The organism is Corynebacterium sp. HMSC27B11 (assembly GCF_001815985.1).
Taxonomy (GTDB): domain Bacteria; phylum Actinomycetota; class Actinomycetes; order Mycobacteriales; family Mycobacteriaceae; genus Corynebacterium.
On the sequence record NZ_KV823557.1, the window covers coordinates 1 to 44612 of the forward strand.

The following is a 44612-nucleotide window of genomic DNA, read 5'->3' on the forward strand; positions in this document are numbered from 1 at the left end:
GAAAAGACACACTTTTCTTTACTTAACCCCTAGATGGGGCTGTGGGCGCGGCTCACCGCTGGCCGGAAAAATTGGGGTAGAAAGCGCAAAACCATCGAGCGGGGGGGGATGCTCGATGGCTTTACTTCCGGGGAGTCACATCCCAACCATCCTCATCAGGGGGGGGGTTGGAGGATATGCGGTTGGGCAGACATCAACCCGGCAAAAACGATAATAACGGTTTGGAAAAGATTTTAAAAGTCAACGCGAAACTTAATTTCATTTCGCCCGCGAATGCGCAGGTCAAGGCGTGGAAAATTCTTTGGTTTTCTGGGCTGTGATCCTGCTCACTGGAGGGGTTAGACCTTGTTTTTAACGCGCCCTCCGGCCGGTACAGGCAGGTACAGCAAAACCCCGGCCGTACTATTGCCGGGGCGATACTGCCGGACCGCTATTGCCGGATCCGCGGGAGCTAATTCCCGCGGGGCGCGCGGAGCCCCCTTAGGCAACCGGGCCGCCGCAGTTCGGCCATGCGCCCGCGCCCTGGCCGGCCAGAACCTTCTCAGCAATCTCGATCTGCTGCTCCTTCGTGGCCTGGTCAGCGGTCGGTGCGTACTGCGTGCCACCGAAGCCCGCCCAGGTCTGGGCCGAGAACTGCAGGCCACCGTAGTAGCCGTTGCCCGTGTTGATGTGCCAATCGCCGCCGGACTCACATGCTGCGACCTGATCCCACTGGCCAACAGTTGCTGCGTTTGCCGTCGGTGCAACCAGTGCCGGTGCTGCGATCACGCCGGCTGCCATTGCGAGGCGGGTCAGGTTGGTCTTGACGGACTTGCGCATAAAGTATTCGCTCCTTCGTCTTTCGGTAACGATGTGGTTACGAGTTCGCCAACCTACCCACCACGCACCCCCGTCCGTCAAGCGAATTCGCGGAAATCTGGCTTTTCACCCTGCCCGCTGTTACCCATTCAGGCCTCTCACCTGCCCGTATCCAAATGCCCTGATAATTCCCTGATGATGCCGCTACGGTGCCGCGTCACCGTCCTTTTCCCTCACCCTTTTCCGCAGCGCCCGCCGCCCACTGGCGAGAACGAAGGGCATCGCCAGGCGCATGAGGACCGCCTGCGCGCCCACCCAGCGCTGGAAGCGGCCGCCGAGCGCGGGGAACACGATCTCTGCTGGCCTGCCGAACAGCGGGCGCTTCTTGAAGGATCGGACGATGGTCTCGGCAATGACCTCCGGGCCCACGGACTTCTCGGCGAAAGCCGCGACCGCCGAAGGGTCACGCTTTTCCTGTTCCAGCATCTCAGTCCGCACCCCGGGCGGGTGCACGAGCGTGAATGCCACGCGGCTCGCGCGTTCCTCGATGGCGACGGTGTTGATGAATGAACGCAGCGCATGCTTCGTCGCGCCATAGGAGGAGTACCCGGGCAGGGGGAGGAAACTGGTCATGGAGCACACGGTCACGATGTGCCCGCCGCGTTCTTTCATGCGCCGCATGGCTTCGAGCGTGCCGTACATGGGGCCGAGGAAATTCACGTCCACCATCTGCCGATGCTGGTCACCCGAGAGATCACGTGCCCAACCGGTGTGGATCATCCCGGCGTTGTTCACCAGGATGTCCACCGGCCCAAGCTGGCGTTCCACGTCCTGGAAGACGGCGGCCCACGCTTCTTCGTCGCGGACGTCGTGTTCCACACCGATGGCCCGAATGTTTCCGGGTAGTTCTTCAGCGACGGTGCGAGCGGCCTCGCCGTCGATATCGGTGACGGCGACGTCGTAGCCAGCGTCGGCTGCTGCTCGAGCGGTTGCAGCTCCAATGCCGCGGCCAGCTCCAGTAATGAGTACAACGCCCATGCTTACGCCTCCAGATCGATGATCTCGATGCAGCCCTTGCGCGCGGGGCCACCGATCGTGGGGTCGTCGTTGATCGTCGTGGCGCAGAACAACGTGTGGCCGTTATCGCCGCCGAGCTCCACATCGAGCGTCTTGTTGCCGGTGCGGATGCGCTCGACGATGTGCCCGCCGGGCTTCACAAGCACGACCTCCGCGCGCGTGGCATTGGCAATCCAGATCGATTGCCCGTCACTATCCAGCGCAATCCCATCGGGGGCCAGCGAGATGGGAAGAGCGTTGGCGATGCGGGGGTTTTCCAGCACCCCGGCAGCGGTGCGGACGATGGTGCCCAGCGGTGAACCGGAGTTGAGCTGCTGCCACAGGAATTCGGGCATGAGCTTGGCGTACGGCCGGGGGTTGACCAACACGCCGGCTTCATCGACGTCGCATTCGGTCAGCTGCAGGCGCAGGGTCTCGGCGACGACGACGGTGCCGCCCGGCAACTTCACCGTTCCATTGGGGAACAGCATGTCCGGGCCGGTTCCCGCGACCGTGCCGTCCGGGGCGATGCACACCACTCGCGTCGAGGGAGGTCCTGGCGGCTTGTAGAGGTGGGAGTTCGCGTTTTCTCGGTGGAAGGCGTGGTAATCGAAACCGAAGTTGCCCACGTAGGCGTACCCATCGGGTGTGACCATCATGTCGTTGGCGTGGCCGCCGCAGTATTCACTGATGTCTGCATGTTGTGTCAGCTCGCCATCGGCGCTGCGCCGCCAGATGACGTGCTGGTCCATGGAGACGATGAGCATGTCACCGTTGGGGAGGAATCCCAGGCCGCCGGCGCGACCCGGGATTTCGCCCAAGACTTCTTCCCCACCTGGTTTGGTCCAGCGGTGCAGAGTCCCGGTTGCCATGTCCACGAAATAGAGGGCGCCCTGGTGCCAACGGAGTGACTCGGGGACGCCGTACCCATCGAGAAGAACTTTCGTTGCCCTAACCATGCGGTCATAATAAGGCCGGAAAAGCCGAAGCGGGCGGACTTCCACAAAGAAATCAGCCCGCTAGTTCGACAACACGGCCCCAAGCACTTCGCCTTTTGCCCTGTCGAGACGGCGCGTCTGAGAAATCAGGACCGCATTGTGGAGATCGGCGTGGTGTTCGGAGGCCTGACGGCGGGAGTGTCTGGCGTGGTAGCGCTGATCAGCAAGTTGCGGAGCTAGAGCTCCGGGCATTATGCGTGCCGGATGTCCGGTTGGTGACCGGATTCAGCATTAGGCTTTCACCTCACCCCCTTCCCTACGGTTGAGAACAGCCACTCCCGCAAAAGCACGTCCGCACCGCCTAGTGACGAAGACATCCGCGCCACTAGGGAGGGCGTGCCAATCTAGGACACATTTCGAACACCACTAGGAATTCCCAAGACCGTGTTTGAGCGAACTTGCAAAAGCCGGTATAGAAATGTTGCAAAGTCGGGCATGGAACCGTTGCAAAAGCGGGTATAGTGCCCATATGCAGTACTTTTCACGCTTTGCAGATCAAGTATTGGAAGACTCCCTCCAGTAGTGGAGCTTCCAAGCTCACATATAAGGACATGGCCGAGCAGGCCGTTCGTGGCGGATGGCCAGGGCTGCTCGGGGCGAGCACTCAGCAGGCGGTCATGTTTAACCGCTCATACCTGGACAACATTTTCGACGTGGAAGTGCCAGAAAACGTTGGCACACGCCACAACCAACTAAACATTCGCCGGACCTTGGCATCCATCGCTCGGAATATTTCTGGCGAAGCAACATTGAAAACACTCGCTGCAGACGTGTCTTCGGATGCCACAACAGTCGACCCGAAAACGGTCTCCACGTACCTCCAAGCGCTTACCCGGATATTCATCCTCGACGGGTTGCAACCTTGGAGCGTCGCGCTCCGATCTAAATCACGACTGCGCACCTCGCCGAAGCTCCATCTCGCTGACCCCAGCCTGGCCTGCGCCGCCTTGGGTATCGGTGTTGACCGCCTCGCGAACGACCCGGAGTTCTTCGGCCAGATCTTTGAGTCCATGGTCATTCGAGACCTGCGCGCAGCATCCGCTCTCCAGCACGGGCGCGTCTATCACTACCGTGACAACACGGCCCTTGAAGTTGACGCCATCATCGAATACCCCGAAGACGGCAAGTGGGGCGCCTGCGAAGTCAAACTCGGAGCATCGCAGATCCCACAAGCCGAAGCGAACCTCATCAAACTCCGTGACGAACGTGTCGACACCAACAAGATCGGGTCGCCTGCATACCTAGCCATCATCACAGCAACGGAATATGCATACACGCTTCCTAGCGGAGTGCACGTGATCCCCTTGGGAGTCCTGACCGCTTAGGGGCAGCAGAGGCTAGTCAAACTATTTTCACGGAACTGCACAAGCGGGTGTGCCACCCGTGAACTGCAGGTTTATCGCACCATCAGGAACGCATTCACCGCTTTGCTGCGCGCCTAAAACTGCGGGCCGGTCCTCGGAAGTTCCAAGCTGTAGTGCGTGGATACTAGTAACCCCAAAGCTAAGCGGAGGGGTCTGGTGGCGTCGCCACCCTCACCCCTCCATCATCCCCCAGACGCAAAGGAACCCCAGGCCTTGCGACCTGGGGTTCGTGCTGTGGAGCATAGGAGAATCGAACTCCTGACCTTCTGCTTGCAAAGCAGATGCTCTACCAATTGAGCTAATGCCCCGAACTTCATTCGAAGTGTGTTCGAATGGTGGGCCTAGGTGGACTCGAACCACCGACCTCATCGTTATCAGCGATGCGCTCTAACCGCCTGAGCTATAGGCCCTTCGAACAGGGACTAGTGTATCCATGCGATGCGATATAAACCAAATCGCCAGGTCAGCCCCTGTTTTATGAAGTTTTCTTCCACCGGAACGCAGGCCTTTGAGCTACGCCTCTTCCGGCGCTTTCGACGTCTCCGGTGCGGCCAGGTTGTCCGTCACAGCCGCCACATCCTCCGCGCCCGCGACGCGAACCTTCAGCCCACCGAGGACGTCCGCCGCCGCGTTGTACACCAGCGCAGTCAGCGGCACGATGCCCCAGACGACGAAGAACTCCAGAACACCGACGAGCGTTACCGCGCCCAGCACGCCCCAGCCGGAGATCCCGCCGAAGCCCGCGATGTCGGCGAGCAGGGTGTTCATGCGGCCCCACACGCCAGCCACCGCCAGCACGAGCCACATGAGCATCCAGGCCAGCACCCACACCACGAAGGTGACGCAGCCCGCCGCCAGGCCGAGCCGACCGGCGGAGCGCACGTCGATGGCCGTCAGCGTCAGCTCCCGTCCGCGCGGCGCCCGCGCCTTCCAGGACGTCGCCTTCTCAGACGCCGCCTTTCCGGTCACCGAAGCCTCGGTTGCCGTCTTCTCGGCCCCGGCGGCGCCCTTGGCCGGTGCCGTCTCCTTCTCGACCGCGTCAGCCGCCTGGTCGCTAGCCTCCGAGGTCACTTTCTCAGTGCCCTCGGGGGTCACTTCTTAGCGTCCTTCGGCTTCGACTCGACCTGGGCGACCTCTTCTTCCGCCTCTTCCTCGACGTTGCGGTCGACGGCGACGAGCTCAACGCCCTTATCCAGGTCGACCAGGCGCACGCCCATGGTGGAGCGGCCGGTCTCGCGGATCTGGTTGACCTCGGTGCGGATCACGCCACCGGCGCTGGTCATCGCGAGGATCTCGTCATCCTCGGTGACCGTCAGCGCGCCGATCAGCTTGCCGCGGGACTTCTGGTACTTGAAGGCCACAACGCCCAGGCCGCCACGGCCCTTCGCCGGGTACTCCTCCATCGGGGTGCGCTTACCGTAACCACCGGAGGTGGCGACGAACAGCGCGGAGTCCTCCTGCACGACCGTCATGGCCAGCAGCTGGTCCTCACCGCGGAAGCGCATGCCGTACACACCGGCGGTGGCGCGGCCCATCGGGCGCAGCGTCTCGTCGTCGGCGGTGAAGCGCATGGCCTGGCCTTCCTCGGAGACGAGCAGCAGGTCATCCTCGGCGGAGCACAGCTGCGCGCCGATCAGCTTGTCGCCCTCGTTGAGGTTGATGGCGATCAGGCCGGAGGAACGGGTGGTGGCGTAGTCCGTGAGGCGGGACTTCTTCACACGGCCCTGCGCGGTGGCGAGCACCAGGTACGGGGCGTCCTCGAAGGACTGGATCTGAATGACCTGTGCGATCTGCTCGCCCGGCTGGAATTCCAGCAGGTTGGCGACGTGCTGGCCGCGTGCGGTGCGGGTCGCTTCCGGCAGCTCGTAGGTCTTCAGGCGGTACATCCGGCCCATGTTCGTGAAGAACAGGACGGTGTCGTGCGTGGAGCAGACGAAGAAGTGACGGACGACGTCGTCCTGCCGCAGTTCGGCACCGCGCACGCCCTTGCCGCCGCGTCGCTGGTTGCGGTAGCTGTCCACCTTCGTGCGCTTCGCGTAGCCGGTCGAGGTGATGGTCACGACGACGTTCTCGCGGGCGATGAGGTCCTCTTCGGAGACGTCGCCGGTGGCGGAGACGATCTGGGTGCGGCGTTCGTCGCCGTACTTCTCGACGATCTCGGCGAGCTCATCGCGGACGATGGCACGCTGGCGCTCCGGCTTGGCGAGGATGTCCTCGAGGTCGGCGATGATGCGCTCGAGCTCGGCCAGCTGGTCGATGATCTTCTGGCGCTCCAGGGCGGCCAGGCGGCGCAGCTGCATCGCGAGGATGGCGTTGGCCTGGATCTCGTCCACGGTCAGCAGGTCCATCAGGCCCTCGCGCGCGATATCCACGGTCGCGGAGTTACGGATCAGGGCGATGACCTCGTCCAATGCGTCCAGTGCCTTGACCAGGCCGCGCAGGATGTGAGCGTCTTCCTCGGCCTTGCGGAGGCGGAACTGGGTGCGTCGGACGATGACGTCGATCTGGTGCTTGACGTACAGCGAGAGCATCTGGTCCAGGCGGAGGGTGCGTGGCACGCCGTCGACGATAGACAGCATGTTCGCACCGAAGCTGGTCTGCAGCTGCGAGTGCTTGTAGAGATTGTTCAGCACCACGCGCGGCACGGCGTCGCGCTTCAGGGTGACGACGATGCGCAGGCCGACGCGGTCGGAGGACTCGTCGTCGATCTTGGAGATGCCCTTGAGCTTGCCGTCGCGGACCTGTTCGGCAATGGAGCTGACCAGGTTATCGGGGTTGACCTGGTACGGCAGCTCGGTGATGACGATGACCTGACGGGAGCCCTCTTCCTCGATCTCGGCCTTGCCGCGCATACGGATGGAGCCGCGGCCGGTGCGGTAGGCGTCGTCGATACCCTTCTCGCCGACGATGAGGCCGGCGGTCGGAAAGTCCGGGCCCTTCACGAAGCCCATGCAGGCATCGAGGGCCTCTGCTTCCTCGGCCTCCGGGTTCTCCAGGAGCCAGTAGATGGCGTCCGCGAGCTCGTTGAGGTTGTGCGGCGGGATGTTGGTCGCCATGCCGACGGCGATGCCGCCGGAACCGTTCATCAGCAGGTTCGGCACGCGGGAGGGCAGGACGGTCGGCTCGGAGGTCTTGCCGTCGTAGTTCGGCTGGAAGATGACGGTGTCCTCGCGGATGTCGCGGACCATCTCCATCGCCAGCGGGGTGAGGCGGCACTCGGTGTAACGCATTGCTGCAGCACCGTCGTTACCGCGGGAGCCGAAGTTGCCCTGCCCGTCGACGAGCGGATAGCGCATGGACCAGGGTTGGGCCATGCGCACGAGGGTGTCGTAGATCGCGGAGTCACCGTGGGGGTGGTAGTTACCCATGGTCTCTGCCACTGGCTTCGCGGACTTGACGTATCCGCGTTCCGGCCGGTGGCCGTTGTCGAACATGGCGTAGAGAATGCGCCGGTGTACCGGCTTCATGCCGTCCCGAACCTCCGGGAGGGCACGGCCCACGATCACGCTCATGGCGTAATCGATGTAGCTGTTCTGCATCTCCTTCTGCAAGTCGATCGGTTCGATGCGGTCGAACAGGTTATCTCCACCGTTAGTATCGTCGCTCACTGGAGTTGGTGAACCTTTCTACTTGGAATAGACCCAACCATTCTACCACGTCAGCCCACAGTTTTTGAGCCCACGGTCCGGTGGCGGGGATTCTTAAAAGCGCACACAACGTTTGCCGTGAAAACTATGATTTTCCCCGTGACTGTTGTGCAAAGCCCCAAGCAAGAAGTCTCCCGGGGATGGATCTCGCGCTTTGGCCTGATGTACCTCGGCCAGAACATCGCCTGGGCAGCTCCGACGAATCTTCTGCTCTCCGCCCAGATCCTGGTGTGGTTCCCGGAGGACAAGGAACGCCAGCTCGCACTGTTGATGACGGCCGGTGGGCTGGTCAGCCTGCTCGCCTCCCCGCTCGCCGGGATCTTCTCCGACCGGACGCGCTCCTCGCTGGGCCGCCGCACCCCGTGGATCATCGCGGGCATCACGATCTCCTCGGTAGCACTCGGTGTCGCGGGATGGACCGCAACACTTCCGGGGGATTCCCGCGCCCTGGGTTACGGCCTGTTGCTGGCGGCGTGGATGGTCTTCCAGTTCGCCATCGCCCTCGCGGTGACGCCGACGCAGTCCATCGTCCCTGACCAGGTCACCGAGCGGCAGTTCGGCACCGTCTCCGGCGTGATGGGTATGACGTACACGCTCGGCATCGTGCTCGGCACCGCACTCTCCGTCGCACTCCCCCGCCCCTGGGCCTATGCGGCGGTCATCGCCGTGCTGCTGGCAACGGCGGTGCCCTTCCTCACCCGCGACCGCGAGCCCCTCCCTTGGCTCGCAGGCTCCGGGGACCCGGAAGCGGGCCTGGAGACAAGCCCGGCGGCCAGCTCGGCCCGCGGTGCTGAACCAGCAGCTGAGCAGCCCAAAGCTGGTGCCGCGAGCGCGAAACCCACGGGCCTCGCCGCCGCCCGGCGCGTCGTCCCCAACCCGAAGGACGCACCGGACTTCTACTGGATGTTCCTCACCCGCCTACTGCTGATGCTGGCCCAAGCCATCGCGCTATTCTTCCTGCTCTACTACCTCCGCGACCGCATCGGCTTCCACGATCCCGAGCTCGGCGTGCTGATCCTCACGGCCGTGTTCGCCGGCTGCGTGGTCGCCACCGCCCTGTGGTCCGGCTGGTTCTCCGACAAGCTCGGCGTCCGCAAACCCTTCATCCTCTTCTCCGCCACTGGGGTGGCCGGTGCCTGCGCGGTGCTGGCTTTCACCAGCTCCTTCACGATGGTCGTCGTTGGCGCTGTGATCCTGGGGCTGAGCTGGGGTGTGTACCAGGCCATCGACCAGGCGCTCGTCAACGCCGTGCTCCCCACCGAGCAGGAGCGCGCCACCCACATGGGCCTGATCAACCTCGCCGTCCTGCTGCCGAACACGCTCGCCCCCTCCATCGCCGCGATCGCTCTCAGCCTGCTCGGAGGCTACACGGGGCTCTATCTCCTGGCAGGTGCGATGTGCCTGGCCGGAGGCGTCCTCGTCCTAAAAATCCAAGCCACCCGCTAAACGCAAGACTTTCCACGCGCCCGCGAAACAGAAAACCCCACAACCGAAGGAGAACACGATGCCAACTTCCCCAACCACTTTCCTGCCGCTGGGCAAGCTGATGATCGGGACGGCGACGTCCTCCCTGCAGATCGAGGGTGGCGACCGGAACAACAACTGGTACGAGTGGGCCCAACACCCAGAAACCATCGCCGACGGCACCAGCCCGCTGCGCGCCAACGACCACTGGAACCGGTGGCGCGAGGACACCGAACTCATGGGCTCCCTGGGGTTGAAGACCTACCGGATGGGCATCGAATGGTCCCGCATCGAACCCGCGCCCGGGCAGTGGGACGCGAAGGCTTTTGACCGCTACCGGGAGGAAATCGCGCTGGTCAAGGAGCGCGGGATGGTGCCGCTGGTGACCCTGCACCACTTCAATAACCCGCTGTGGTTCCAGCGGCTCGGCGAATGGGAGAAGCCGGAGAATATCGCGCACTGGCTGCGCTTCGTGGGCCACGTGGTCAAGGGGCTATCCGACCTGGTCACGGACTGGGTGACCATCAACGAGCCGAATGTGTACGCCACCTCCGGCTTCCTCTTCCACGAGGCCCCGCCTGCGAAGAAGTCCTACCGGCTGGCGCTGAAGGTGATGCGGAACATGGCGATCGCGCACTGCCGGGCATATCGCCTCATCCACGGGATTCAGCCAGGCGCGCGGGTGGGCTTCGCGCACCACATGCGGGCCTTCGTGCCTGCTCAGGAGCGTAATCCGCTGCACCGACTGGCCTCCCGATCCAGTGCCTTCCTCTTCCAGGACGAGCTGAGCCACGCGATGCTGGGCGGAAAGTTCCGCGGCGTGCTGGGCCGCCAGCCTTCGGATATCTCCCCGGGCAAGTACTACGACTACTTGGGGCTGAATTACTACTCGCGCACGGCGTCCGCGGGTTTCGAGGACGGCACGCTGCCCGGCAAGCCGGTCAATGACCTCGGTTGGGAGATCTACCCGCAGGGCCTGATCGAGTGCGCCGGCTGGATGCACGAGCGCTACCCCGCGCCAATCTGGGTCACGGAGAACGGCACCTGCGATAACGGCAGCCCGACGAGTTTGGAGAATTTCCGCTGCCGCTTCATCTACGACCACTTGAGCGCGATTAGCGCCTCTGACCTACCGTTTGAGCGCTATTACCACTGGTGCTTCGTGGATAACTGGGAGTGGGCAGACGGCGAGGCGCAGCGCTTCGGCCTCGTCCACAACGACTACGCCACGCAGACCCGCACACCGAAGCTCAGCGCCGAGTTTGTGCGCCGGATCATCGCCGAGGGCGGAATTTCCGGGGAGGCGAAGCGGGAGTTCGTCGATCCCCAGCGCTACCGCATCGGGTAGAGCCGTTTTCGGACCACCGCAACCAGAGGCGGACGTCGCCCCCGTCTCTCTCGGCAGCCGTCAGGGTCGCCGTTTTTCTAGGACGTCGCCGCGCCGGCGTCCCGAATGTTTCACGTGAAACAATCCGCCCCCGCCTCTGCCAGAATGGAGGGAGAAGATACCGCCGGCTTGAAAAGCCCAGCCAGAACACGAAAGGCAAGGTGCAGGCGAACAGCATGGCTCAGAACGTCCTCCCAACCCCACAGGCGGAATTCGCAGCCCTCGGCTTCTACGGGGAACCACTGGATCAGATGATTCAGCGGTCCTTCGAGGAGCAGAACCAGGGGCTTGCGAACGCGCACGGCTACAAGATGATCTCCCCGTACATCGACCCCTCCGGGGCGCGGATGATCCGCTTCATGGGGGAGAACAACTCCACCGTCGCGGTCTCCCTCATGCACCCCGAGACCACGGCCGCGCGGGTGGGTCTGATCACCCCGACGGTCGCGCTCGTGGACGTGCTCAACACCGAAGGCGAGATCGCCGCGCGCTTAACCTGCGCCGTTGATGACTTCTTCTCCTACTCGACAATCTCCGGGCCAGAGGTAGTCAAGGAGGGCGAGATCGCCGCGAACGCCGACGAGGACGGCATGATCCCGCTGGTGAACTTCTGCCTCACCGCAGCGCTGGGTGGCGGAAAGATGCACCTCTACCCCAGCGAGGCAGCCTGGCGACAGGCCCACCCGGAGCACGTCCGCGAGGATGGTGTCATCACGAAGCCACGGCTGATCTCTCCAGCTGCCCAGGCCTTCTTCGACGGCGAGACCGACGCGATTAACCCCTGGAACCACGTGCGGATTACCGTCGCCGGGGTCCGGGGCGCGACCAATGAGCTCACCGGCAAGCAGTTCTTCGTCGTTCAGGACACCCCGAATGCCCGCGGCTTCGCGCTCACCGCCTGCCTGCCGGCAACCGAGGAGCTGAAGAAGCACATGCGGCCAGGCGTGGTCCTGGAGGGCCCGGCGGTTCTGATGGGGCACAACGCCACGCTCGCGAACCCGGCGGTGTCCGCGCCAGAGGAAAACTAAGCGCCGATCGCGCTTGCTGGACTACGCATTGGGCGCGGCCTCGCGCACTGTCGCCTTGAGGGCGCCGGGCACTGACTAGGACCTTGAACCCGTCGGGGCTAGTCCTCGACCGTGGCGGCCCAGCGCTCGAAGCGGTCGGCCACGACCTGCGGCTGGCGCGCCCAACGGTTGTGGCCGAGCTGCTCCACCTCCGCGGGGTACTCCTCCACCGCAACACAGCCCTGCGGGAAGAGCAGCGCAAGATTCTTCGCGGAGTCGAGGGGGCAATCGTCGTCATTGGAAAAGCGCGTGAGCAGGACGTTTGTCTGCGTCTCCGCCATCGCCGCGACGTAGTCCATGTCCTGGCCGTGCAGGTTTTTAAAGCTATTGCGCTGCGCAAGTTTGGTCCACTCCAGGATGTGATTCCGCGCCTGCCGGCCATAGTTGGCGATATCCAGCAACCCCTCCGGCTGGTAGCCGCGAGCCAGCACGATCGCGCTCATCAGCAGGGAGCCGAGCTTGAGCTCGATGCGTGTGCGCCCGGTGAAGCCCCGGTAGTACGGGGTGCCGGTGCCAACCCCCATGTAGCCCAGCACGTTGAGCTCCTTGGCCTCCGGGCGGGCCAAGAACACCGCGGCCATCTGCCCACCCATCGAGTGGGTCAGCATGATCGTCGGGTACTTCTCCCCCAGCTCCAAGCGGCGCTTGACCGCGCGGATGGTGCGCGGGAAATCGGAGCTGGCCAGATCGTGATAGCCCCAGTCCTGGGTGCGGCTGGCGGCGGCGGTGGACTCACCCTGGCCGTGCAGCTCGCCGATGGCGACGATCCAGCCGCGCGTCGCGAGTTCCTTGGCGATCGGCTCGTAATACCGGGCGCCGACGCCGAAGCCCGGCCACAGGATGACCAGGGGTTTCTTCCCATCATGGCCGCTCTCCGCGGCGGTGCGGGGCTCGGCTGGCTCAGTGCTCGTGGCGGAGCTGCCGGGTTGGCTACCGGCCTGGGCACCAACCTCGGCGCCGACCGGAGTCGCAGCCGAGGCCGGGCTAGCTGGGTCTTCGATAGCCGCTAGCGGTGGGGTGAAGATGCGCACGGCCGTGGTGGTGCCGTCCGCCATCTGCACGTGCACCCACTGGCGGTGCACGTCATCGACGGAAACTTCGTTATTTTTGCTCACCCGTCACATGATATGTGTACCCCCGAACACATTTGCCTATATGAAGATAATGCTGTGGCCTGGTGCCTCGAGCTCTCGTTGGGTGCCCTCCACCCGGCAGAGACTAAAGAAGAGCTTTCGGTCACGCTATACACCCAAGATTCGCCCAATAATCTTGGATACACCCCCACCGAACCCAAGATGAGGTCCCTTATCTTGGGTCGCGAGCTGGCACCGGACTCCTGACCGAGCCCAGCCTGTCCGGCGCCAGCCCCCACGCCGGCGCCGACCGCCCCCAGACCGGAACCCGGACGCTAGACGTCCAAGAAACGGACGTCGCGCGCGTTGCGGGTGATGAAGCTACGGCGGGCGACAACGTCGTCGCCCATCAGGATGCTGAACAGCTCGTCAGCAGCCTCCGCGTCCTCGAGGGACACCTGACGCAGCGTACGGGTGGTGGGATCCATCGTGGTCTCCCACAGCTCCTTCGGGTTCATCTCGCCGAGACCCTTGTAGCGCTGGATGCCATCATCGGTATCGATCTTGCGGCCCTCTGCCAGGCCCTTCTCCAGCTGCTCATCGCGCTCCCGGTCGGAGAACGCGTAGCCCGGCTCGCCCTTGCCCCACTTCAGCTTGTACAGCGGCGGCTGGGCCAGGTACACGTAGCCACCCTCGACGAGCGGACGCATCAGACGGAAAAGCAGCGTGAGCAGCAGCGTTGCGATGTGCTGGCCGTCCACGTCGGCGTCGGCCATCAGCACGATCTTGTGATAGCGCAGCTTGTTGATGTCGAACTCATCGTGAATGCCGGTGCCCAGCGCGGTGATGATCGCCTGCACTTCGGCGTTCTTCAGCACGCGGTCCATGCGGGCCTTCTCGACGTTCAGGATCTTGCCGCGCAGCGGCAGGATGGCCTGGTACATCGAGTCACGGCCGGACTTCGCGGAACCACCTGCGGAGTCACCCTCCACCACGTAGAGCTCGGACTTGATCGGGTCCTTGGAACGGCAGTCGGCCAGCTTGCCTGGCAGCCCACCCATATCGGATGCGGACTTGCGACGCACCAGGTCACGGGCCTTGCGGGCCGCCTGGCGAGCGTGCGCGGAGGCCACGGCCTTCTGCACGATGACCTTCGCCTCGGCCGGGTTGGCGTCCAGCCAGTCGGAGAGGTGCTCATTGATCGCGCGCTGCACAAAGCCACGAATCTCGGTGTTGCCCAGCTTCGTCTTCGTCTGGCCCTCGAACTGCGGGTCACCGACGCGGACGGAGATGACGGCAGCCAGGCCCTCACGAACGTCGTCGCCGGTGAGGTTGGACTCCTTCTCCTTCAGCAGCTTCTGATCGCGCGCGTAGCGGTTGATCAGGGAGGTCATCGCGGCGCGGAAGCCCTCCTCGTGGGTACCGCCCTCGAAGGTGTTGATCGTGTTCGCGAAGGTGTGGACGGACTGCTGGTAACCGTCGTTCCACTGCAGAGCGACCTCGACCTCGTGGTCCTCACCCTTGGCGTCGAAGCTGACGATCGTCGGGTGGATCGGCTGCTTCTTGCGGTTGATGAACGCGACGTAGTCCTTCAGACCCTCCGGGTAGTGGTACGTCTTGGTGCGCGGGCCCTTCTTCTTTTTGGCCTCTTCCTCCGCCTGGCGCTCCTCAGCGGACTTCGGGGCCTCAGCCTGCTCGGTGAGGTCCTCGAGCCCCTCCTCCGGCTCCTCGGCCTCGATGGCCTGCGGGCGCTCGTCGGTGAGGGTGATGGTCAGGCCCTTGTTCAGGAATGCCATCTCCTGCAGGCGCTTGGCGACCGTGTCGAAGTTGAACTCCACGGTCTCGAAGATCTCCGGGTCCGGCCAGAACCGCTGGGTGGTGCCGGAACCGCGCTTCTTCTTGCCCTGCACGAGCTCCTGAGGCACCGCGTTGATGAACTCCTGGTACCACTCGTAACCATCGCGGACGATGCGGGTCTCCACGCGGGTGGACAGGGCGTTGACCACGGAAATACCAACACCGTGCAGACCACCGGAGACCGCGTAGGAATCGGAGTCGAACTTACCGCCGGCGTGCAGCTGCGTCATGACGACCTGCACGGTCGGGGCGCCGGAAGGGTGCATCTCCACCGGGATGCCACGGCCGTCGTCGGAAACCTCGACGGAGCCGTCCTCCTTCAGCGTGACGGAGACCTTCTTGGCGTAGCCCGCCATGGCCTCGTCCACGGAGTTGTCCACGACCTCCCAGATGAGGTGGTGGAGGCCACGCTCTCCCGTGGAGCCGATGTACATGCCCGGGCGCTTCCGGACTGCCTCGAGGCCCTCGAGGATGGTGATCGACGATGCGTCGTAGTCACCCGGCTTGTGCTCGTGCGGAGCTGGCGTGTTCTGCGGTTCTGGTGCACCCACGGTGGGTAAAACTCCTTCGTGTGCCACTAATTAACTCCACCAGTCTACCGGCTTTTCCTGCGAAAATACAGTTTCCGGCAGCCTGGGCGAGCTGCGGGTCACGCCGTGGCACTCAGCCGTAATCATCGCGTTTGCCCCGCCCTTGGACGCGGAGGCGGCCGGTCTGTCGCGGCCCGTAGTCCGGGTTGTGAATCTTGAGTTCGACGACGACGTCCGGCCCCAACTCCTGGGCGATTTTCGACAGGATGGTCGCCTGGATAAGGCGAAGTTGGGTCGCCCAGGGTGTGGAGTCGCTCTGGACGTGGAGGAACTTGTTTTTCTCGTCGAATTTCACCGGCCGGGTGTGTGCGGCGATCGTGGGGCCGACGAGGTGTTCCCAGTCCTGCATGAGGCGGCGCACACCGACGTTTTCCTCCCAACCCTGGCGCCGGATTTCGCGGCTGAGTAGGGCGGAGAAGCTGCCGGGGTCGCGGTAGCTGCGGTCGGCCCGGCCGTCCATGCGGGTTTTGATGCGCTGGACGCCGGAGCTGGTTCGCGCACTGCTGCCGGTGCTGCCGGAGTCTGTGGCGGGTTCCGCGAGCGTGCCCCGGCGGCCCCGGTTCCAGCCGTTCCTGCGAGCCATGCGGGGAAGATCGGCGTTCTTGCCGGTCGCGGGCTTGCCGCCGGCTTTTTTGATGGCTTCCAGAGCTTGGGCGACGGGGTCGAGGAACTGCTCCTCGCGGTTGGAATTCTCACGCGACTGCTGCTCGCGTGGCTGGTGTTCCGTCACGCCTGCTCACCGCCGGTGGAGGCCGCCGACCCCGGTTCCTCCGACTGCCCCGGGTTTTCGCCGGGATCGCCTGCCTGGTCTGACTCCTCGGCTACGTGCTCCTCGGCCTGTTTGGTGGGCTGCCCCTCGGCCTGCTCCGGGACGCTATCGCGGGGGATGGTCTCGTCGATCACGGAGATCCGCCGCTGCTGGCCCTCCTCGGTGACATGCACCGCGCGAACATCATGGAACGTGGCGATATCCCGCAGCTCAGCGGGAATATCTTCACCCACGGCCGCGGTGATGAGCACCTGCTCGGCTTCGGTGAGCAGCCCGACGAGCTGTTGACGTCGGGAGGAATCCAACTCCGCGAAAACGTCATCCAAAATGACCACCGGTTCCACGCCATCCTCGCGCTGCATGAAGAACGCGCCGAGCCTCAGCGCCAGGGCGAAGGACCAGGATTCCCCGTGAGAGGCAAAACCCTTGGCGGGCTGGGTGCCCAGCATGAGCACGAGGTCGTCGCGGTGCGGGCCGATCAGCGTGGTTCCGCGGTCCACCTCCTGGATGCGCTTCCGGGCGTAGGCCTGCAGCAACGTGGCCTCCGCGACCTCCGGGGAGAGCAGCGCCAGCTCGGCAGCCGGGTCGCGTTCGAGCTCCGCCTCACCCAGCAGCACACCCACCTGGGCCAGGTCCGCGTCCACGGTCGAGGTGTACGCCATGTGCGCGGGCCGGGACTCCGGGGCGAGCCTGGCGTAGGTCTGCGCGACATGTGGTGCGAGGTCGTGAACGATCTGCACCCGGGCGGACATGATTTGCCCGCCTAACGCGGCCAGCTGGGCATCCCACACGTCCAGGGTGGCAAGTGCTGATAGGCGCTCCGTGTCGTTCTCGGGGGCGATGCGCAGCGCGTAGGCGTTATTGCGCAGCAGAGCGTTGCGCTGGCGCAGGGACTTATCGTAATCCGCCTTCACCGCCGCCAGCCGCGGGTAGCGGGCGACCATGATTTCGTCGAGGAACTTGCGGCGCTGCTCTGGTTCGCCGCGCACCAGGGCGAGGTCCTCCGGGGAGAACAGCGTGGTGCGGACGATGCCCAGCAGCTCGCTGGTGGTGGCCAGCTGAGTGCGGTTGATGTGGGCGCGGTTGGATCCGTGGCCGCGAATTGCGATGTGGGCGGTGAGCTCGCGATTGTGGTTCACCGCCGTGGCGGAAACCCGGGCGATCTGCTGGCTCTCCCGGACCAGCGCGGAATCGGTGTTCACCCGGTGGGAGCCCAGGTGGGCCAGGTAGCCCAGGGCCTCGACGATGTTGGTCTTGCCGTGCCCGTTGGGCCCGGAGAACACCGTGACACCCGGGTCCAGCTGCAGCGAGAGTTCCCGCCACGACCGGAAGTCGTGGAGTTCTAGGCTGCGGACAAACATGTTTCCACTCTATGCCGAGGGTTCGCGCGGGCTTTAGCCCGGCAGGCGCACCGGCATGAGCAGGTACTTGAAGTTGGTCTCCGGATCCGGGAAGGTGCCGTCCTCCTCGGCCTCCGGCAGCTCGGCCGGGGCAGGGATGAGGATCGCGGGGCGGGAGGGCTGGGTGAATCCGAAGACCACGCGCTCGGTGTGGATCGCGCTCAGACCGTCCTTGAGGTACGCCGGGTTGAAGGCGATGGTCAGCGGCTCGCCGTGGTAGGCGCAGTTCAGGACTTCCTCAGCCTGACCAACATCGGAGCCGCCGGCGGACAGCGTCAGCGTGGACTCCTCGAAGTGCATCCGGATCTGGGAATTACGCTCCGCGACCAGGGAGACACGACGGATCGCATCCTGCAGCGGGGCGATCTCCACGGAGGCCATCGCGTTGTGGCGGGCCGGCAGCAGCGGGCGGAACTTCGGGAAGTCCGCATCCAGCAGGCGGGTGGTGGTCCTACGGGCGTCAGTGACGATGCCGAGCAGGCCGTCCGCACCGATGTCCTCCCCCGAACCAATGGCGATCTCGATCGGGTCGTTGAGGCTGTGATCCAGGGTGCGGGCAGTATCCGCCAGCGTGCGGGCCGGGATCAGCAGCTCAGCGGTGGCATCAGCCGCAGCCGGGTTCCACTGGAAGCTACGAACAGCCAGGCGGAAACGGTCGGTTGCTGCAAGAACCACATTTTCGCCCTCGATCTCCATGCGGATACCGGTGAGCATCGGGAGGGTGTCATCCTTACCCGCGGCGATGGCGACCTGGCTGATGGCCTCGGTGAAGAGATTCGGGTCGATGGTGCCGGTCACGGCCGGCATGTCCGGCAGGACTGGGTAATCCTCGATGGTCATCGCGGGAAGTTCGAAGCGAGAGCTGCTGCTGCGAACCAGGACCGTGGAGCCGGAGTACTCCATGGTGATTTCCTTACCCGGAAGTGCGCCGACGATGTCGGATGCCAACTTACCGGCCACGAGGATGCGGCCTGGCTCGTCAACATTGGCATTCACACGCACGCGGGTGGAGACTTCCCGGTCGAAGCCCGACAGCTCCAGGCCATCGTCATCCGCGAGGATCATCACGCCACGCAGGATCGGCTGGGTTGGCTTCGTGGGCAGCGCACGGGCGACCCATGCCAGTGCAGATGCGAAATCATCCTTCGCAACCGAGAAACTCACATTTTCTTGCTCCATGCTGAGCTGTCCCTCCGGTCAACGTTCATCGCCTTGAACGTGCTTCAAAACTTTGTCTTTTTCTTCGAGTCTCAAGACTAGCCGACGCACCGGACACGGCCGAAGAAAGTTCCCTTTGCTTGTTATTCGCTCCCCTTCGAGGCTTGGCACGGCTTCGCCGGGCAGACCGGGACTATGCACACCACCAATTTCTTCTCTCTTTGCCAATTGGGAAGTTCAGCAGTGTTAGTAGGGGGTGTGAAAACTGTGGAAAACATGTCATTTACCCACGCCGGGGGCCGAATCGGGGTGTGGGGTTCGGGTGGACGACTCTGTGGATAACTGTGCCCAATTGTGGATAACTTTTGTCATTCGCGAGTTATCCACAGTCCATCCACCTGCGGTTTCCCAAGATCTGGGTAGTTATCCACAGAAACCCCAGGTCACGAGCTTCAACCTTGAACCTCAACTTGATCCACCCGGAAACACAAACTTGTAATTACGCTTGTGGAAAACCCTGTGGACATGTGGATAACTCCCGAAAATCATGGTCAAGGACCTATTTTTATCCACATTCCGGGTGAGTTATCCACCGAATGCTGTGGATAACTGTGCACAACTGTGGACGAGAATCCCCCGAGCCCCCGGCCTTACCCCCAAGAATTTGCGTTTCCGCCCCCCAAGCACAACGCGGTGTGCCAGCCGCAAAAATCCAAGAATCCGGCTCCCCCGCCCCGCGCGGACGTCCCAAAATTGAAGGCCCCACCCCAAGAACCGCCCGCAGTAACCCCGACGGGCGCGTTAACGTCCCGAAACCTGCGGAACTCCCCGAAGAAAGCTCGAGAAAGAAGGACTAACCCCGCGCCGCGGCCTTCGCGCGCTGCGTCAGCTCCTGGACCTCGTTAAAGGTGACCCGATCCTCGGTGAGCTGCTCCCGAATGCGCCGCTCCGCGTGCATGACCGTCGTGTGGTCGCGGCCGCCAAAGGCCTGCCCCAATTTCGGCAGCGAAAGATCCGTCAGCTCACGGCACAGATACATCGCGATCTGGCGCGCCTGCACGAAACGCTTCGTGCGCCCCTTCCCCACCAGCTCATCGACGGTCAGGTCGAAGTAAGAGGAGACCACGTCGATGATGACCTGCGGGGTCATCTGCACATCGTCGACCGGCATGATGTCCCGCAGCGCGATCTCCGCCGCCTGCTTCGTGATCGGCTCCTTGCCCAGGGAGCAATAGGCCGTCACGCGGATCAGCGCGCCCTCCAACTCGCGGATGGAGGTCTCGTACCGGCTCGCGATCAGCTCGAGCACGTCCTCCGGCAGCGTGGTGCCCTCCGCGGCCGCCTTGCGGGACAGAATCGCCATGCGGGTTTCCAGGTCGGGGGTTTGCACGTCCGTAATCAACCCGCCTTCGAAACGAGTGCGCAGGCGGTCCTCGAGGGTGGTCAGCTGGCGTGGTGGACGGTCGGAGGAAAGCACGATCTGCTTATTCGCCTGGTGTAGCGCGTTGAAGGTGTGGAAGAACTCCTCCTGTGTGGACTCCTTGCCCTGCAGGAATTGGATATCGTCCACGATCAGCATGTCGAGGTTGCGGTATTCGCGCTTGAACTCCTCGCGCCGGTCGTTGGCGATGGAGTTAATGAAGTCGTTGGTTAGCTCTTCGCTAGAGACGTAGCGCACGCGCATATCGGGCTGCAGCTCCTTGGCATAGTGGCCGATGGCGTGCAGCAGGTGGGTTTTGCCGAGGCCAGATTCGCCCCAGATGAACAGCGGATTATAGGCGCGAGCTGGGGCTTCGGCGACGGCGCGACAGGCGGCGTGCGCGAACTGGTTGGAGCCGCCGATGACGAAGCTTTCGAAGGTGTACTTCTTGTTCAGCAGGGTGTCGGAGTCCCGGTCGCCCTCGTCCGTGTCTGCGGTTGGGGACGACGGAGCCTCGGCTGGCACGAAGCCCTCGTTGCGGGATTCTGGCTGGTTGGAGCCCTGGTGCTGCTGGGCCAGGCGCTCGGCGGCGAGGATGCGGGTGCGCTCGTCCTGCTCCGGGTTGTGCTGTGGGGTTTCTACTGGTGCAGAGGGCTGGAGTGGCGCCGTGGATTGTGTTGCTCGGGCCTCTGTTGCTGGCGCCGAGTGAGCAGCTGGGGTGGATGGTGCCGGGGTGTGGGCTGCGGTGTCGGCGGCTGGGGCCTGTTGTTCGGCAGCGTTACCTGCGGTGTTGGCGCTGGCCGGCGGGGTTGCGTCCTCCGGCTCGGCTTCCCGGATGGAGAGGCTGAGGGTGACTGGAGATTGCAGGATATCCCCGAGGACCCTTTCGATCGGCTCGGCGAGTGCGCCTTCCACGACCCCCTTGGACCACTCGTTTGGTGTGGTCATCACGGCGATCCCGTTGATGAAGAGGACGGGCTGGATCTGCCGCAGCACGCTGCGGGAGGAGGCGGAGAGCGGCGGGAACTGGGTGCCATCGCCCTCGATCCACGCGTCGACGAGGCCGTGCCAGATGGTGGCGAATTTTGTGGGATCCGCGGGATCTGGGGCGTGAGTCATGCGCGAGCCTTTTTCTTCTCTTCTTGGGGGCGGGGGTAACCGTTAAGGACATTTCAATTTACACGTGAGTTCACAATGAACTCACATTTTTGCCCACAGCCGGATTTGGCGTGTGTTCTGGGCTTCCACAGAGCTGTCCACACCTGTGGATAACTTGTCCATTGAGTTGTCCCCAATTTACCCCGCTCCTGTGGACAACTTCTAATTTTCAAGGAAAACGCCGTTGACCTGCGCAAACAAACCCTAAACTAGTGCTTTAAGCTTCGGGGGTGGCGAAGTTATCCACAAGCTGTGTGGATTGACATTCCACTGTGTGTGATGATCAATCCACAAAAGCGCAGCATTGCGCGGAGTTTTCCACGCGCCGCGATTTAAATGACACGCCTGTCATCCTGCGAAGATTTGGTTTTCGGCTCCCCCGCTGAGTATTCTTAAACGGTCTATGGCAACAGCCGACCTTGTATCGGATGCCGTTTTGGCCGGATGCTTTGCGTCGCCCACATTCCACACGTGGCGCCGAAGCCCTGGCAACCACAAGTCCACCGGCGTGGACAGCGTGGCGTACCGCGCACCGCACGGGCGCTGTGGCAGGGAACACTCCCTGCCATCGCCCAATTACGGTGCCGCAGCGCTTCGCCTCCGCGCGTAGTTTTAAGGAGTGAAGTACCGTGTCGAAGCGTACTTACCAGCCTAATAACCGCCGTCGCGCACGCGTGCACGGTTTCCGTACCCGTATGCGCACCCGCGCAGGCCGCGCGATCGTGTCCGCACGTCGTCGTAAGGGCCGCAAGTCCCTGACCGCTTAATTGAGCGGGCGGCCAGCGTGGCCGCACACTCTCCCACCACGTGGGAAGCTCCGGCGCCTGCCACTCGGTGGGCGCCGTTTTTGCTGTAATTTCACCCTTATGCGGACCAAACTAGCCAGGTCTCGCGCACCCACCCGACCACGAAGGAGCCTCCCATGCTGGCACCGGAACACCGCCTCCGCTCCTCCGCGCTGTTTAGCACCGTGGTGAAGAAGGGTGCGCGCAAGGGCAGCCGCACCGTCGTCGTCCACCTCTGGACCCCGGTACCTGGCCCCGACGCCCCGCTGGAGCTAACCGGTGGACCGCGCGCGGGCCTCATCGTCTCGAAGGCGGTCGGCAACGCCGTGGTCCGCCACGCTGTCTCCCGCAAGTTGCGCGCCGTCCTGGCTGCCATCATCGATGACGACGCTACCGCGGCGTCCCCGCAGCTGCAGGAGACCAGCTTTGTGGTGGTGCGCGCCCTCCCCGGCAGCGCGAAGGCGAGCAGTAAGGAGTTGGAGTCCGATGTGCGACGCTGCCTCTCCCGGCTCGCGCGCTGAGGACAGTGCTTCGCCCACCGGGGGCCGTGGCCAGTTCACTGGTCACAGTGCTCAGCCCGGCGCCGAATCTCGCCGCAACCCCGGCTCCCAGGCTGACTTCGAGCCCGGCGCCGCTAGCCGCACCGCGCGTCGGAGCGTCACTGGCCGTGCCGCCCTGGCTCGCCGAGCAGTGTTGGCCTATCAGGAATTCCTTTCGCCCCTTAAAATGGGGCCATCATGCCGCTTCGAGCCGACCTGCAGTAATTACGCTCTCACGGCGTTGGAAAGGCATGGTCTGCTCAAGGGGCTGTTACTGTCAATAGGTCGGCTGTTGCGCTGTGCCCCTTGGCATCCGGGCGGGTGGGACCCCGTTCCGCCCCGCAAGCGCAGGGCTAAGCCCAAGCCTGAAGAGACTCCGCAAGATTTTGAGACGTCCGAAAAGTAGAGGATCCCTCCAGACGTGCTGAATTTTATTTATTACCCGATTTCAGCGGTCCTGTGGTTCTGGCACAAAGTGTTTGGCTATGTGCTCGACCCGGCCGCGGGCATCACGTGGGCGCTTTCCATCGTCTTCCTCGTGGTGACCATCCGTGTCCTGCTGGTCAAGCCCACGGCTAACCAGCTCCGCTCCTCGCGCAAGATGCAGGAGTTCCAGCCGAAGATGAAGGAACTCCAGCGCAAATACGCCAATGATCAGCAGAAGCTGATGATTGAGGTGCGCAAGGCGCAGCAGGAGATGGGTGTCCGCCCGATGGCGGCCTGCCTCCCAATGCTGGTTCAGATGCCGATCTTCATCGGCCTGTTCCACGTGCTGCGTTCCTTCAACCGCACCGGCACGGGCACTGGCCAGCTGGGCATGAGCATCGAGGAGACCCGTAACACCCCGAACTACGTCTTCGGCGTGGACGAGGTGCAGTCCTTCCTCGACGCCCGCCTGTTCGGCGCGCCGCTCTCCTCCTACATCTCCATGGACCCTTCCGGTTATGGCGCGTTCTCCCCGGCCGGCGTCGCCCCGGACTTCACGAAGGCGAACATCATCGCCGTTGTCCTGCCGCTGATGCTGGGCGCCGCGGTGATCATGCACTTCACCGCTCGCCTCTCCCTGAACCGCAACAAGAAGCGTCAGGCGAATAACCCGAAGCCGGCGGCTGATGACCTGAAGGCTCAGCAGATGCAGATGCAGATGGACATGATGCAGCGAATCATGCTGTGGTTCATGCCGCTGCTGATCCTGGCCGGTGGTTTCCTCTGGCAGGTTGGTCTGGCCCTGTACATGTTCACCAACGGTCTGTGGACCTTCGTCCAGCAGCGCATCCTGTTCGGCATCATGGATAAGGAAGAGGAGGAGGAGCGCCAGGCGAAGCTCGAAGCTCGCCGCACCTCCGCCCCGAAGCCGGGCGCGAAGCCGAAGAACAATAAGAAGCGGAAGAAGTAGTTTCCTTCCGCGCCCAGCGCCGCACGGTTCGCCGTGTGGCGCTTTTTCATTGTCCTTTTCAGGACGTCGCCACCCTCCCGTGGTTCTCTTCCCCACCCGTTCTGGGAGGGAGTTGGGTTGTCGTGGAAAGGCACTAGAATGTTTCACGTGAAACATCGTGATTCTGACGCTTCGAAAAACCAGTCCCCCAACCCGGCCGCTGCGGACCTCAATAAGGGTGCCGCGGCTGCCGGCGACTCTACCGGTGAGCAGCAGATCACGTCCTTGACGCCGGATAACCACGGGGGCGAGCTTCAGGTCGATGGGCTGCGCCCGGAGAATCTGGCTGAGGTCTTTGGCGACCGCGCTCCCCTGGCCGAGCGGTACGCCCAGTGGCTTGAGACCGCCGGCATCCAGCGTGGCCTCATCGGCCCCCGCGAGGTGCCGCGCATCTGGGATCGCCACATCATGAACTCTGCCGTCCTCGCTGAGATCATCGAGGACGGCGAGCGGATCATCGACGTCGGTTCCGGTGCGGGCCTCCCAGGCATTCCGCTGGCCATCGCACGTCCCAACGTGAAGGTGCAGCTGCTGGAGCCGCTGCTGCGCCGCACGAAGTTCCTGGAAGAGGTCGTTGAGGACCTTGGCCTGGACAACGTCGAGGTCCACCGTGGGCGCGCGGAAGAAAAGGCAATCGTCCGGAAGCTTGCGGGCGCGGACGTCGTGACTTCCCGGGCCGTCGCTCCACTTGGTCGCCTGTGCCAGTGGTCCCTCCCCCTGGCCCGTGTTGGCGGCCAGATGCGCGCTTTGAAGGGCAGTTCCGTGGCTGAAGAGCTGGAGCGGGATAAGGCCCAGATTGATAAGGTTGGCGGAGGGAAACGCTCCGTGGTTGAGCTGGGCAAGGGCGTGATGGAGGAATCCACCTTCGCCGTCATTGTGGAAAAGGCGCGCTAGAGCTAGCGCCTCAAGGAAATTGTTTCACGTGAAACATTGCAGCGATCGCGAGGATCGCGACGGACGGAGGAAAGGTAGTGGCACCAATGCAGTGGGATGACACCCCGATCGCGCAGGCCGCGCGCCAGGCTGCCAAAATGCAGAACGCCCACAACCTGAAACTTCCGAAGCCGGAGAAGCCCCGGAAGATCACGATCGCCAACCAGAAGGGTGGGGTTGGTAAGACCACCTCCACGGTGAACCTCGCCTGGGCGCTGGGGCTGCACGGCCTCAAGGTTCTGGTCATCGACCTGGACCCGCAGGGCAACGCCTCCACCGCACTCGACGCCGAGCACCGGATGGGCACCCCCTCCAGCTACGAGCTGCTGATCGGCGAGATGAGCGCTGCCGAGGTGATGCAGCAGAACCCGGTGAACGAGAACGTCTACACGATCCCGGCCACCATCGACCTTGCCGGCTCGGAGATCGAGCTCGTCTCGATGGTCCGGCGCGAATACCGCCTGGTCGATGCGATCAACGATGACTTTCTGGCCGAACAGGGCTTCGACTATGTGTTTATCGACTGTCCACCCTCCCTCGGCCTGCTGACCATCAACGCGATGACTGCGGTGGATGAGGTCCTCATCCCCATCCAGTGCGAGTACTACGCGCTCGAGGGCGTGGGCCAGCTGCTCAATAACATCTCGATGATTCGCGAGAACCTCAACAAGAACCTGCACATCAGCGCCGTCCTGCTGACCATGTACGACGGGCGCACGAAGCTCTCCGAGCAGGTCTCCGACGAGGTGCGGAACCACTTCGGCTCCGTGGTCCTGGATAACCACATCCCGCGGTCCGTCAAGGTGTCCGAGGCTCCGGGGTACGGCCAGACCGTTCTCCAGTACGACGGTGGTTCGCGTGGCGCCCTGGCTTATTTTGACGCCGCTGTCGAGTTCGCCAAGCGTGGCGATTACCTCCCGAGCGAGGAGACCGCCCCGATCGGCATCGCGCCGGAGCTGCACAACATCTAAACCCTCGAATGTTTCACGTGAAACAATGCCCGGTGTCCGGGCAGACCCCGCCTCCCCCATCATCACAACTTTGGATTGAAGGTAAAGACCGTGGCTAAGAAGGATTCGGCATCTAAGAAGGCTTCGAGCGCTCAGGGTGGCGCGAAGGCGCCTCGTGGGGCGGCCCGTAAGCCGGCGATGCCCGCGGCTCTCCCTGACCGGGAGGCCACCCGACGCGGCGGACTCGGTCGCGGTCTCGCGAGCCTGATCCCGACCGGACCATCCCGCCCGGGTCTGGGCAACGGCGCGGCCGACGTGATTCTCGGCGGCGGTGGCGCGGGCGGTGCAGCGGCCCGCCGGAACGCGGGTCAGGATTCCGGCGATGCTGCGCGCGGCGGCACCGGATCGGCGTCTGGGCATGGCGGAGCGGATATTCGTCACAGTGACGTTAATCGCCCAACCTCCAGTATGGGCGAGAACACCGGGGAGCAGACCCAAAATTCCGCCTCCGGGGCGTCGGGTGAAGCCACCGGTTCGGGTGCCAAGAGCGCCCCGGGTTCGAAGGCTGCGAAGGCTGGCGCTTCGAAGAACGGCGCCGCGAAGAAGAGCGGTTCCCAGTCTCGCGCCGCAAGCTCGGCCGCACCGGAGGGTTTGACCGGACCGCAGGGGTCAGCCGAGCTTCAAGGTGAGTCCGGCGACCCGGACGTCCCCAATGTGGATAGTTTCGGCGCGACCTATCAGGAACTCCCCCTCGACACGATCACGACGAACCCGAAGCAGCCGCGCGCTGTCTTCGATGAGGAGCAGCTGAACGAGCTCGTCCACTCCATCCGGGAGTTTGGGCTCATGCAGCCGATCGTGGTGCGCCCGGTCACCGGCGCACCGGCGCCCTATGAACTCATCATGGGTGAGCGTCGCCTCCGCGCATCCAAGAAGGCCGGCCTGGAGACGATCCCGGCCATCGTCCGTGAGACGCAGGACGACGCGATGCTGCGTGACGCCCTGCTGGAGAACATCCACCGCGTGCAGCTGAACCCGCTTGAGGAGGCTGCGGCCTATCAGCAGCTGCTGGAGGAGTTCGGCGTGACCCAGGAGCAGCTGGCCAAGCGCATCGGGCGCTCCCGCTCCCTGATTGCGAACATGATTCGCCTGCTCCAGCTGCCCGTCGCGGTGCAGCGGCGCGTGAGCGCAGGCGTGCTCAGTGCAGGCCACGCCCGCGCTTTGCTCGGCCTCAAGGGCGGCGAGGCAGCGCAGGCACAGCTGGCTGACCGGATCGTCGCCGAGGGGCTGAGCGTCCGCGCCACGGAGGAAGCGGTCACGCTGATGAACCGGGGCGAGGGGCAGAAGCAGGTGCGCAAGCAGCGCACCCCTGCTCCTCTGCCGGACTACGTCAACAGCTGGGTGGATGACTTCGCCGACACCCTGGAGACCAAGGTCAGCGTCCAGATGGGCAAGAAGCGCGGCCGGATCGTCGTCGAGTTCGGTGGCCAGGAGGACTTCGACCGCATCATCGAGATCCTTGGCGGCGGCGAACAGTAGCTTTAACGCTGAGCGGCGCCCGTGGCTGCCGCCCGTCGCCGCCGTCAGTGGCGGTAGCCGATAACGGTACCTGGTGAGTTAAACCAGGCTGGCGCGCCCATCCTAGCCCGCCGTCACGGAGCTCCGGCACGGCAATCAGCGTGGCAATCCGCCCAGCGGCGCCCGGAATTGTTTCACGTGAAACAATGCATGTTTTTCGGCCCGATTTTCTAAATTGCCTCACGGGGCCAACGGCCGTCCTAAGATAGGCCCCAGAAGCAACACCTGGCCCACGCTGGCCGAGCCCACGAGGCTTCTGGCGTTGCTTGCCCGTACAGACACATCATCACGCGATAGTTGAGCCGACCGGCTTAAGCTCATCAGGGAGGGAGAGCCCGTGGAGGTTGAAATCCGCGCTCTGAGCTTTGATAACGCGGAGCAAATCACGGAGGACGCCGCACTCAGCACGTTCTGGGCGCTGCCGTGGGATCCGTTGTATGGGCCGACCCATACCGAGGACCCTGCCTTCGACAAGCAGCTGTGGATCCAGCGCACCCTCATGAGCTGGGGCACCTGCGGCTTCACCGCCTTTGTGGGGACGGGCGTGCCCGGCCGCAAGCTGCAACCCGCCGCGACCGTCTTCTTCGCTCCAACGCGCTTCCTGCCGGGAGTGGAGGGCCTGCCCTCCTCCGTGTCCTCCGACGCGCTCCTGCTCAGCGATGTATACGTCGAGGATGCCTTCATGGGCCTCTACCTTGAGCACCGCCTCATCGAGACGGTCCTGGTGGAGGCCGGCCGCCGCGGGTTCAGCGCCGTGGAGGTCTTCGCTCGCGACGAGGACGCCCTCGACGAGCTGCTACGCAAACAGGAGCAGGAATCCCGAGGCGTGGCCCAGGATGCAGGCCTGGAGTACAGCGGGACGCCGTCCTTCCCCTCCCCGTCGAGCGCGGCGAGCTCCCGATCCAGCCTGGACCCCAGCCTGCGGATCGACAACGCCCCCAGCTACGTGCCAGAGGCATACCGCGGCTGGCAGACGCCGGAGGCCCTGCACACGGGCAACCTGCTGAAGGACGCCCTCAGCGTGGCCCCGATGCTCTCCATGGACGTGGTTGAGGAGGCCGAGTTCGAGCGCGTGGACGATCACGAGCTCTACCCGCGCTACCGCCGAGAGGTCTCCGGTGCGTATAACCTCTTCCTGGACCACGAGGGCGAGGCCTTCTAGGCCCCGCTCCCTACTGCTGCTCGATGCGCAGCAGCTCCGTGAAGCTGAACTGCCCGGTGCGGTGGCTGTCCTGGTCCATCAGGTACAGGCGCTTCACGGAGACGACGATGGCCTCCGCGATGATGTCGCGCACCTCGGGTGAGGTCAGCGCCGCCGCGTCCTCCGGGTTCGTCAGATAACCGGGGACGACCTGCACGGTCGGCATCTTCGTGAGCCGCAGGATGTCCCAGGTGCGGGCGTGGGTGCGGCAGTTCAGCAGGTCGGTGCGCGCGGCGATCTCGCGCTGGATGTAGCCCGAGAGCTTCTCGCCCACCATGGACCGCGAGCCGTTCTCAGAGCCGAAGTAGAAGCTGGCCACGCCGTTCGCGCGCTCGTTCGGGTAGTGATCCGTGCGCAGGGAGATCACCAGGTCCGCGCCGAAGGCATTGGCCAGGTCCGCGCGCTCGGTGTCGCTGGGGTTCGCCGTGCGACTGCGGGAGAGGATCGTCTCCATGCCCGCGGAGATCATGCGCCCCTCCAGGCGGTTGGCGAGGTCCCAGAGGATCTCCTGCTCGGTGATCGTGCCGAAAGGCCCCTTCACGGAGGTGCCCTGGTCGTCGCCGCCGCAGCCCGGGTCGATGACCACGCGCTTGCCGGAGAGCTGCGGACCCGCGGCGCGGATCATCTCCTTCTCGCGGATGGAGTTCGGGGAGCCACCGGTGATGCGGCGGCCCAGGTAGGCCAGCGCGCGGAGGGTGTCCGGGCCGACCATGCCATCGGAGTTTAGCCCGTACTCGAACTGGTACTGGGTCACGGCCTGGTGGGTGTCCGGGCCGAAGTGCCCGTCCACGCGACCGGTGTAAAAGCCCAGGTCATAGAGCTGGGACTGGAGTTCGGAGACGTCGTCGCCGACGTACTGTGGGTCCTGCAGGCTCAGCACCCGGTTGCCGAGCTTGTAGGAGGCCTCGCGCAGGGCGCGCAGGGTGGTCTCGTTGATCACGCCGTCGGCGATGATGCCGCGCTGCTGCTGGAAGGCACGCAGGGCGGTGGCCAGGACGGCGTCGAAGAACTCTTCCTCCTCGGACCACTGCTGGTTATTGGAGGCGGTGAGGTCGGCGCCGTAGCCGGAGAGCATGCCGAGCCGGGCGAGTGCGCTGCGCACCTCCGCGACCCGGGGGCTCTTATCGCCCACGGTGAGCAGCACATTCTGCTGGCCCACGCGGGGTGCGCGGTTCTCGGCGTGTTGTTTATCCGTCACGGCTCGCTGCGTCCTACTTTCCGAACAGTTGCTGGTGGTCCAGGGTTTCCCGCGGTCTAGGCGAGGGATTCCAGCTTCTCGACGAGGGTGCCCTTCTGCTGCAGGCCGGTGAATTCCGCGACCTTCTTGCCGTCCTTAAAGACCATGAGGGCTGGGATGGACATCACCTGGAACATCGCTGCGAGCGCGCGCTCTTCGTCGACGTTGACCTTCGCGACGACGGCGCGACCGTCCATCTCCTCGGCAAGTTCCTCGAGGATGGGGTTCATGCGCAGGCAGGGCTGGCACCACTGGGCCCAGAAATCGACGAGTACCGGCAGGTCGGATTCGACAACGGTGGACTTAAACGTCTGCTGCGTGACCGTGATGATGTTCGACATGCTGGCCCTGCCTTTCCGGGGGTTGGGTGATCCTTGGGGTGGTGATCCACCGGGGTTTTCCTTGTCCCAGGATACCGTGAAACCCGGAAAAGCTCGGGAGGCCAGCAGCGTGCTGTGGCGTGGAGTTTTAGCCCTCGTCGGCGGGCAGTGCGGCGAGGTAGTTCTCCGCGTCCAGGGCGGCTCGGCAGCCGCTGCCAGCTGCGGTGATGGCCTGCTGGTAGTGGGAGTCCACGAGGTCGCCGGCGGCGAACACACCCGGCAGGCTGGTGGCGGTGGTGGGCTCGTCGACCTTGACGTAGCCGTCCTCCTTCAGCTCCACCTGGCCCTCGAAGACGCTGACGCGCGGGTCGTGGCCGATGGCGACGAAGAGGGCGTCGAATTCCATCTCCTGGCTTTCGCCGGTGACCGTGTCCTCGATGGTCAGGGAGGTCACTGCGTTTTCGCCGTGGACGGCGGTGACCTTGGAGTTCATGAGGAACTCGATCTTCGGGTTCTGGCGGGCGCGCTCCTGCATGATCTTGGAGGCGCGGAACTCGTCGCGGCGGTGGATGAGGGTCACGGTCTCGCCGAACTTGGTGAGGAAGTCCGCCTCCTCCATCGCGGAGTCGCCGCCGCCGACGATGGCGATCTTGCGGTCCTTGAAGAAGAAGCCGTCGCAGGTGGCGCAGGCGGACACGCCGCGGCCGATCATCTCCTGCTCGCCTGGGATGTTCAGGTAGCGCGGTGCCGCACCGGTGGCGAGGATGACGGCGCGTGCCTGGTACTCCTCGCCGTCTGCCCAGACCTTCTTGATCTCGCCGGTCAGGTCCATCTTCTCGACGTCCTCCATGCGCAGGTCGGCGCCGAAGCGCTCCGCCTGGTTGCGCATTTCGTCCATCAGCTCTGGGCCCTGGATGCCCTTGGCGAAGCCGGGGAAGTTTTCCACCTCGGTGGTCTGCATCAGCAGGCCGCCGAAGTCCATGCCCTCGAAGACGATCGGTTCGAGCTCGGCGCGGGCGGCGTAGATCGCGGCGGTGTAGCCGGCTGGCCCGGAGCCCACGATGATCACGTTGTGGATCTTCTCGGCAGGGTCGTGGGTGCCGCCGGAGCTGGCGGAGGTATCGGGAGTGTCGGCTGGGGTGGCCGCGTCCGCGGCGTCGCCCGCCTTGTTCACGCCGATTCCGACGTTGGCCTGCAGGAAGGGCTGAGACATGTGACCTCGCTCGTATTGCTTGAAGTGGGTTTCGCTTTCCTAACGCACTTTATCTAACCCACCAGACACGGGATATATTCCCAGCTCAGGGGCGGTCGGCATAGTCCGCGAGCACGAGGTGGTCCTGCAGCAGGCGGCGTCCCCGCGAGTAGCGGGACTTCACGGTGCCGGGCGCGACGTCGAGCATCGTGGAGATCTCGGAGATGGAGTAGCCGAGCATTCCACGTAGCACGACGGTCTGCCGGAATAGGATCGGGATGCTGGCCAACGCGTTGTGCAGGTCAACGCTGAGCTCCCGGTTCGGTGCGGCGTGCGAGGTTGGCAGCTCGCGTTCGCAGTCGCTGATGTCTTCGCGGTGGCGGTGCCCGCGCCGGTGCTGGGCGGTCATGAAGTTCAGTGCGGTGCGGTGCGCGATGGTCACCATCCAGGTCACGACGCTGGAGCGGTTGCGGAAGGTGGCGGCACAGCGGTGGATTTTCAGGACGGCTTCCTGGTGGACGTCCGCCAGTTCACTCTCCGGGACGCCCGCGGCGCGTTCTGCCCAGTGCATGCGGACCTCGTGACGGGCCAGCAGTGTGTGGAGTGCCAGCGGGTCGCCGGCGATGTGTTCGGCGAGCAGTTCCCGGTCGGTGCGGCGCGCGCTGGTGTGCTGTGTGTCGGTGACTGGTGCCGTCATGGCCCCTCCCCTTTCCCCTGGTGAGCCTGGATCGTGGCTTAGACACTAATGAGCGCCCCGGCCATCGTGATGTCGATGGCGCCGGGGCGCTCAAAGCTGTGGACAGCTCAGCGGGGTTAACTCCGCTCTTGTGGATAAGCGCGTGCGCTCCCCCGCGCGGAACTCCCCCGCGCCGGGCTGCTTGGCGCGGTGCTGGTCTCGTCCACGCGGTTCTGGCCCTGCCAGGTGCCCATGACCCGCAGCTCGCCGAGGGTGGCCCGGCCGTCGGCCTCAGGCAGCTGGGTGATCCAGATCAGCAGCTGCTTCATTGGCTTGGTGCCCTGCTCCTTCTTCTCGGCGTCCTCGGCGCTCTCCTCCTCGGACGCCGCATCGGACCCGGCACCTTCCGCGTCGCCAGCCTTCGCCGCGTCCTTGGCCTTGGCCTCCGCCAGGGCCTTCAGCAGCTTCTGGTTCGCACCGCGGCCCACGAGGACGTCCTGCCCGTCCTCGCCGTGGAATTCCACGTTCATCGTGGATTCGGTGGCGGTCACGGTGCCCAGTGAGGTGGTCTCGTCCAGGGTGAGCGGGACCTTGCGCAGGTTGGCGGATTGGTTTCCGCTGGTCGCGGTGGCCGTCGCCTCACCTTCCGGCGTGGCCTCCGGAGCGCTCGGCTCCTCCGAGGCGGTCGGTTGGGCGGAGGCCTTGGCGCCCGCCTTGTTCGGTACGGCCGCCCCGCTCGGTGCAGCTGGGTCGGTCGGCGCGGTGGCCTCGTCGACGCGGCGCAGCTCGACCTTCATGCCGGGTGCGAGCCCCTCCAGCTGCAGTGCGTGGATGCGGGTGTCGGTCGGCAGGTCCACGAGCAGTCCGATGCCCTCCTTCGTGGCCTCCGGGGTGCGTCCCAGTGGGCTGAGGTAGGAGTCGGACTGCCACTTCGTCGCCGCGCGTCCGTCGGTGATCAGCTGGGCGTCCTCAGGCGCGTCGAGGGTGCCCTTCGCGCCGGTGGGCATCCATTCGCGGACGTTGCGGATCGGTACGATCGTCGGCTCGCGCTTGATGATGCCCTCCGCGCCGGAGCGGATGGAGTCCGTGGATAGCGGCGAGTCTTCCCGTCCCCCGCCGACCACGCTGAGCAGGCTGGCGACGAGCGCGGCGATGAGCAGGGCGGAGCCGATGGCGATGCCGCCGATGACGGCGACGTGCTGCAGGCGCGCCTGGCGCACACCGAAGCCGGTTTTCTGGACCTGCGGGGTCGGCGCTTCGTCCGGGTTGATGGCCAGCTCCCCGGAGGTGAGGTAGCGCAGCCTGGTCGCCAGCTCGCGGGGGTCGCGGTCTGCCGGATTCGGTGGGACGTCGCCCTCGTCGCGGTGGTCGCCTTCGTTGCGGTCTGCGTCTGCGTCCTCGTCGGTGTCTTCGCTGCGTGCGGTCGCCGGGTTGGCCGCCCCGCCGCTGATGACGGCGGCGCGCTGCTCGGTGCTGAGGTCGCTGGCGGCCAGCGACTCGGCGAGCAGTTCCTTCGGGATCTCCGAGACCGGCACGTTGGCCAGCAGGAGCTCGAGGACGGCGGCGATGCCCTGCATGTCCTGCGCGGAGGAGTTATTCGGCAGGTAGCCGGGGAAGGCGAGGACAGCACCCCCGGCGGTGCTGATGCGGATGCGGTCGCGGTGGTCCACGCCCAGGGCCAGACCATGGTCGTGCATCTCCGCGGCGGCCTCGGCGAGGTCGGCGACGGCGAAGCCGACGGCCAGCGGGTCCGGGCTGGAGTCCGCGACTGCGGAGAGTGCGGAGCCGTCGGTCCAATCGGAAACCACGACCACGCTGCCGGGGCTGTCGATGACCTGCTGGATCTGCGCGAGTCCGGCCAGCGGGTTTGCCTCCTCGCCCTCGGCGCCGTCATCAGCGTTCTCAAGGGCGTGCGCGAGGGCGGCCTCCTGGGCCTCCATCATGGCCCGGGACTTCCGCGACATTTCCTGCTTCACCTGCATCACCAGTCGGGACTGGTTCGGCACGTACTCGCCGGGGCGCTTGCCCTGGCGCACCGCTGCCAGCGGGTCGAGGATGGTGAGCCCCACCATTTCCCCGGTGGCGGTGCGCTGGGCCTGCCAGAACCGGGCGGCGGTGGAGCCACCGTGGTCGGCAAGCAGGCGGTAGCGCCCGTCCAGGATCGGCGCGCCGGGCACCAGGCGTGGCCCGCGCACGCGCCCCGCGGATAGCGGCGGCAGGGGCGGCAACAGGGAGTTGGCCACGGCAGCCTCGCGGGCGGCCTCCGCGGGGCCCAGCGGGGTGGGAACCATGCGTTCTGCGGCGGAGCCCAGTTCCTCCTCGGCTTGACGTCCGGAAAAGAAACGGCCGATACCGGGGACGCGGGAGAGCGCGGAGCCGACGGTGAGAACCTCGGGCAGCTTGGAGCGCGCCATGACCACGCCGGTGGCGATGAGGAACACCGGGCCGGTGATGAGCAGGCGGATCAGGAAGCCCGGGTTCTGGCCGGGGGTGATGATCGTGTTGGTGAGAGCCAGGTCCACGAGCCAGGCGACGAGCGCGCCGACGAGGGAGGCGCCGAAGGCCCAGAGGCTGGTGTGCATGACCTCGCGGGAGTTGAGGTTGCCCAGGGAGCGGCGCAGCAGCAGCACGCCGATGATCGCGCCGGTGACGAAGCCGAAGCCGTTTGCGGCACCCAGCAGCACCACCACGAGGCGCGGCTCGGTGGCGATGAATGGCGCGATGGAGACCAGGGCGATCTTGGTGATCGTGATGCCGGCGATGATGAAGGTCGGGGTCCAGACCTCCTCGCGGGCGTAGAACACGCGCAGGTGCAGCAGCACCAGGGAGTACGGGATGAGCGTGAAGGCGGAGAAGGAAACTGTCCAGCCGAGCACGCTCGCGGTCTCCATGGAGAAGGAGCGGTAGGCGAACAGTGCCGGTCCGATGACCCCGCCGAATGCGGTCATGAACACGATGATGGGGATCATCGCGAACATGGTCAGTCGGGTGGCGACGGTGAGGTCGCGGACCACGGCCTTATCGTCGCCGTCGGCGGCGTTGCGGGATAGTCGCGGCATAACGGCAGTCAGCAGGGTCACGCCGATGACGCCGTAGGGCATCTGCAGCAGCTGCCAGGCGTTCATGTAGATCGTTGGGGCGTCCCCGGATGCGCTGGAGGCGATCTGGTTATTGATCGCCCAACCGACCTGGGAGATCGCCACGTAGAGCACGATCGCCACGCCCATGCCGGCGAAGTTCTTCAGGCGCTCGTCCACGCCCCACAGGGGCCGTAGGTTGATGCCCGCCTTGCGGAGATAGGGCACCATGATCAGCGCCTGGAAGACCACGCCGAGGGTGGTTCCGAGCCCCAGCAGCAGCACGTGCGGGTCGCTGATGGTGACGTGGTCAGTGGGCTGGAGTTTCGTGTCCTCGGGCAGCAGCAGGTAGCCGCCGAGGACGGTGATGGTCACGAGGTTGTTGATCACGGGCGCCCACGCGCCGGGTTTGAATACTCCCTTGGTGTTCAGCACGGCCATGAACACGGCAAACATGGCGTAGAAGAAGATCTGCGGGAGCACCAGGTAGGCGAACATTGTCGCCATCTGGACGTTGACCTGGCCGTCTTGGTCGAGTGTGAGTCTGATCAGCCAGGGGGCGCCGAGAACGGCGAGGAGGGTGATGATGACGGTGATGCTGAACGTCATCGTCAGCAGTCTTCGGATGAAGGCTTCGCCGCGGTCGGGGTCTTCCTTCTCGGCTCGGACGAGCACGGGGACGACCAGGGAGGTCAGCACCGCGCCGAGGACGAGCTCCGTGATGAGGTTCGGCAGGGTGTTCGCGGTGTTGAACGCGGAGGCGACGGCGGCACCCAGCGCGGAGCCGATGAGGACAGTGCGCAGGAAGCCGGTGATGCGCGACAGGAGGGTCGCGATGGCCATGGAGCCACCGGTGCGGACGACCTCGGCGTCCGAGGGTTGTTCGTTGTGCTTATCCTGTTCCGCCGCGGCTGCGGCGGTGCGGTCCGTTGGGGTTTCTTCCTCCGGTGGGACGTCGCCGCTGCCGCCGCTGGTTGCGGTGGCTGCCGGGGCCGCGGTGGCTGCGGCGTTGTTGCCTGCCGCGCCTGCCGTGCCGGTTTGGCTTCCGGTGGATGCGGCGCCGTTGGCTGCGGCGCCTGCCCCGGCGGTGCTGCGCGCACCCGTTGCGGCGCCGGTTCCAACCCCGGCGCCGGCGAGGGCGCGGGCGGAGGTGCGGGCCGGTTGGGAGCTGGCGCGGTACTGGCGGCCCGCGGGGTCTGCCCCGGGGTCGGCGGAGTGCCCGAGTTCCCCGGAGAGGCCGAACTCGTAGTGGTCATAGGCGTGGCGCTCGTTGGCCAGGTGGATCTCCGAGGCGGGCCGGCGGAAGTCCACGGCCGGGGCGGCTGGGGCCTCGGGGGGGGTGTCTTCGGGTTCCTGGCCGTGCTGGGAGGGGGCGACGCTCAGTGAGGAGTAGTCGTCCGTTGTTTCCGGTGCGTCGGCTTCTTCGCGCGCCTGTGGGGCCAGCGCGGGCGGGCGTGCTTCGATGAAGCGGCCGCGCTGGCCTGCGGGTGGCTTGGGTGGTGGCGTGCTGCCGTGGCCTGCGCTGTCAGCGGAATCCTCGGGAACGTCTGGGGTAGTCACAGAATCCATCTTCGCCGACATTGGGTGCGTTTCCTAACTAGAAACGCGCTCGATGGGCGGGTTTTCGCTGCCTGTGACGGGTTTTACACCGTGTGTGAGGGCGTGGCGAGCCTGGCTTATCGCTGGCTTCTTCTTGGCCGTTAGCTGCGGTGGGGCGCTCGGCGGGGCGTCAATCGGGGTGCGCGGCTGCGTTTTTGCGGCGGGGCTAGCGGCGACGGGTCCGGCGGCGCTTGCGGTCCAGGAGGAGCTTCCCGCCGATGCCCGCGCCGGCGATGATGGTGAGCAGGAGGATCATCTTATCCAGCGGGATATTGGGGCTAGAGTGCACGCTGACCTGCACGGAGTCGCTGATTCGCTTGTTATTCGGGCTGGCGAGCCACAGGTCGAGGTCGCTGCGCCTATCCGCAGCACCGAGGTCGATCGACACGGTCAGGGAGCCACGCGCCGGGATCATCTGCGACTCGGATTCCAGGATCTCGGCGGGGTGCCCGGCGTACTCGTCGAGGGTGTCGCGGTAGCGGATCTTCGCTGGCACGGGCAGCGGCAGGCCGTTTTGGGCGGCGACGATCAGCGGTGCGGCCTCGGAGGTTCGGGTGAAGACGTTGCCGGGTGGCAGCAGGGTCACCGAGTTGCGCAGGGTGTCCGCGGTGTCGGCCGCACCGGCGACGCGGTCGGCGGAGCGCTGGCTGGCTTCGTCCTGCTCCGCGGGGTTGCGGGTGCCGTAGTTGCTGGTGGCGCGCGCGAGATCGGCGAGGATGGGGCGGGTGAACTGCTCGCGGGTCAGGGCGATCTGCCGGGAGTTGGACATCATCAGGGTGAGGCTGCGGATCCGGTCGGCCAGGGTGGCCAGCTGCGGGGCGAGTGCCTCGGTGGGTTTCCCGGGGTCGGCGAAGGGCTGGGTGACCTCGCCGAGTGCCAGTTCGGAGTTCTTCAGGCCGCGGGAGCGCAGCGCATCGGCCAGGGAGGCCGGGGTCGCGTGCCCGGTGGCGAAGGCCTGCTCGATGTACCCCAGCAGTGCGGTGGCGTCCTGCCCGTTGACCTCCCACTGGCCCGGCGGGACGGCGAGGATCGGCTCGGGGCTGGCGAGTTCCTGCTGGAGCACGGCCAGGGCGCTGGACATGCGGGTGGCCTCGGAGTCCGCGTTGGCGTCGAAGCGGGACTGGGGGTTGGAGTAGCCCGTGGTGTCCGGGTGGGCGCCGGTGGCGGCCAGGACGGTGCCGAGGTCGCCGGAGTAGCGCAGCGCGCGGAGGCTGCCGGCATCGTTGAGCTTCAGCAGGCGCTCGTTCCACTGCCGGTCAGACTGCTGGGCGGCCGGGTCCTGCCCGTCCCCTGCCTCTTCTCCCGAGGCCTCGGGGGTCTGGGCGGGCTGCTGGGTGAGCACGGTGTTGTTCGCGACGAGCGCGGTGACCGGCGCCGTGGGGTCCAGGGTGGGCAGGATCGCCTGGCCCTTGAGGGTGTTCTCGAAGCGGCGGGAGAGGTCGGCCCCCTCCGAGGCGGGGTCCACCTTCGCGGCCGCGAGATACGGCAGGGCCTGGGGAGTGAGGTAGCCGCTGCTGGGGATGGCGATATTGGCCACCGGGGTGGTGCCGAGGATCTCGTGGATGGTGGCGGCACCCCGGCCGAGGGCGTGCATGCTGAGCCAGGCCGCGCTGGTGGATTCCTCGGCCACGCCGGTATCTGCTCCAGCGGCACCACCGGCCGCATCTCCGCTGGCAGCGGCGCCATTGGCCTGTCCTGCCGCGGCCTCCGGGTTGGTGGGACCGGTCGCCTGGGCGGTGGTGTTGATGTCCGCCCCGCCGTAGGGCAGCGCGACGGTGCAGCTCTCCTTGGTGGTGTCGCGCAGGTCGCTGAGCCAGGTAGCGGCGGCCTTATCGTGGGCGCCGGGTTCGGAGCGGTCCTTGGTGTTGAAGATGTCTCCCCAGGAGTCGCGGAGCCGCTTGCGCTCCTCGACGGGCTTTGGGACACGCCCGCCCACGCGGTAGCCGCCGGCCATGCGCTCCACGGTCTGCAGGAGATCGGGGTCGATCGCCAGGCAGCTGGCTTCGCGGATCTTGGTGCCCTGTGGGCCGTCCAGTGCGGTGCGGTAGCTGTCCAGGAGGGTGCGTAGCCGCCCGCCTTCCTTCAGTTGCTCACCGAGGGAGTCTTCGTTGAGGTAGAGCTCGGCGGGTTCGGGGGCGTCCCCGACCGCGCCGGGTGTGGCGTGCGTTTCGCCACCGATGGGCCACAGGAAGGTCAGCGGGGTGCCGGAGGTGCCACTGCCCTCTTCCTTGTCCTTATTTTCTTCTGGGGTGACGACGGCCGTCGCGCGAGTCACCGCGAGCAGTTCCGCCCCCTGTGCTGCCTGGTCCCCAGCGGCCTCTCCCCCACCATCGGCACCATCAGCGGCCCCGGGCGTGCCGCCGAGGGTGAACATCAGCGGGTAGGTTCCGGCCTGCGCGGCATCCGGCAGCCCGAAGCTCATCGGCGCCAAGGCCCCAGCTGGGCCCGCCGTTTCGCCGGTGGGGGTCTCGGGGTGTGGGGTGGTGGCGTCGTCCTGAAAGGAAGGGTCGCGGAAGAGGCGGACGTCCACGTCGGCGGTTTCGCCCGGCCCCAGGGAAACCTCACCGCCGTTACTGCGTTGCAGCGGGCGCGCCGGGGAGCTGTGTGGGTACTCGCCGCTGTTGGAGAGCAGGGAGGTGCGGACCTGGGCGGGGCTGCCGGCGGCGGGCGCGGTTTTGAGGCTCAGCGTGAGGCCCCGGATGGTGCCGGGGCTGGTGTTGCGGATGCGCAGGGTGTAGGTCTGCGGGTCGGTGTCCGCCGGGTTGAGGAAGCGCGGGCTGATGTTGCGAACCTGCAGGTTAATTCCCCGATTGGGGTCGGTGGAGCGGGCGTTCGGGTTGGCCCAGTCCGTGGCCTCCGCGTGGTGGAAGGTGGTGGTCTGCTCGGGGGTTTGGGCGCCCGCGGCAGGCATGGCCTTTGCTGCGGGCAGTGCAGACGCGGCTGGCAGGGCGGAGCCAGCGAATGGGCCGGGCACGGCGGTGACCCACCCGGCGCAGAGGAGGGAGCCGAGCGCGAGGGCGGTGGCGGGGCGGATTTTGGCAGCCATGCAGCCCTCCTAACGCGGGGTGGCGCGGCCTGCTTCCGCTTCCGCGCGGGCGTGGTTCGGCAGCGTGTCGAGGGCGCGGCGGGCCAGGCGGCGCTCGTCGGCGTAGGCGAGGCGTTCGACCAGGTTGTTCACGGGAACCCAGGTGACTTCGGTGACCTCGGGGTCTTCGTCGTTGAACTCGCCGTCCACGTAGCGCAGCAGGTGGTGGTGGACGGTCTTGTGGATGCGGGTGCCCTCGGAGACGAACCAGTAGTCGATGGTGCCGAGCTCGTCGATGACGGTTCCGGCGATGCCGGTTTCCTCCCACACTTCGCGTTCGGCGGTGCTGCGGTGGGATTCGTGCTCTTCGACGTGGCCTTTGGGCATGGACCACAGGAGGCGCCCGCGGCGGTCGACGCGGCCGATGAGGGCGGCGTAGATCTTGGACATGTCCACGCTGCCGTTGGGGCGCACGGCTTCGGCCAGGCCGGTGAGGACGAGCCCACCCGCGGAGGTTTCCACCGAGAGCGGCAGGTCGGAGTGCTCCAGGTGGGTGCGGTTCTGCTTGCCCTGTTTGGCGCGCCGGGTGCCGGTGCGCTTCGGGTTGTTGCGGCCAGCCCCGGAGCGGTTGCCGCGGTTCGAGCCACGGTTGTTGCGGGTGCTGGTGCGGTTGTTTTCGCCCTGCTGGCCCTGTTGGTTGCCGCGGCCCTTGCCCTTGCGGTTGTTCTTCGCGTTCTTGGCGTTTTTGGGGCGGCGCTGGTTTTCGCGCTGCGGCTGTTCGTCGTGCTGCGAACGGCGGCGTGTGCTGCGGGGCGAACCGCTGCTCGTGGTGGCGCTGTCGTTCGTGTTCATTCTGTATATAGTAGCTGTTCGACCGGGGCTTGGGTGAACCGTCGGCGGGGGTTGGGCGTCCCGGTGGTGGCTGCCGGGCGGGTGACCGGCGCGGTGTTGGGGTGCTGGGCCATGAAGTAAGGTATTGCGCGTGACTACGAGGGCGAATGAGACTGCAGATGGCGCGACGGCTGGCGCTGCCGCGGAAGCTGGTGCGACGGCGGCCGGTGCTCGAGCCGGCGCTGGGGCGGGCGCTGCCGAGGTAACCGGGGGCACGCAGGCCAAGGAGGCGGCGATGCTGGGGGCGGCGTGGCAGTCCCTGCGCCGCAATGACGCCACGCTGCGCCGGCTGGCAAAGGCCTTCGAGGAAGCGGGCCACGAGCTCTACCTGGTGGGTGGTTCGGTGCGCGACGCGATGCTGGCACGCCTCAGCCACGACCTGGACTTCACCACGGATGCCCGCCCCGATGCGGTGATGGGGATCCTGGAGCCGATGGCCGAGACGGTGTGGGATACGGGCATCGAATTCGGCACCGTGTCCGCGCTGGTCGGTGGCCTGGAGGTGGAGATCACCACGTTCCGGGCGGATCAGTACGACGGCCAGTCCCGCAACCCGGAGGTCACCTTCGGCGACACCCTGGAGGGCGATCTGGTGCGCCGGGACTTCCGCGCGAATGCGATGGCGCTGAAGCTCTCCGCCGATGGGGAGCACGAGTTCTGCGACCCGCTAGGTGGGTTGGCTGATGTGGCCGCCGGGGTGCTGGACACGCCGGATAGCCCGGAGGTGAGCTTCCGGGATGATCCGTTGCGCATGTTGCGGGCCTGCCGTTTCGTCTCTCAGCTGGGTTTCGCGGTCGCCCCCAGGGTGGCTGAGGCGATGGCGGCGATGGCGGATCAGATTCAGCGGATCACGGTGGAGCGCGTGGCGGTGGAGCTGAATAAGCTGCTGCTTGGCACGACCCCGTGGGAGGGCCTGGACCTGATGGTGGAGGCCGGCCTGGCGGATTTCGTCCTCCCGGAGCTGCCGCGCCTGCGGATGACCCAGGATGAGCATAAGCAGCACAAGGATGTTTACTGGCACTCCCTGACGGTGCTGCGCAATGCGCTGGTGCAGGAGCAGAACTACGGTGTGGCCCCGGACCTGGAGCTGCGCTGGGCCGCGCTGCTGCACGACTGCGGGAAGCCGGATACTCGGGCGTTCACGGACTCTGGCCAGGTGACTTTCCACCAGCACGAGGTGGTGGGCGCGAAGTTGGTGCGCCGCCGCCTGCGGAAGCTGAAGTTTTCTAAGCAGTTGGTGAAGGATATTTCCCAGCTGGTGTTCCTGCACATGCGTTTCTATGGCTATGGGGATAGCGCGTGGACGGATTCGGCGGTGCGCCGTTATGTGACGGATGCGGGTGATCTGCTGCCGAAGCTGCACATGCTGGTGCGGGCGGATTGCACGACCCGTAATAAGCGCAAGGGGGCGCGGCTGCGCCGTAATTACGACGACCTCGAGCGGCGGATTGAGGAACTCAAGGAGAAGGAGGATCTCGCCGCGGTGCGCCCGGACCTGGATGGTAACGAGATCATGGAGATCTTGGGTTTGAAGCCGGGCCCGGAGGTGGGTCAGGCGTGGGCATTTTTGAAGGAGCTGCGCTTGGATCGGGGGCCGCTGGGCCGGGACGAGGCTATTGCGGAGCTGCGGGCCTGGTGGGACGCGCAGCGGGGGTAGTGCTGCGCGCTTAGGTCTTTCTTAGCCCCTTCCGGGGGTGCCGGTGTGTTCGGTGCTCCCGGGAGGGGCTTTGTGCTTTCGTGGGCCTAAGCCTGAGAGCCGCTTAAGCCTAGGATCACTATGTTTGCATCTGAAATGTAAGCAGTGTTGGGGCGTTAAACATGCATGGCAAGTGCATAATGTTCTCACTCTTAGGTGTACGAAGCGACCCTCTTTACCTGGGGTCTTATGTGGGTACTATCAGTGTGTATTTAGACAGTGCCGGCTGCCTGCTGGCGCTACCGATCTTTCGAAAGGAAGCAACATGGCCAATCTGCGGGGTCCTATCGCCCGTGGTGGGAAGTCCGGCGCTTTTGCGCTGGGCTTTTCCGACAAGATGAAGTCCGTGGCGGGCGCTATGGCGGTGCTGGCGCTGGCAACCACTGGCACCGTGGTGGTGCAGTCCCAGGTCGCTCCGGCTGCACAAGCCGCTCAGGACCCGGTCGAATCCCCGGGCGAGTGGCGGGCACAGAAGACCGTCAACGGTAAGGTCTTCCTGGACCGCGACGGCAATGCAGCTAAAGCAGGCGCATCTGATGAGCCGCTTGCTGGTGTCAAAGTCTACGCTCAGTGGATTGACTACCCCAACAAGAAGCAGCGTGGCGCTGTATCGCCTGTTTACACCACGCAGACAAAGGCGGATGGCACGTACACCATTAGCCTGCCGGACTGGACCGATGCGCTGGGCACTGTCCACAAGTGGAACGCAATTGCTGGTCAGAAGCTGCGCATTTGGGCTGAAAACCCGGATCCGAAGAACCTCCAGGTTGCTTTCATCGAAGGTGACTCGGTGTTCGGAGGCCCGGCTGCGCGTTACAACGGTACGTGGAACGGTACGGTCGGAATCCGGCTTGCCGAGAACTACAACATCTCCTACCACGAGCGCGATGCCGCTAAGGACGGACAGGACTGGCTGTACCTCCCAGAGGACAAGTCCACCACTGGTGAAAAGCAGGTCAACGGCGGCCGTGCCAAGGGGCGTGTCTACTACGACCAGCGCGGTACCTTCGGTAATGAGCTCTTTGTCAACAAGTATCAGAAGCGTTATGGCGATGTCGCCGTTCCGAAGGTGAAGATTCGGGGCTCGTACGTCCAGGATGAGGTCGCACGCCGCTTCGACAAGTGGGCTGACGACAACAAGGGCTACACCACTGAAGCTTTCCGTGAAGCGCAGAAGAAGATCATGGCCGAATACGAGGCCGAGACCGGTAAGAGCGCTATCGCCGAAACCGTAATCACCGAAACGGATAACGAAGGCAAGTACCACCTTCAGTTCAAGGGACTGTGGGGTAACAACTACAAGGCCAAGGGCATCATGAACGCTGGCGAGTGGGGCGAGTTGGCTCCCTCGTCTGACGAAGGCAGCTGGGCAACCGGTAACCTGCGTTCGAAGCACATCAACTACGAGTACATGTACGTCTCGCCGGTTCTCCCCGAGGGCGTCGACTCGAACATGGACTCTTCGCAGAGCGCGATGTTCCAGAACATCATGCGCACTTCGATGGTGCATGCAGTCTCCGGCGGACTCCACGCCGGTAACTACATTAACGACCTTGACTTCTCGCTGCGCCAGACCTCACGCGGATTTGACGTCACCCCATACAACGCCACGGACAAGCCTGCTGCTCCGGGTGACACCGCAAAGACCGACACCTTCGGCCTGACTCCGAACACTGCTCACGTGATCGTTTGGACTGACAGTGAGGGTAAGGAAGTTCACCGTTGCGAGGCGAACTCCGACAACCTCGGTGTGATTCCTTCGTGTGATTTCAAGGTACCGGAAGACCTCGCTGAGGACACCATTTACACCGCTACGGTGTACAACGCGTCCGATGAGAGCACGCCTCTCATGGCTGACTCTTTCCTGGCCTACGTTGCTCCTGAATACAAGGAGACCGAGGTCAAGGTTGGCGAAGAAGCTACGGCTGAGCGGCCGGTCAACAAGAACGGCACCGCTGTTCCTGACTCCGCTAAGTTCGCTGCAGCAACCGCAGACGATGTCAAGAACGCTCCGGAATTCCAGAAGGCTGGCCTTCCGGAAGATGTCGCTCCGCAGGACTGGGTCACCGTAAACGCAGATGGAACCCTGACCATCAAGCCGGGTGCAGACGTCAAGCCGGGTACGTACAACGTTCCGGTTAAGGTCACCTACGAAGATGGCACCACCAAGGTCATCAACGCACCTATTAAGGTCGTTGACGAGACCAAGCAGAGCGACGAATACACTCCTGCTTATGAGGACAAGCTGGTTGTTCCTGGTGAGGAAACCAAG

The 44612-nt window shown here is 65.0% G+C and carries 32 protein-coding genes and 2 tRNA genes; 14 read left to right on the top strand and 20 right to left on the bottom strand.

The window, feature by feature from the left end:
- Window positions 1–480: 480 nt before the first annotated feature.
- From HMPREF3097_RS04585 to HMPREF3097_RS04595, 3 genes are all read right to left on the bottom strand, one after another.
- Window positions 481–819, bottom strand: a complete 339-nt coding sequence (locus tag HMPREF3097_RS04585; RefSeq protein ID WP_015381063.1) for a transglycosylase family protein — start codon at window positions 817–819, stop codon at window positions 481–483.
- Window positions 820–1002: 183 nt separating this feature from the next.
- Window positions 1003–1836, bottom strand: coding sequence for an SDR family NAD(P)-dependent oxidoreductase (locus HMPREF3097_RS04590; RefSeq protein WP_070761293.1), 834 nt, complete (start codon window positions 1834–1836; stop codon window positions 1003–1005).
- A 2-nt stretch (window positions 1837–1838) separates the two neighbouring features.
- Window positions 1839–2813: an SMP-30/gluconolactonase/LRE family protein gene (locus HMPREF3097_RS04595; RefSeq protein WP_083317272.1), complete on the bottom strand. Its 975-nt coding sequence runs from the start codon at window positions 2811–2813 to the stop codon at window positions 1839–1841.
- A 527-nt stretch (window positions 2814–3340) separates the two neighbouring features.
- On the opposite strand from HMPREF3097_RS04595, the gene HMPREF3097_RS04600 reads away from it, so the two are divergent.
- A complete protein-coding gene (locus HMPREF3097_RS04600; protein ID WP_246821285.1) occupies window positions 3341–4177 on the top strand; it encodes an ATP-binding protein in 837 nt (278 codons plus the stop codon).
- A 274-nt stretch (window positions 4178–4451) separates the two neighbouring features.
- On the opposite strand, the gene HMPREF3097_RS04605 is transcribed toward HMPREF3097_RS04600, so the two are convergent.
- From HMPREF3097_RS04605 to gyrA, 4 genes are all read right to left on the bottom strand, one after another.
- Window positions 4452–4524: transfer RNA gene (locus tag HMPREF3097_RS04605), tRNA-Ala, on the bottom strand.
- A 25-nt stretch (window positions 4525–4549) separates the two neighbouring features.
- Window positions 4550–4626 (bottom strand) — tRNA-Ile (locus HMPREF3097_RS04610).
- A 103-nt stretch (window positions 4627–4729) separates the two neighbouring features.
- Window positions 4730–5311, bottom strand: a complete 582-nt coding sequence (locus HMPREF3097_RS04615) for a DUF3566 domain-containing protein (RefSeq protein WP_070761295.1) — start codon at window positions 5309–5311, stop codon at window positions 4730–4732.
- Window positions 5308–7824 carry a DNA gyrase subunit A gene (gene gyrA, locus HMPREF3097_RS04620; protein ID WP_070761297.1) on the bottom strand — a complete coding sequence of 839 codons (2517 nt, stop codon included), beginning with the start codon at window positions 7822–7824 and terminating at the stop codon, window positions 5308–5310. Before gyrA ends, HMPREF3097_RS04615 begins: the two co-directional genes overlap by 4 nt.
- A gap of 138 nt (window positions 7825–7962) precedes the next feature.
- On the opposite strand from gyrA, the gene HMPREF3097_RS04625 reads away from it, so the two are divergent.
- The 3 genes from HMPREF3097_RS04625 to HMPREF3097_RS04635 all read left to right on the top strand — a co-directional run bounded on the left by HMPREF3097_RS04625 (window position 7963) and on the right by HMPREF3097_RS04635 (window position 11742).
- Window positions 7963–9309, top strand: coding sequence for an MFS transporter (locus HMPREF3097_RS04625; RefSeq protein ID WP_246821286.1), 1347 nt, complete (start codon window positions 7963–7965; stop codon window positions 9307–9309).
- Between the two features lie 58 nt (window positions 9310–9367).
- Window positions 9368–10675 carry a glycoside hydrolase family 1 protein gene (locus tag HMPREF3097_RS04630; RefSeq protein WP_070761301.1) on the top strand — a complete coding sequence of 436 codons (1308 nt, stop codon included), beginning with the start codon at window positions 9368–9370 and terminating at the stop codon, window positions 10673–10675.
- Window positions 10676–10890: 215 nt separating this feature from the next.
- Entirely contained in the window at window positions 10891–11742 is an 852-nt protein-coding gene (locus HMPREF3097_RS04635) for a hypothetical protein (RefSeq protein ID WP_246821287.1), read from the top strand.
- 98 nt (window positions 11743–11840) lie between these two features.
- Here the strand turns inward: HMPREF3097_RS04635 and HMPREF3097_RS04640 are convergent, their stop codons facing one another.
- The 6 genes from HMPREF3097_RS04640 to dnaA all read right to left on the bottom strand — a co-directional run bounded on the left by HMPREF3097_RS04640 (window position 11841) and on the right by dnaA (window position 21167).
- The gene (locus HMPREF3097_RS04640; protein WP_070761305.1) at window positions 11841–12896 is read right to left on the bottom strand and encodes an alpha/beta fold hydrolase; all 1056 of its coding nucleotides are present in this window, start codon (window positions 12894–12896) and stop codon (window positions 11841–11843) included.
- Window positions 12897–13189: 293 nt separating this feature from the next.
- Window positions 13190–15262, bottom strand: coding sequence for a DNA topoisomerase (ATP-hydrolyzing) subunit B (gyrB, locus tag HMPREF3097_RS04645; RefSeq protein ID WP_070761307.1), 2073 nt, complete (start codon window positions 15260–15262; stop codon window positions 13190–13192).
- A gap of 112 nt (window positions 15263–15374) precedes the next feature.
- On the bottom strand, window positions 15375–16031 hold the full coding sequence (locus HMPREF3097_RS04650; protein ID WP_236251543.1) for a DciA family protein: 657 nt from the start codon (window positions 16029–16031) through the stop codon (window positions 15375–15377).
- Window positions 16028–17431, bottom strand: coding sequence for a DNA replication/repair protein RecF (recF, locus tag HMPREF3097_RS04655; RefSeq protein ID WP_070761309.1), 1404 nt, complete (start codon window positions 17429–17431; stop codon window positions 16028–16030). The genes HMPREF3097_RS04650 and recF overlap by 4 nt, the downstream gene beginning before the upstream one ends.
- Window positions 17432–17464: 33 nt before the next feature.
- Window positions 17465–18649 (bottom strand): DNA polymerase III subunit beta, encoded by a 1185-nt coding sequence (dnaN, locus tag HMPREF3097_RS04660; protein WP_070757940.1) that lies wholly within the window; start codon window positions 18647–18649, stop codon window positions 17465–17467.
- An 832-nt stretch (window positions 18650–19481) separates the two neighbouring features.
- Complete coding sequence (dnaA, locus tag HMPREF3097_RS04665) at window positions 19482–21167, bottom strand: chromosomal replication initiator protein DnaA (protein ID WP_070761311.1); 1686 nt, start codon at window positions 21165–21167, stop codon at window positions 19482–19484.
- A gap of 668 nt (window positions 21168–21835) precedes the next feature.
- Here dnaA and rpmH point away from each other — a divergent pair.
- The 8 genes from rpmH to HMPREF3097_RS04695 all read left to right on the top strand — a co-directional run bounded on the left by rpmH (window position 21836) and on the right by HMPREF3097_RS04695 (window position 28588).
- Window positions 21836–21973 (top strand): 50S ribosomal protein L34, encoded by a 138-nt coding sequence (gene rpmH, locus HMPREF3097_RS09505; RefSeq protein ID WP_012361251.1) that lies wholly within the window; start codon window positions 21836–21838, stop codon window positions 21971–21973.
- Window positions 21974–22128: 155 nt separating this feature from the next.
- Window positions 22129–22512 (top strand): ribonuclease P protein component, encoded by a 384-nt coding sequence (gene rnpA / locus HMPREF3097_RS04670; RefSeq protein ID WP_070761313.1) that lies wholly within the window; start codon window positions 22129–22131, stop codon window positions 22510–22512.
- 154 nt (window positions 22513–22666) lie between these two features.
- The gene (yidD, locus tag HMPREF3097_RS09510; RefSeq protein ID WP_083317956.1) at window positions 22667–22936 is read left to right on the top strand and encodes a membrane protein insertion efficiency factor YidD; all 270 of its coding nucleotides are present in this window, start codon (window positions 22667–22669) and stop codon (window positions 22934–22936) included.
- 15 nt (window positions 22937–22951) lie between these two features.
- The gene (gene yidC, locus HMPREF3097_RS04675; RefSeq protein WP_070761315.1) at window positions 22952–23926 is read left to right on the top strand and encodes a membrane protein insertase YidC; all 975 of its coding nucleotides are present in this window, start codon (window positions 22952–22954) and stop codon (window positions 23924–23926) included.
- Between the two features lie 264 nt (window positions 23927–24190).
- Window positions 24191–24859, top strand: coding sequence for a 16S rRNA (guanine(527)-N(7))-methyltransferase RsmG (rsmG, locus tag HMPREF3097_RS04680; RefSeq protein WP_371260078.1), 669 nt, complete (start codon window positions 24191–24193; stop codon window positions 24857–24859).
- Between the two features lie 77 nt (window positions 24860–24936).
- Window positions 24937–25869: a ParA family protein gene (locus HMPREF3097_RS04685; RefSeq protein WP_371260077.1), complete on the top strand. Its 933-nt coding sequence runs from the start codon at window positions 24937–24939 to the stop codon at window positions 25867–25869.
- A gap of 90 nt (window positions 25870–25959) precedes the next feature.
- On the top strand, window positions 25960–27387 hold the full coding sequence (locus HMPREF3097_RS04690; protein WP_210398531.1) for a ParB/RepB/Spo0J family partition protein: 1428 nt from the start codon (window positions 25960–25962) through the stop codon (window positions 27385–27387).
- Between the two features lie 376 nt (window positions 27388–27763).
- On the top strand, window positions 27764–28588 hold the full coding sequence (locus tag HMPREF3097_RS04695) for a hypothetical protein (RefSeq protein WP_070761318.1): 825 nt from the start codon (window positions 27764–27766) through the stop codon (window positions 28586–28588).
- A gap of 10 nt (window positions 28589–28598) precedes the next feature.
- On the opposite strand, the gene HMPREF3097_RS04700 is transcribed toward HMPREF3097_RS04695, so the two are convergent.
- The 7 genes from HMPREF3097_RS04700 to HMPREF3097_RS04730 form a co-directional block, all read right to left on the bottom strand.
- Window positions 28599–29825, bottom strand: coding sequence for an N-acetylmuramoyl-L-alanine amidase (locus HMPREF3097_RS04700; RefSeq protein WP_070761320.1), 1227 nt, complete (start codon window positions 29823–29825; stop codon window positions 28599–28601).
- 56 nt (window positions 29826–29881) lie between these two features.
- Entirely contained in the window at window positions 29882–30205 is a 324-nt protein-coding gene (trxA, locus tag HMPREF3097_RS04705; RefSeq protein WP_070761322.1) for a thioredoxin, read from the bottom strand.
- Window positions 30206–30332: 127 nt separating this feature from the next.
- The gene (trxB, locus tag HMPREF3097_RS04710) at window positions 30333–31397 is read right to left on the bottom strand and encodes a thioredoxin-disulfide reductase (RefSeq protein WP_070761324.1); all 1065 of its coding nucleotides are present in this window, start codon (window positions 31395–31397) and stop codon (window positions 30333–30335) included.
- Window positions 31398–31482: 85 nt separating this feature from the next.
- On the bottom strand, window positions 31483–32073 hold the full coding sequence (locus tag HMPREF3097_RS04715) for a sigma-70 family RNA polymerase sigma factor (protein WP_246821288.1): 591 nt from the start codon (window positions 32071–32073) through the stop codon (window positions 31483–31485).
- A 116-nt stretch (window positions 32074–32189) separates the two neighbouring features.
- Entirely contained in the window at window positions 32190–36698 is a 4509-nt protein-coding gene (murJ, locus tag HMPREF3097_RS04720) for a murein biosynthesis integral membrane protein MurJ (RefSeq protein WP_371260079.1), read from the bottom strand.
- Window positions 36699–36894: 196 nt separating this feature from the next.
- Window positions 36895–39774 (bottom strand): hypothetical protein, encoded by a 2880-nt coding sequence (locus HMPREF3097_RS04725; protein WP_070761328.1) that lies wholly within the window; start codon window positions 39772–39774, stop codon window positions 36895–36897.
- Between the two features lie 9 nt (window positions 39775–39783).
- Window positions 39784–40605 (bottom strand): NUDIX hydrolase, encoded by an 822-nt coding sequence (locus tag HMPREF3097_RS04730; RefSeq protein ID WP_070757912.1) that lies wholly within the window; start codon window positions 40603–40605, stop codon window positions 39784–39786.
- Window positions 40606–40879: 274 nt separating this feature from the next.
- On the opposite strand from HMPREF3097_RS04730, the gene HMPREF3097_RS04735 reads away from it, so the two are divergent.
- Together HMPREF3097_RS04735 and HMPREF3097_RS04740 are read left to right on the top strand one after the other, a co-directional pair.
- Window positions 40880–42301: a CCA tRNA nucleotidyltransferase gene (locus tag HMPREF3097_RS04735; RefSeq protein WP_246821289.1), complete on the top strand. Its 1422-nt coding sequence runs from the start codon at window positions 40880–40882 to the stop codon at window positions 42299–42301.
- 304 nt (window positions 42302–42605) lie between these two features.
- On the top strand, window positions 42606–44612 hold a 2007-nt coding region (locus HMPREF3097_RS04740; RefSeq protein WP_210398532.1), incomplete at its 3' end, for a Rib/alpha-like domain-containing protein.

What these genes read in the sequence shown, in the direction of transcription:
- HMPREF3097_RS04585 (WP_015381063.1), bottom strand. Translation starts at nt 819, where the DNA reads ATGCGCAAGTCCGTCAAGACCAACCTGACCCGCCTCGCAATGGCAGCC.
- HMPREF3097_RS04590 (WP_070761293.1), bottom strand. Translation starts at nt 1,836, where the DNA reads ATGGGCGTTGTACTCATTACTGGAGCTGGCCGCGGCATTGGAGCTGCA.
- HMPREF3097_RS04595 (WP_083317272.1), bottom strand. Translation starts at nt 2,813, where the DNA reads ATGGTTAGGGCAACGAAAGTTCTTCTCGATGGGTACGGCGTCCCCGAG.
- HMPREF3097_RS04630 (WP_070761301.1), top strand. Translation starts at nt 9,368, where the DNA reads ATGCCAACTTCCCCAACCACTTTCCTGCCGCTGGGCAAGCTGATGATC.
- HMPREF3097_RS04635 (WP_246821287.1), top strand. Translation starts at nt 10,891, where the DNA reads ATGGCTCAGAACGTCCTCCCAACCCCACAGGCGGAATTCGCAGCCCTC.
- recF (WP_070761309.1), bottom strand. Translation starts at nt 17,431, where the DNA reads ATGTTTGTCCGCAGCCTAGAACTCCACGACTTCCGGTCGTGGCGGGAA.
- dnaN (WP_070757940.1), bottom strand. Translation starts at nt 18,649, where the DNA reads ATGGAGCAAGAAAATGTGAGTTTCTCGGTTGCGAAGGATGATTTCGCA.
- dnaA (WP_070761311.1), bottom strand. Translation starts at nt 21,167, where the DNA reads ATGACTCACGCCCCAGATCCCGCGGATCCCACAAAATTCGCCACCATC.
- rnpA (WP_070761313.1), top strand. Translation starts at nt 22,129, where the DNA reads ATGCTGGCACCGGAACACCGCCTCCGCTCCTCCGCGCTGTTTAGCACC.
- trxA (WP_070761322.1), bottom strand. Translation starts at nt 30,205, where the DNA reads ATGTCGAACATCATCACGGTCACGCAGCAGACGTTTAAGTCCACCGTT.
- trxB (WP_070761324.1), bottom strand. Translation starts at nt 31,397, where the DNA reads ATGTCTCAGCCCTTCCTGCAGGCCAACGTCGGAATCGGCGTGAACAAG.
- HMPREF3097_RS04715 (WP_246821288.1), bottom strand. Translation starts at nt 32,073, where the DNA reads ATGACGGCACCAGTCACCGACACACAGCACACCAGCGCGCGCCGCACC.
- murJ (WP_371260079.1), bottom strand. Translation starts at nt 36,698, where the DNA reads ATGGATTCTGTGACTACCCCAGACGTTCCCGAGGATTCCGCTGACAGC.
- HMPREF3097_RS04725 (WP_070761328.1), bottom strand. Translation starts at nt 39,774, where the DNA reads ATGGCTGCCAAAATCCGCCCCGCCACCGCCCTCGCGCTCGGCTCCCTC.
- HMPREF3097_RS04730 (WP_070757912.1), bottom strand. Translation starts at nt 40,605, where the DNA reads ATGAACACGAACGACAGCGCCACCACGAGCAGCGGTTCGCCCCGCAGC.
- HMPREF3097_RS04735 (WP_246821289.1), top strand. Translation starts at nt 40,880, where the DNA reads ATGCTGGGGGCGGCGTGGCAGTCCCTGCGCCGCAATGACGCCACGCTG.